Below are 57,671 nucleotides of genomic sequence, written 5' to 3'. Positions count from 1 at the left end.
ACCAAGTTACTGCGTGATGAGTCAGCTTAAAGAAGTTCTCTAGATAGTAGTCTGGTGCAAGTTCGATAGGGCTTTCCATAAACGACCGATAACAAAAAAGGCTTAACCCATAGGTTAAGCCTTTTTGCTATCAAATCAATTCGCAATTATGCGTTTTTTAGCTGTGCTACTTTCGCTTCAGACAATGGCTTAGTGATGAACGCAAGTACGATACATACTGCCATCATTGCTGAAGAAATTGTGTAAGCCAAGGTGTAGCCGTCGCCATTTGTCATCGAGAAACCAACAACCGCTGCGCCGATTGCACCACCGATCCCCCATGCTGTGTAAAGCACGCCGTAGTTAGTGCCGTAGTTTTTCAGACCGTAGAACTCAGCCGTTAGAGTAGGGAATACCGCTAGAAGTGTACCGTAACCTACCGCTGCGATTGCTGTACCGATGATCAGTGTAAACTCAGAGTCGAACGTCGCGAACAGCACCATGTTTACGCCTTGTAGAACGAACGCAAGTAGAAGCGTACGAACACCGCCGATTTTATCTGCAAGCATACCCGCGGCAACACGACCGCCAGAGTTAAATACAGCAAGAATAGACGCTAGGTAAACCGCGTTTGGCAAGTTTGCTTGAACGCTTGCGATTGTCGTGATGTTACCGATGATCATTAGACCAACAGAAGCTGCAAACGCGTACATGATCCATAGAGAGTAGAACTGTGGCGTTTTCAACATTGCTTTCCAAGTTAAGTCATCTGACTTTTTCACCGCTTTAGGTGCTTGGCCTTCTTTTACTTTAGGCTCCGCAGGTGTGTAGTCTGCTGGTGGGTTGTTGATGGTTGCTGCAAGAGGAACCGCAATCGCTAGGATACCAACACCAAGAACCATAAAGCTAGTTTGAATGCCCATGCTGTCTATTAGCGCAGAAGTTACTGGCGCAAGGTAAATAGCCGCTAGACCAAAACCTGCCGCAATAATGCCGTTAACCATACCTTTCTTCGAAGCGTGGAACCACTTCATCGCAGAAGGTGATAGGCATGCGTAACCAAAACCGATACCTGCACCTGTGATCACACCGAAGGTAATGTTCAGCATTAGTGGAGAGTTCACAAAGCCAGACGCGATCATGCCCAGACCTGTAAGAACAGTACCTAGGATAAGGATCATTCGAGGGCCCATGCGGTCTTGAAGAATACCTGCAATAAGAAGACAGATAGAGAAAGTGATGGTTGCAGTTGCGTAAGGTGCAGAAGCTTCTGCAGCACTCCAGCCTGATTCAGTTACCAGTGCCTTGTTGAATACACTCCAAGCATACAGGATGCCAAGACAAAGGTTGATACAGAACCCTGCTAACAGGATGCGCATAGCTTTATCAATCTTGCTCATTTTTATTCTCAGTTTTTCCTCTTATTGGCAATGCCGCAAAGAAGGTTGGTTTAAAGATGTTTTTTCTCAAAATTAGTTTGCGTTTTTCAACGTTTAACGCAATGAGCGCGGATTATAACCAATAAATATGTGATTGGAATCTCTTTTTACGGTTACTGATAAAATAATTTGCAACATTAAAAGTGGATGTGAATTCATGGTTTTGTATGTAGTAAGAACGTTGTAAAAAAGTGATATTTTTTGTTCGCTAATAACGAATGATGAGTCAAGACAGAGAGGTTTTACGCTGTTGAGTGCACAGTTCACATTTCAAATAAAAAATTTCAAAATGTTTCTATGTTAACCATCTGTAACAAAAATGGCGAATTTATCATCTAACTGTCGTAAGTATCAGATGCAAAGGGTTTCTTAATTTTTAATTGTTAACCTTTTGTAATAATTGAAGCTGATTAGCTTTTATGTTCATTAAGTGAGCAAAAAAGTAACTTGTAATTGCTGATTTTAGGCGCAGAATATAGTGAAAAATGAGTTTTCATTTATGAAGGGATGCTTTTTAGATTTGTTGTGAGGTGACTTATGAAACTGTTCCTATTACTCATGGCTTCGGTATCCGCTGGTATCGCATCAGCAGACCACATCCATTCATTTATGTTGGGCTTATCTATTGCTTCTTTAGCGGTAGGTAGCTGTTATTTCTTCGCATTTCGCAGCTCGCGCTTTCCACAGCTTGCTTTATTCCTACTCATTTGCGGCATGCTTTCTAAGTTGACGATAACCGTAGTCGGTGTGATGTGGGGAATGTCCGCGGAATTAATCACGTCTCCAATCGTATTCGCACTTTCATATTTATTCTTTTCGCTTGCCGTTACCTACTTATGGTTTAGCTACAGAGAGAGCATCACTAAGATTCCTGACCGATTTAAGTCAGCGTAAATCAACACATTAGAATAAAAAAAACGCCAGCACATTTGCTGGCGTTTTTAATTAAACGTAATTTTGTTCGGATATTGCTTTTAGTTTGATCGTGGCAATACCGTTAGGCACTCATTGGAACAAGCACCATAGTACCAATAATCACCGTGATAAGGCCTGCTAGAACTGGAACGGATGTGCGTTTTACAACCTCAAACGGGCTGATGTTTGCCATACCTGATGTCGCAACGATTACGCCAGATACTGGTGAGATAGTACGGCCTAGGTTTGATGCTTGAAGCATCGGGATAATTAGGAACGCAGGGTTTAATCCCATTTTAGCAGCTAAAGATGGTGCTAACTCCACGAACGCATAGAAAGGCGCGTTACCCGAACCCGTTGCAATTGCTGCTGCAACTGTTAATGCAGTTAGAATAAGCATTAAAGCAACGCCGCCTGCACCAGCATTATCTGCTAGATGAAGTAGGTTATCGATAGCACCGATAGACATCAGACCTTGTGCAAAAACCCCTGCGGCAACCAAAAGCATCACAACGCCTTTGAACGCGTCAGCCATGCCTGCGTAACAAGAATCTAAATCTTCTAGTGATTTCTTACCATCGAACTTATTTACAACATAATGGATCAGAGCTCCAAGGAAAATCGAACCAACCACAATAGTGTAGATGTCTAGACTAAGTCCTGGAATGGTACGACCGTTGAATAGGAAAACGCCGATGATAGGTAGAAATGGAAGAGCTGCATAAAACGCTGGTGCGTCAGCTTTGATCTCTGATACATCAATTTTTTCCATTGGCGTATTTTCTTTCTTATCTAAGTATTTGTTCCAGAAGAACGCTGCCGCTGCCATGACGATGATTGCGCAAATAGAAACAGGCAACACAGTTTGTACCGCAAACACATCAAGCTCTAAACCAGACTTTTCTGCTGCGATAACAACATCACCAGAAGTAGGAGAAAGGATGATTGCCGCTGGAGAGGCACACACTGCAACGGCTGCTGGACGAGAAATGCCCATCGCGACCATCATAGGGAATAGTGTCGCCATTAATAGTACGCCAAGGCCTGTTGCAGAACTTACCGCAAGAGACATTAAACACGCCACAATGTAAGCCGCTACCAAAAGGACGTAAGGAGACTTGATGACAGAAAGCGGTTTAGAGAACTGTTTCACTACCACGTTGTTCGCGCCGATATGAGTCATGTATGACGCAAAACCACAAAGCAGCATGATTTGCATACCAAGACCGCCACCGCGGTATTGAAGCATGTATTTCACGTATTCAAGCGCATCTGTCACCATGTTACCAGTTGAGGTGATTTTTGACGGCAGCACGTCGTGCCCCAAAACGCCAGTCATAAGAAGTAAAGCAATACCAGCTGTCAGTAACACGCCCGCAGCTTTATAGCCTTTGACAATAAAGTAACCCACCGCAATGGTAACCACTAAGCCAATTAAGAGCTCTAACATAGGGATCTCCGAATGTTATGTAAAAAAGAAAGAAACTGTTTCAGTTTATGACAAGGAATTTACAGAATTCTTAGCTGTGGCACGAGACAAATATGGGGCTTGCATGATCTGAGACAAATAATAATTTAATAAATAATTTCGTTAGATTGTATTGTTGGAATTTGGTTTTCTAAGTGTTATATGCTGGTTTGAAGCTATTTATAGGAAGGAAAATATGACTAGGAAAGTGAATGAATAATGAGTGAATTGATTCACAATAGGAAAAAGACTTTACTCAATAAGCAATTATTGGAAAACACTCTTCACAACAAAAAAGCTTCGCGGAAGCGAAGCTAAGTAATCGTAAGAATGAGGATAAACTATGCGTATCGACGAACCATAAGGTTCCAACTACGTTGCTGCCGTTCGAACTCTGCTTTAATTTGCTGGTACTTCATTTTCGTTACAGAACATTCGTATTTTTTTACCACACTGGCAGTTTTGGCACCGAGTACTTCTTTGCGCATCTCGTAGTATTCCTGCATGTGATGAACTAGAGTATCAAACTCGTGCTGTAGTTGATCGAGGATCGTTTGCGTATTCGGTTTCGATTCTAGCTTTTCTCTTGCTTTCTTCAAAAGTTGACTCGCACGGGCTTTTTCAATTCTAAATGTAGGCGTTGTGCGCAACTTAGATGTGAGTCCTAGCCAAGAACATGACTTTATCAACCACTTCGTTGGGTCGTAATGCCACCAATACACGCCATTGCGATAGTCATTCTCGAAAATATGATGGAAATTATGGTAACCCTCTCCAAATGTGAAAAAGGCGAGTACACCATTATCGCGAGCAGTGTTTTTGTCTGTGAAAGTTTGCTTACCCCAAATATGTGCGAGGGAGTTAATGAAAAAAGTCGTATGGTGACTCATAAAGAGTCGAGCCGCACCAACGACCAATAACATCCCCCAGATATCACCGTAGATCAGTCCGAGCATGACTGGGAAACCAATATTAGTCAGTAGGGCAAGTGGAACATAATACTTATGCTGCCACATGACGATTTTGTCGCGCTTTAGGTCACGGCAGTTTGTATATTCGTTTTCCTTTGATTTATTGTAATCACGTAACATCCACCCAATGTGAGAATACCAAAAACCCCGCTTGGCTGAGTACGGATCTTTATCGTTATTGTCGACATGTTTGTGATGCACACGATGATCAGAAGACCAATGTAATGCACTATTTTGCAAAGAAAATGCTCCTCCAATCGCAAAAATGGCGCGCAAAATAGGATGAGCTTCGTACGTTTTGTGGCTCCAGAGACGATGATAGCCTGCTGTAATAGAAAGGTTAGTAAAACTAAATGCAATCACTCCCCAAATTAGATGTTCCCAACCTAGTCCAAAATGATATGCATACCAAGGCATTACAATAAAAGTCAGAACAAAACTGGCAGAAAATATTAATGTATTCAACCAGATAACAGGTGGTTTGTTTTGAGTCACAGATGTATCCCTAACTTTGAGCTAACAACTGTTCGCCAGAATATCAGCGTACACATGTAAGTCAAATTAAAGTTAGACAAATGTGACTATTCCTTTGGGTGTAGATTAAGGAACTTGATGGGATATTTTGCTTTTAATTGAATAATGAGTAGTATTAAAAAGTGAGCTCTGGCTTAAGGTGTATAAAATCTGCCAAGAAACAAGTGTTATAAAGGTGGAATATACCGAGACTCTATAAACAGAAGCAAAAATGTAAGAAAATAGGAATACGTAATGGATTTACGATTAGCGGAATATAAGGACTACGAGCGCATTGCGCATCTTCATGCGGATAGCTGGAAGCGTCATTACCGTGGCATTCTTAGTGATAACTATCTTGAGAAAGAAGCGATTGACGACAAACTACTGATTTGGCAAACCCGTTTGACCAACCCACCATTCAATCAGCACATTGTCTTGGCGGAGGAGGGAGGTTTGCTACTTGGCTTTGTTTGTGTGTTCGGCAACCATGATTTCGAGCGTGGAACCTTTATTGACGCATTGCATGTTGATGACAGTTACCGTGGTCGTGGGATTGGTAAGCAGCTATTACTTGCTGTCGCAGAATGGCAACAGCAGTACTTTAAAGACACAGGTCTTTATTTAGAAGTTGTGTCGCAAAACATTTCTGCGATTGAATTCTATCGCCACATTGGTGGACAAGAGGATCAAGAGCGAACTTGGCGCGCACCTGATGGCAAAGAGGTGTTAGAAAAAGTATTCCGTTGGAAGAACGCCCAGTCATTAGTTAGTGGGATTGAGGAAAACGTGATTTACTCCTAACCTAGCGTTCTAAAACATTAGATAAGAGCAGTCTCAACACTGCTCTTTTTTGTTTACGCACCCTAACGTTATGTTTTATTAAAAGCTTTCTAGAAGTTAACCCCCATGGCTTTTAGTTCGAGCTCACATTGCTGAGCATTTTCAAACTGAATAGCAGCCATGCCAACTGCTCGGGCACCTTCAACATTGTAAGGCATGTCATCAAGAAATACTGTCTCTTCGGGGTTAAGCTGATACTTTGAAAGTAGAGTTTGGTAGATCTCCGCTTGTGGTTTTAGTAATTGAACTTCAGAAGAGATGATTGCTCCATCAAACAGTGGCCAAAACTCATAGGTAGTACGAAGATGTTCCACAATTTCGTTGATGTTGTCTGTGAGCGCATATACGCCATATCCGGCTCTTTTTACTCGTTTTAACAGCTCTATACTGCCGTAAAGTAATATTTGAGTGTGTTTTACATAATAAAAGAAGCGGTCCATTTCTTCCGTCGTTACTTGGTGTTCACGTTGATAACGCTGTTTTGCTTCCCTTTCGGAGATCGTCCCTTTATTTAAATCTTTCCAGATTTGTGATGAAAATAGCATCTGAGCCATTTTCTCTGACTCTACGGAACCACCAAATGTTAAGCGAACGATTTCTACTGGAGACCAGCGTACCAATACATTACCTACATCAAAAATGACATTTTTTATCTGGAAAGAATTCATGACACACCCCAAGCCAATTGTTTGTCACCGCGCTATATGCGGTGAGTGCTGTTTTTAAATCGTTGGAAAGCCGTGCCAAAGGCGCGACTTAAGTTTCTAGAACAAAATGAGATTAACATCCAATTGGATACAGAGCGATTATCGCAAAATTACACTAAACTATATGCAACTTTGTTTATTTGGTTGTAAATCAAGTGCAGCTGTCTTAAAAGATTGAAACTAAAGATAAGTATTGCGAGCTGTTTACGTCATTTCGCGCTGCTTATAAATGATGATTAATATATAATTAGTTAATAATAAAATGATAAAAGTGAATCAAAATCACATTGTTGTGCGTCAGGCGGAGTAAGCAAAACAGATTATATGGACTCGATACGTAAGGTTTATCAATATGCAGAACCAAACCTAACTCTCGTTGGCTGGATGGGGTTTCTTGGCTTTCCGCTGTACTACTTTGTCTGGGAGTTTGCCTTTCCACAGGCTTATGAAAATTTACCTCTTAGATTGTTTTGCTCGTTATTGTTTTTCGGCATCATTTTTAGAAACCGCTTATCATCGACTTGGAGAGATTATGTTCCTATTTACTACCAAGTGACGATAACGCTGTGCTTACCGTTTTTCTTTTTTTATATGTTACTGATGAATGACTGGTCCAATGTATGGGTTATGTCGTTTATGTCTGCAATTTTCTTACACATTTTACTGGTTCATGTTACTAGGGTCATGTTTGCTCAAACCTTTGCTGGGATAGGTTTAGCAACATTCTTCGCTTGGGTTGCAAAAGGGTTCCATCTTGACTTGACCATGGATTGGACTCATGTGCCAATCTTTCTGTTTATTTATGTCTTCGGTAATTTGTTCTATTTTCGTAACCAAGTTGAACATGAAGCGAAAGTCTCGCTGGCAAAATCATTCGGGGCAGGGATTGCACATGAAATGCGTAACCCGTTGAGTGGGCTTTGCACTTCAATAGATGTTATCCAGTCGATCTTGCCCAACATGAAAGAGGCAGGAAAAGAGCAGTACGTCATGAGTGTAGAAGATGTCACCTTATTACGTGAAGTGAGTCAGGATGCAATGAACATTATCCAATCGGGTAATGAAACCATCGATTTATTGCTGACTTCGATTGATGAAAATCGAGTTTCTCGTTCTAGCTTCAAAAAATATTCAGCTCACTCGGTCGTTGAACAGGCAATTGAAAGCTTCAGTTATAAACGTGCCACTGATCGATTTGCCATATCGTTGGATGCGAGAAGTGAGTTTGAGTTTCTAGGTAGTGATACGCTGCTTAAATACGTTATGTATAATCTTTTCAAGAATGCCTTCCATCACCGTAAATCTGAAGATTTTCACATACATGTATCCATGATAAGTTCAGAACGCTTTAATCAAATTGTTGTAACCGATAATGGTGCTGGCATTGCTCCTGATGTTCTACGCAATATCTTTCAAGACTTTTACACCACTGGCAAATCAGGAAGTTATGGTTTGGGTCTACCGTTTTGTAAAAAAGTCATGCGTTCATTTGGGGGGAACATTGAGTGTCAATCTCAGTTAGGGGAGTGGTCTCAATTTACATTAACTTTCCCACTAACGACATCTGATACCGTTAATGAAATCAAAAACGATCTGACTAAACTCAAAACCATTCTAACGGTGACTAGCCAAGATATCTTGGTGTCTAAAGTAACAGATATCAGCCGTTTTATGGGCTTTGACTCGACGATTTTAGATGCCAACCAAGTACTCAAAAAGAAAGAGTACGAGTTCGAATTCGATCTGATTTTTATCGATCTTGAGAGCTTAGATCCAAGAGCAAACCAATTGGATAGATTAGAATCTCTCTTGTCTTTCACTGAAGCACGCATCGTTTATCTTTTTGAGCATCATCCGACTCAGAGAGCACGTAAGGCTGCATATGAACCTATTTGGATCGAAACGCAAGCCTGGTTATTGAATACTAAACCAACTATTGAGCGTCTCTTATATGATTCAAGCTATGTATCGACACCAACGGCCTCGGTGACGTTAGATAATTCAAATAAGCGCACAATTATGGTCGTGGATGATAATGAATCTTTGCGTAAATTCACGGCAATGTTACTTGAAAAGCAAGGCTTTGAAGTGATTCAGAAAGAAGACGGGCAGCAGGCTCTGGATACACTAGAGCAAGAAGATGTTGATCTCATTCTGATGGATATCGAAATGCCAATTATGGATGGTGTAGAAGCGTCTAGGCGAATTCGAAGCTCGGATAAAAACTATGCGTCGGTACCTATTATTGCACATACAGGGGATAGTTCACCTGTCACGTTGGACAAAATTGGGTCTTCGGGTATGTCTGACTTCATCGTAAAACCGGCGGATAAAAATCGCTTGTTCGATAAAATCGCAAACTGGATCTAATCATTCGCGACTTGTTTTCTTGAGGCGAGTTGCTCACAACGAATAACACGAATAAAGAGCTCAGCAAAACTGTTGAGCTCTTTAGTTTTATCTACACACTAACTTACACAAACTCTAAGTCAGGGTGTGCGAATGCTTGTTGGCAGACAGTGAGTACATGATCAACTTCAGCAGCTGTCATGTCGGCATTGACTGAAAAACGGATGATGTTTTTGTTCCTTCCAGTTGCAGGGCGGCAAAACACTGCGCCGTAAACATTTCGCTCTTCGAGAAAATCGCGGACTCGCTCAGTGTTTCTCTCGTTGCCGCATTCTAATGAGATAATTTGTGATTCACTGCGAATAGTAAATCCAATGCGTTTTAAACCAACGGCTAAAGACTTGGCTCTTTCAAACAGAATATCTCGCTTATCATCTGATTTTCTTATGACGTCCAGTGTTTTCTCTAGCCGAATGATCTCTTGCGGTAATACGGTAGAACTAAATATTGCAGGGTACGCCACAAACGGAAGCGTCTTCGACAGTTTTTCTGGGCCTAAAATCGCGCCAGCACGATAAGCAAATGTCTTGGCAAGACTAACGGTAATAAAATCTACCTTATGAGTTAAGCCAAGGCTCTGCAGTATCCCCGCACCTTGTGGACCGTGTGTACCTAAAGAGTGTGATTCATCTACAACCAGGCCGCAGTCAAACTCCTGTGCTATTTCGTAGATATCACGTAGAGGAGCGATGGTCCCGATAGTGCTGTAAACCGAATCCACAACAATGATCCCTGAACCGTGACGTGAAATTTGTTTTCTTAGGTGACTGGTGTTGTTATGCATGAACGGATGAATTTGTGCTCCGGCAATACGTGCGCCTTCCCACAAAGACATATGTGCAAAGAAATCAATGTACACAGGTATGTTCGGTGCACAAATAGTCTGCAATAAACCGACATTCGCAGCCCAACCAGATTGAGAAAGTAGACAACTAGGCATACCAACGAAACTGGCTAGTTGCGTTTCAAATGCAGGTTTCGATTCATCATCTTGTAAGAAAATCGCGGACATCACGACGTTGTCATCGTGCTGGGAAATCGCATCACGATGCGCGTTTTGAATCTCCTTATTATGAGACAGCGCAAGGTAATCATTGCTTTGCAGGACGACGGCATTACACGGTGGGCGTTTACCAAGAACAAGGTGTTTTTTGTTCTCATTCGGTTCGATTAGATCTTGAATATAAAAATCTAGGCGTTCCTCGATAAAGGAGGGAAGTGGTTTGCTTTGTATAGTTTCACTCATAATAAATCTCTTCTTCATATGGAAAAACGCCAGCGCTGACACTTATTCATATTGCGGATTTTGGGGAGAGTGTCACTAACCAGGTTGCATAAGTTTGCAGACCCTTGCAAACTCGACATTTGAGGGTTGGATGGTGGCTGTAACTCTATAGGGGCCCGGGGTCTAAACTAGTTTGTGCTTAAAGTTTATACGGCGATTTTGCGGTGTTTTTTCGTGCTTCATATCTGGGATTTTGGATGAGGAATATAAAGTTTGAAAAGTGAAAAAAATGGGCGCATTAGATAACAAAAAAGGCGCGAAAATCGCGCCTTGAAACATGAGTAGATAAGAGACAAGCTTATCGCTTATTACGTAAATAGCGCTTACGACGCTCTTCTTTACGCTTCGCTTTTTCTTCTTCTTTACGGGCGGTCTCAATCTCGACTTCAATCAGCTCTTGAGTGATCATTTCTGGGCGTTCTAATGTAATTTGGCCCAAAGTGCCTTGGCGAAGTTCGTGTAATAAGATCTCTGATACTTTGTGCAAGTCAACACGTCCACCTGCACGTAGTGCACCGCGGCGACGACCAATTTCTTCCATGATCTCGATATCTGATTCTGGAAGCTCTTCAATTTGATAACGCTCTTTAAGCTTGTCTGCATAATGAGCTGCTAGGTATTCAATGGTATAGAATGCGACTTCGTCATATTCCATCGCTGTATCTTTTACCGCGCCAGTAGCCGCAAGGCGGAAGCCACTGTGTGGATTTTCCACTTTTGGCCATAAAATTCCTGGAGTATCAGATAATACGATGCCATTTTGCAGGTTGATACGTTGTTGACGACGTGTAACCGCGGGTTGGTTACCTGTTACAGCGATTGTTCGACCTGCGAGGGTGTTAATGATCGTCGACTTTCCAACGTTTGGGATGCCCATGATCATGGTGCGAATGTTTTTACCAATCTCTTCTCGGTGTGGGGCAAGTTTGCGGCAAAGCTCCATGATTCGATGCACTTCTTGTGGTTCAGAAGTCGTGATCGCCATTGCTTTTACATGTTGCTCTTGCTCCAAGTGCTCAATCCACAGTTGAGTTAACTCTGGATCGGCCAAATCACGTTTGTTCAAAACTTTAACGACAGGTTTGTCACCACGGATTTGAGAAATCAAAGGGTTTTCACTACTGAAAGGAATACGAGCATCCAGTACTTCGATGATCACATCCACTTGAGGGATTGCTTCTTCGATCTCTTTACGTGCTTTGTGCATGTGGCCAGGAAACCACTGGATTGAGTTATTAACCATTTGAATTTAATACCTTAATTTTTCTAATGCTCCAGCGGTTGTAAAAGTAGCAATGTGAATCTTGAGTGACACAATACTAGAACGCATTTTCTAAAACTGTGTTTACTTCAAGCTGCTCGAAACCGCGGAGTTGAGCTTTCTTTCATGTTAATACGCCAGTTTATCATGGAATGATGATGAATCATTCAAGATGAAAGTAAAAAGCTATGGCGTGCAAACCTAAAAGCACACATCCCTTATGTATACCGACTCGCAGTGAATATCCGTCTGGGTGAGAGACCGAACGCAAACACTGTGTAGTCAAAGGTGGATTGTGTTGTCAGATTGTTCTGACGAATTTTGGCTTTTTGGTTTTATATCAAAGCTTTATTTTTATTTCGCTATTGAGCGAAGTTTGACTTTTATCTGACAAAAACTAGTCTGAGCTTCCATTCAGAGGAAGCAGTCATGCTCAGTATTCTTAGAAGTATTACGGTATCGTCCGTCGCCTTAATTTTTTTAGCGAGTTCTTTTTGCTCAACTGCCAAACAGAGTCCTAAACCGAAGGTCATCGTTGGTGTTATTGCGCAAGACGAAGCTAAAGACTCGTTTGACGGTAGCGTTGGTCCTTCGTACGGAATTAGTCTTGAGTATTTGTCTAACATTACTAAAGCTTTGGATTATGAGTTAGAACTTCGGACTTACAAGCATATTCCGTCTTTACTTGCGGATGTCGAAAGCAAGAAGATTGATGGTGCGGTTGGATTTAGTAAAACAGCAGCAAGAGAAAAGCGTTTCTTGTTTTCGATGCCTTTTTTTTCGAGCACTATCGCTGTTTGGTATCGGAATGCCACTTACCGAGATAGTGATGCGCGTGATCTTAAATGGGTGTGTGTTGAGGGCAGTATATATTGTGACAACCTCACTGAACGCGGTATCGATAAGATACATTACGTTAAAACACGTTTAGAGGCGTTTAATGAAGTTAAGCGAGGTAAAGCGAACGCGCTTATTTACACTTATGTTGGTATTACCCAATATTTGGATTTGAATGACATTGTAAAAGGGGTTGTCGATATTCCCAGTTGGTTGAAAAACGAAGAGGTGAGTTTTATCGCTTCGTTGGACAAACAGAGTCTGATCGATGACATCAACAAAATCCTTCAGTGGGAGCAAAATGGAAAAAATATTCGCTCCGTCGCCTCGAAAAATCCTTACCATATCAGTGATAAGTTATTGGTAGATTACCGACGTAATCATCAAAACAAACTAGTGATAACTTACAGCAGCAGTGACGAAGCTTATCCGTTTCTCTACCGAGATTCGCAAACGGGCGAGTTAGATGGCTTCTTTCCAGATTTTGTCGACTTATTGCAGTCTCGTACTGGCTTGAGCTTTAAGTATGTGAAGCCGACGTCGAGCCTTTCTAATGGATTAACGGCATTTGATGCCGATATAGTCCCCATCTCTTATGTGGGTGAGCTACCTAAGTCAGATTGGTTGTTCACTAAACCATTCATGCACAGTAATTACGTGGCTATCCAAGCGGAGCAGAGTAAGCGCGATAAATCTGCACTGAAAGAAGCGGGTATTCTGCTCACTTTGAAAAAGCAAGGGTTAGTTCATTTGGGCACTTGGCAGCAAGGCCAAGTTGATCATTATGATGATTTGAAAAAGCTGCTTACCGATTTGAAATCGGGCGTTTTGGATGTGGCTTATATTCCTGACGACATCGTTCACAACATGATTGCACAAGATCAAGTCGATGGCTTGGTGATCAATGCGGAGGACGTTTTGACGTTCTCTAATGCATTTGCGGTTGCAAACCACAATACACAACTTCAACACATGTTGAACAGCATCATCGAAACCATTGATTCTAACGAGATCGAAAAACTGCTGCGTTCTCACCGAAGCTTCAAACTGACTTATGGCTATGACGCGGAGCAGATCGCTACATTTGTTGTTGCTGGTTCATTCATATTCTGTCTCATGTTAATTGCGGCGTATTTCATCTTATCTCACATGCGACTTAAAGTGAGGTTAGCCGAATTTAATGCTGACAATGAGGAAGCGGAAAAGCAATGGCTGATGGACATCATCAAAGAGATCAATAGCTTGGTTTTTATCCATAGTGAAAATAACCATATGGAGATGAGCAATTGTGCCAACTACAACAGTAAACAGTGCCAACAATGTAAGTTGAAAAGTGATTCTGCGCACGCTCCTCTGGTGAATAATTTTGATGAACTAACCACTGTTATCGCTGGAAAGCGTATTTCAGAAGAGGTTGCCTCGTCGGGCTGTGAACTTGATATTAAACATGTATATCGAGAACGCAAAGTCATCGCTTCTCCTAGCGGTAAGAACAAGTTTGTACTGACTGTTATTCAAGATATTACCCAGCAAAAAGAACGTGAGCAGGCGTTAATCGATGCGCAAAAAGAAGCGCAAACCGCGGTACGTGCGCGCGAAAACTTTTTGGCAACCATGAGTCACGAATTAAGAACGCCATTGTCGGCAGCACACGGCATCCTCGATTTGCTAAATCGCCAAGTGACGGCAGATTCAAATCGCGAGTTAATTGCCCAAGCCATACGCTCGCTCAATCATTTGAATACGCTAGTAGACGAAGTACTGGATTATTCAAAGTTAGAGGCAGGGCACTTAACCGTCGCCCCAGTTAAGACCGACTTGCTTAAAACCTTGTGCGATGTGTTTCGAAGCTTTGAACCACGAGCGCTTGCGAAAGGTTTGGATTACAAAGTGACAATCAAACCATTTTCGAATGCTTTCATTGAAATCGACGCGCTGCGATTGGTGCAAATTACCACCAATCTACTCTCCAATGCGATGAAATTCACTGCCGAAGGAGAAGTTGGAATCAGTGTCATTCTTCATGAAAAGCAGCTTATTTTGAAAGTGGCGGATTCAGGTATCGGCATGACGGATGACCAACTCGAAGGCATTCTCAATCCTTTTGTTCAAGCGGATGACACTATTACGCGTAAATATGGCGGTACTGGATTGGGGCTAAGCATTGTTGACCGATTGATCGACTGCATGGGCGGCGTGCTCTGCATCGATTCACAATTTGGCTTGGGCACGACGATTACTGTCAGACTGCCAATTGAGCATTGCGACTCTGAGCCAGACGTTTGTTTGAACTGGACGTATAGCGAGAGCTTACCACTTAATATTCGCCAGTGGTGTGACGCGTGGAAAATGCGTCCAGCGACGTTAAAAACAATGGTGGCGAACCTTCACCCTATACACGACAGCGATGCCAGTTTTAATGGCCTAATGCTGCGTGACGAACAAAGGGTACTTGGCAGTCTTACGCTAAGAGAGATTCAATATCCAGATACATTGTTCAATTTGCTCAGCCAAACGCAGCAAGAAACCAAGCTTAGTGACGTAAATCAAGAAGTGGTTTCTTGGGTTCTCGGCACGGTACTGGTCGCAGAAGATAATCCCATTAACCAAAGTGTGATAGCAATGCAGCTTCATGAACTTGGAATCGAACCTGTCATTGTGAATAACGGCCGCGAAGCATGGGAATACATCAACCAAGATGAAAACGTTGTGTTGCTGCTGACCGATTTTCATATGCCAGAAATGGATGGCTATGAGCTTGTTAGGCACGTGAAAAACTCCGAATTTAAAGCAATTCCAATCATCGGTGTGACAGCAGAAGATGCTCGTCTTGCCATTGAGCGCACACAGGATATCGGCATTGATGATGTGCTCTACAAGCCCTATGACCTTAATCAATTAAAAACCGTTTTGATTCCATTTATTGGCGAAAAAGAGAGGGGTAGGCTGCCCGGCTGGATTAAACGGTTCAAAGCACAGGACGCAAAAGAGATTGCGCGCGTGTTTAGTCAATCAATGTCTACAGATATAAAAAACTTAAACGCCGCATCGACTGAGCGAGACAAAAAACGGGTCATTCATGGCATCAAAGGAGCGGTTGGGGCGATAGGGGTAAGCATGCTGGCTGAGCTTTGTATTGAGGCAGAACGAGTTACTGCTGCGGAGTTTGACAGGCGAACAGCGGAGCTAATTTTACGAATCGAGCAGGAGATCGAAAACATAAACTATTGGGTAGAGACAAATGAATACACAATTTAATGTGATGGTGATTGATGACCATCCGCTACAAACCACAATACTTACGCAAATATTGGAACGCTATTGCGCGCAAGTCATCCCTTTTAACTGTGTGGATGCCGCTATTCAGAGTGTGCAGGAACAATATTTTGACGTGATTTTTTGTGATATCCAAATGCCCGGAAAAGACGGCATCGATATGATGGAAATGCTCGATAAAGTCCAGTACCAGGGGCAAGTTGTACTGGTCAGTGCAATGGAATTGACCATTATTTCTGCGGTAAGAGCCATGTGCGAGGGATTTAGTTTTGAAGTATTAGGGAAGCTGCCTAAGCCATACGATGAAAATGAAGTCGTTGATTTGTTGGGTAAAATAAAAGATGAAAAAGCGAAACAAGTCAGCTTTGCGCAACCTATTGAAGTGGAAGATCAAGAATTCCTGTTTGCTCTGGCTGAAGGGCGAGTGAAAAATTATTACCAGCCTTTAGTCGATGTGCAAAGTGGGGAAGTGCTTGGGTATGAAGCGCTCGCGCGTTGGAATCATCCTATTTATGGTGTGTTACCCCCTCATTATTTTTTGCCAATTGTAGAGCGTTGCCGCCTTTCTGGAGAGTTGTTTCAAGCTGTATTGAGTAATGTTATCTATGACATGAAACACCGCGGATTGACGCAAAACGTATCCATCAATGTAGACCATGAAAATTTAGAAGATACGGCGTTCTCTCATTACTTTTTACAGCAATGTTTAGAGAGCGAGATTGACCCATCACAAATCACCATTGAAATTACAGAGCGAGATACATTTCAGACTAGCGCGTCCCTGTACAAGAATTTACTCAAGTTGAGGATGAACGGTGTCACTGTCTCAATAGATGATTTTGGCACGGGGTCATCGACGTTTGAAAAACTGGCTCAACTGCCATTCAACGAGTTAAAAATCGATCGTTCGTTTGTACAAGGTGTCGAATGCGATATCAAAAAACGCAACATCGTTGTTGCTATTTGCGCGTTAGCGAAAAGTTTGAATATACGATTGGTCGCGGAAGGTATTGAAGACGAAGTCACACTGCAAGCGATACGTGAGTATGGGATTGATCTTTGCCAAGGCTTCTACATTGATAAACCCATGCCACTAGAAGCCATAACCATACTAAATGAAAGATATGAATAAATTGAATTACTTGATCTTTGACGATCATCCTCTCGTTTGTGTTGCAATCAAGTCGTTGCTGGAAGAGTTAGGTAAAACAAATGGGGTATTTACTGCAACATCAGCGAAGATGGCATTACAAATATTGAAAAAGGAAGAAATTCAACTGTTGATCTTAGATGTGAACTTGGCAGATTGCGATGGGTTTGATTTCTACAAACGTATCAAATCCCATGGTTATGAAGGCAAAGTCATTTTCTTCTCCGCTGAAACTAGCCAAATGTACAGCCAAATGGCTTTTCGTTCTGGCGCTGATGGCTATGTGTGTAAATCGGAAAATCACGACATTCTTAAAGACGCGATAGAAGCGGTAGAGAAGGGGTATACCTTCTTCAAATTTAAGCAAGTTGTTAATAGCGTTCGAGAAATGCCACAACTTTCAAGCAGAGAAAGCGCAGTAATGAAGTATTTACTACAAGGAAAGTCCAATAGAGAAATCGCTTCAGTGCTATCAATAAGTGATAAAACAGTCAGCACATACAAACGTCGTCTATTGGATAAATTTAACGTAAAGAACATTGTTGAGCTAACAAGAGTGGCGGGGGCGTAAGACCGCATCATGACACTTAAAAGTATCGCGTTGTCTCTTTTCATCGCAACATTACTATTCGTCACTTCTGTCACAATGATTGGTGCGGTGTTAATTTCTTATGAAGTAAAGCAGTTCAACACTTACGCGAATAATTTAGCCAAAATAAAACAAAAAGTAATTCTCATGGGGCTATTGACGGAAGCGCAGCTCGAGCAATACAAAGGTATGAGCGTGAGTGAAGTAGAAGCGCAAACAGAGCTGAGCTTTCAAGATGCGATTTACTCCCTGTCACGTTATGAAAAACTTAATTACGTTGAAGCTGTTGCACGGAAATCGCTTCATCAGGCTGAAGCCTATTTATCAAATGCGTTCAATCGACAAAATGCCGTTATGTATTTTCGTTCTTATACTGGAAACAAACTCATCTTAGAGAGACCGATTGAAGCGCTAGAGGGAGTGAAAGCCACATTTGATGTTGATTGGTGTAAAAGTAACTATTCTTGTGTGTTAGCCGCGTGGAAAGAGCAACTAACGGACCGGGTATTGTTTTCCCTACCATTTAAAACGACATACTCCGATGACATGGCGATAAGCATCATGAGTCCGGTTTACTTTCAAGGTGAGTTAGTGGGAGAGTTTTCGGAACAATTGTACCTCTCGCCGCTTTATAATGATGGGAAAGCGGTGGATGTTCAAATAGCGAATGGGAACAAGCAAATGGTGATTTACTTCGCTGGCTACCCCTTTCCATCATTCGCGTACACCCAATCATATGTCGCAGACAACAACAATCTCATTGTTTACATGTACCCATTCAGTAAAATTGTACTGGATTACGTGTTCTTGTTTATCATCTTCTTTTTCGTAACTTTAGCGTATTACAACAAAGCTTATGAATCTAAAGAGAGCAAACTTCGCCTCGCGAAAGCACTGACGAACGTGACGAAAGATGATTTAACGGGATTGTTTAACCGTAGAGTCTTTCAAGATAGCGAATTCAAACGTCGTTTGGAAACCGCGCCATATTCCGTCATTGCAATAGATGGCGATAGGATCAAGCGAATCAATGACCATTACGGTCACCATGTAGGGGACGAAGTTATTGGGATTATTGCTGATGCTATGTCTAAAGTGTTTCGAAATAGTGATTATCTAGTTCGAACTGGTGGTGATGAGTTTGTTGCGATTCTGCCAGGTTGCAGTATCAGCCAATCTTCAATATTGGCGAAGAAGCTTCGTAGTGTCGTTAAAGATAACCGACTAAAGACCTTGGATATCGAGGTTAGTGTGAGTACTGGTATCGCGGCGAATGAGTTACACGAAACGCTTCAGGACGTTATTGTACGTGCAGATGAAGATCTCTATGAGATGAAAAAACACAGACAAAAGTCCCATTAAGCAGGTCTGGTATTGACTAAATGCCAAGTTACGGAACATAACCATGACATAACTGTTTGATTAATTTGACCAAACAGAATGAGTGGTCTTTTATATTAGAGCAGTCAACAAATAGTGATTGCTCTATTTATTCTCGACCTTACATCTGGTGTCGCACGTGAACAAAGATCTCGACTTAAACTTACTTAAAATACTTGTCTTACTGGATAAGCACCGTCAGCTCAAGCCCGTTGCGAAAGCGATGGGGAAGAGCGAAGCGTCAATTAGCAAATACCTTGCCCGATTGCGACTCCAGCTAAACGATGAATTGTTTATTCGGCATCCTCACCACATGGAACCGACGGACTATTTAAAACGTCAATTACCTAAAATTTCCGATGCACTCGAGAAGCTTGAAACTTGTCTAATTAGAGATGAGTTTGAACCGGAAAACTACGAAAAAGACATCACCATTTGTTTACCGCAAACCGCTCAATACTCATTTGGGCATTTACTTGCAATGGATTTAATGGCGCTGTTTCCCAAGGCGCACATTTCGATAGCAACGATTACAGAGTATACGATAGAAGAGATAATCCTAGGCAAAGTGGATGCGCAGTTACATTACTTCAACGAGGATGTTCCGAAATCTGTTTATCAGAAGTTCATCGGCTATGCGCCTGCTGTGGTAGTTGTTCCTGAAGAGCTGGGAATTACCACCCTGGAAGAAGCGGCCAAACTTCCCTTTATCATGTTAGAGATTATCGGTTGGAAAGAGAAAGAGCAGCTCGTTAAGCGTGCAATGGAAAGCCACGGTATGGTCATCAACCGTATTGCGGCTCTAGACAACGTAAGCAGCGTATTGAAGCTAATTAAGCAAAAAAGCGCCGCAACCGTGTTACTTGAATATCAGGCGCCAATTGATGGATATAAATTTATAAGAGTGCCAGAGCATTTTTACCCAGATGGCTGGCCAAAAGTGGTTGTACAGGTGAAGCAAAGCTTAAGACATGATGCAATGCACCAGTTGTTAATCGGTGCTATTGCAAAATACATGAGCGCTTAGCGGCAAAACTCAATGTTTTCTGACTGAGGAATAGTATGCAGAAGTTCAATCAACGTGTCCGCATGGTACTTTTTCAGAATACGCGTTTTGTAGGTGCTGATTGTTTTAGCGCTGAGTGAAAGTTGTTCAGAAATCTTCTTATTTGAGTAGCCTTGTACAAGATAATGGAACACCATGGCTTCGCGATTTGAGAGTGTTACGTTACCCGACGATGGTGTGTGAGTCGACTTAAACATTGAGTAACCGCGTGAAACACTCACAATTGCGTCGATAATGGTCTCTCTTGTTTCATGTTTGCTTAAGAAGCCGTTTGCACCCATTTCGTACGCTGCTTTAGAAAGACTCGAGTAGTCGCGTGAAGAAACAAATAACAGTCGGCCACGATATCCCGTCGCTAAAATGTTTTTGGCTAAACGCATACCATCGCGATCGCCAAGCACTACGTCTAGAATAATCAAATCAATCTTTTGGCCTCGAACAAGATCCATCACTTCCGCACTGTCAGTGGTTTGAATCACTTCAGCTGCGTTGATTACAGATTCAACTAGAGAAGCAAGTGCTTCGCTATACAATGGTTGAGCGTCGATAATAAGAACATTATTCAAAGTTAACCTCACCTAATACATCAACTAGTGTGCTGTCAGGCGACAGCGCAATTGGATGAATAAGATTGTAGGAAAAACCTTGCTAAGAGGAAGGAAAATGACTCTTTCCAAAAGTGAAAATCAGTGTCTTGATTATGGGAATAGCGATGTCAGGTATTGAAATACCTAGTGATAGGATGATTGCTTAAAACTTACGCTGACAGAAAACTAACAAACTGAAAGTGTTCTTTCAGTGTTCTATGCCTTCAGATTTTCTTGCGATGCCTCTAGCGCTTCGATTTAAACCCGTGTTCACAAGCGCAGTTTTATACCATGCCACTTGAAGAGAGCTTGTTCTACACCAGGCATGAGCACGCTAGCCAACTTTGCACTGATATCTGTTGGATAGGTTTGGCTATTGACGCTGAACATCACTTCAAATTATTTCTAAACTTTTCATTGACTCGGCCGCTAAAAGTGGAGGTGTTAATTCGCACTTTGGCCACTCATAATTTCGTGTTCAAAAATGAGACAATTTTACATGGTTTGGTATGGAAATGTGCGTTAGCCGTCCTTTTGATGGTTTACAAATTTTGTTGTAACGACTAAAAAGGACTTTTGGATTTTTAGCCAGAGAATGGCTTCTCATGGCGTTTGCATCAAACTTTTTCTGATGCGTATTTTTGGTTGGATAATTGGCTTTATGAGTAACGTAACCAGCACCATTTTGACAGAAAGTGGTACCAATGAGCTTGAAATCATCGAGTTTCATTTAGAAAAAACATTGCCAGATGGCAGCACAAAAACTTGTTATTACGGCATTAACGTTGCGAAAGTACGAGAAGTGATTCGCGTGCCAGAAACAACCGATTATCCAAACGCACAACCTCATATGATTGGTGTGTTCTCATCCAGAGATGTACTGACGCCTTTAGTGGATTTAGCTGGTTGGTTAGGTGTACCAACACGACAAGATCTGGAGCGCAAGTTTGTAATCGTTACGGATTTCAACAAAATGACCAACGGCTTCTTAATTGACAGCATTTCGCGTATTCATCGCATCTCTTGGAATGATGTGGAATCACCAAGTCAGTTTTTGGAAGCGGGCGAACAAGATTGTGTAGTAGCCGTTGTCCGTAAAGAAGGCAACCTGATCATGATTCTCGACTTTGAAAAAATCATCGCAGACATCAACCCAGAATTGAGTATGGAAAAATACGATGTGAAAGGGGACAAGTCGGTGGATCTCAACCAGAGAATGGTCGGTAAGCGTAATGCTAAAACGATCATGGTGGTGGATGACTCAGCATTTATTCGCTCTTTGATCCAAGATACATTAGCTTCTTCAGGCTACAATGTGATCACATGTAAAGACGGTGGTGAGGCGCATGAGAAGTTGATGAGCTTGATCGAGGTTGCGAAAGAAGAAAACTTGCCAGTTAAAGAGCTATTAGATGCGGTGGTTACGGACGTAGAAATGCCTCGAATGGATGGTATGCACTTAGTGAAGAGACTACGAGATACCGAAGCGTTTCATGAAATGCCGATCATTATGTTCTCGTCATTGATGAGTGAGGATAACCGAGCGAAAGCACTATCTCTTGGCGCAAATGATACGATTACCAAGCCAGAGATTGGCCGCATGGTGAATATGATGGATAAATACGTGTTTAACTTTGCGTAAAAAACCGATCAGATGAAACAAATAAGGCTGCCGATTGGCAGCCTTATTTTTATTGAGGGCAGGGAAGAATATCTAAGGTGTAACTCTCGTTTGGAGTCTGCGGTGGCCCATATAAAATTCCGCATTGAGTTAGGCTACTATTTTTATCATCTCTTGCTGAAATGACGACTTTAATGTTGTTAGTCTGAACAATTTTCCAGTCACTATCACCATGCTGATTCTCAAGTTCCGAGACTAATAGAGCTAAGCTTGTTTCATCTGCATCTGGGTAACCGTACCTAAATGTACAGTTAAGAGAGCCATTTAACTCACAGCTTGAGAAAGGCAGACTTTCTGGGCCCTTACCTGAACCTGCGTCGGTGTGTTTATTTGATATATATGGATAATGTTCCAACCCTGCAATCGCCATTTTCCCATAACCCACGCCTAATGCTGACGCAATAGCGCCTTTCATTCCTTCCAAACGTGCTTCACGTGCATCACTTTGAAGGTTTAAAAAGCGTGGCGCGGCAGTGACAGCAAGAATACCGAGCACGACAATAACTACGACTAACTCTATTAGAGTAAATCCCGTTTGTTTTTTCATATTATTTTCACAGCAAGTTAAAGGTAGAAAAACACTGACCGTACACTTGTCTATTGTGTAAATAAGTACGGTAATGATAAATCGATTAATAGTATAAAGAGGTGAGTTGTAAAGTGCTATACCGACGCCGCACTAATTGACTGAATCCATTAAATGCTACGGAGAATTCACGGGTCTAATTCGGCTAGATTTTAAGAGGTCATTAATTCCGCTGAAGAAAGGCTGCGTGAACAGGCGAGCATGAATCCTCTTCGATGTAAGCAAACATGTACATCAGCGGAATGAAATACAAAATGCAAATGAGGGCGAACCGCACAAATGGATTGTCTTTTTATTCACTTTGATGAATGCTACGCGGAATTCATATCGCAGCATGCCTGAGGTATTCATCATGCGAATGTGCTTTGGTTTTGTGTTTATTTTTCAAATATAAGAATAATCTAAATGGAATTCGATTCGATAAACTTCCTTGCAATAGGTTTGATATTTCTTGGCTCTTATGTCCAGACCGCAATCGGTTTTGGCTTGGCTATTGTTGCCGCACCTTTACTGATTCTTTGGGCGCCAGAATATGTTCCTGCGCCAATCTGTTTAGTCGCGTTATTTATTTCGTTGATGAATGCGATGAAGCACCGCAGTAGTGTTGAAATCGGCGGCTTAAAGATGGCGTTGATTGGGCGAGTGCCGGGATCAATTGCTGGTGGCTTGCTACTCTTTTTTGTATCAACACAAACTCTCACCCTTTGGATTGGTTTGTTGGTGCTGTTTGCAGTCGTGGTGAGTGTTTTACCGTTTCGGGTTGAGCCTACGCCTTCGCGTATGACATGTGCTGGTTTCTTTTCTGGGTTGTTTGGTACCAGTTCTGCGATTGGAGGTCCTCCGATGGCGTTATTGTTGCAGCATCAAGAAGCAAATCAGTTACGCGGCAACTTATCGGCTTTTTTTGTTTTCAGTTCGATTATTTCACTAATAGTACAAATCCCAGTGGGCTTCTTCACATTGCATCATTTGGTCATTACTATTCCTCTATTACCTGCTGCGTCGCTTGGTTACTGGCTAGCAATGAAAACTACCCAGTCGTTACCAAAAGAAAAGATTCGGTTTGGGGCACTTATGTTGTGTTTTGTGAGTGGCTTTACCGCCGTCGTACAAGCGTTGAGCCAATAATGCCATCTGCATCATAAAGTCACTGCGGGATTGCATTCCTTTTTATGTATGGCGGACTTGTTTACTTACGCCAAATTGGTCGTTTAGATGGGCGATAGTTTTATGAATAACACTCGTTATGGCACTTTTATGGCAGCATTCTCCTTTGTGATCTGGGGATTGCTACCAATTTATTATCGTTATTTACCAAATGCTTCTATGGATGAGTTGCTAGCATGGCGAATCATTGGGTCTGTACCTGTCGGGTTTCTAATTGTACTTGGGATAACCCGTCGAGGGCTGAATTGGAAAGAAATCTGGCTTGATAAAAAATCCTTGTGGTACACGTTTGTGGCGAGCAGTTTGATGTGTATTTCTTGGAGTGCGTTCACTTGGGCTTTGACCCATCATCGGGTCATCGATGCCAGCTTAGGCTTCTTTATTGGGCCATTAGTATCTGTTGCGCTGGGCGTATTTATTCTTGGGGATAGGCTCTCAAAAGGCAAACTTATTGCAATCGTGCTGGCAACAATTGGTGTTATGTATCAAGTGATTCACTATGGTCAGCTGCCCGTTATCGCACTAACGATGGGGTTGTTCTTTGCTTTGTATGGGCTGTACAAGAAGAAGATAAATTATGACTGGAGTACAACCTTGTTTGTTGAGGCGTTGTTACTGACTCCAGTTGCACTCGCATATTTGCTCTATAAACAATGGGCAACTGGTGAACTGGCTTCGGGCACAGATACCACAACATTGCTTTTGTATTTTGGCAGTGCGCCTATCACACTTTTGCCACTCGTATTTTATTCTATCGCAATACGTATAACTAATTTATCAACCGTCGGTCTAATGCAATACATCGAGCCAAGCTTGCAGTTTGTGTTGGCAGTTATGTTTTTTGGCGAGTTGTTTGACGAAGTGAAAGCGGTGACCTTTGCATTTATTTGGGTAGGGCTGTTGTTCACAATTTTTGAAAGTATTATCAAAGGGCATCGGCGCAAAAAGCTGGTCAAACACCCCTTATAGTGGTTTCAATATTCTCACATATTAGCTTCTTTATTCTTATGCCCTCCATTCGAGGGCATTTTTAATGTCATGAAGCATTGGCTTTCGTTTTTTGCCCGAATAGAAATCATAACTTGAGATTATTTGACGCATTATCATAATGATACCGCTATAGTTATAGCCAAGTGACACGCTTATATAAGTGAAAACCAGATCAAGAAGGACGACATATGATCACTGCTCTGTATGCCAACATTCTCGCAATACTCATTATTTGGTTGGCTGTTCAAGTAATTAAGCAACGTCGCTTAAATCAAATTGCTTATGCCGATGGTGGGGTAGAGGCTCTACAAATTGCTCGTAGTGCCCAGAGTAATGCGACAGAATATATCCCCATTACCCTGATTTTAATGGCACTTTTAGAATTTAACAGTGCTTACCCAACATGGATACATCTCACCGGTATTATTTTTGTAATTGGTCGAGTTATTCATGCTAAAGGCATATTGAAAAAAGACTTGAAAAAACGCATTAGAGGGATGCAGGTGACATTTCTGGTGATACTTTCATTGGTTGTGTTAAATATGATTTACCTGCCATACGATAAGTTATGGTAAGTCTGCGACGTTACATTCCACCACCTTGGGTACTCGTTCTGATTGGATTAGTACTGAATATTGGCGCGATCATCGTTACTAGCTTAGTCCTTGATAAGTTGGGTAAACAGCACTCGCAGCTCGCAGAGCAAACAGCAGAAAACTTGTATTCCATCCAACTCGCATGGAACAGTGTGGAAACCCTAGAAAGGAAAAGAGAAGCTTTACTGCTGCATGTGCACATAAGTCAGAGCGTAGCGATACCTTTAGAGCTAGAAGAGGTATTAGCAGGGCATTTATCTTCTTGGGTTCATAACGAGTCGGATGAAATAAAAATTGATCAACTTCCTCAACTAATGTCAAAGATAAATCAGGCACAAGCTTCGTATAGAGACCGCATCGATAATTACTACATTGAGAATGTAGGGCTCAATGAGGTAATGGCAAAGCAGGATGAAAAGATCGCTTGGTACAAGAATATCGGACTCTTCTTGCAAGTATTCGGACTTGCGTTAATCCTTGCACGCGACTTAGCTAGGAAGCAATAAAAGCAAGAGCTAAAGATCAGGTTTATTGCGAAATGCCAATGGTAGTTTGCAAATTGCAATTTATTCTGTGAGCAAACAGTAGCTATTGGTTAAGTTTTAATGAAAGTGATTAAATAACAACCTGTTTTTGTGCGCTGAAAAGTTGGCACGCCTCATGCTTTAGTATGAGTGACCCTTTCTAAGCCGAGGGTCACCTAGCCAACTGACGTTGTTAGTGAACCATCTTGTTCACAAATATATACAGCCAATCACGACTCCTTGTGGTTGGCTTTTTTTTATGCAATCTAGAACTGTGCTTTAATCCAGATCATGCGATGGTCAGAAGATACATCTTTACCATCACCATACTTACCGATACGTGCATCGTTAAATAGTTTACGCCCTTCTTCATAAGACGCTGACCAGTACACACCAGAGTCTATTACATTCAAATTTGCTGAAGGCAAGGCATAGTCTACCCCTAAGCCAAACGTTGAAGTGATGCGATTCGGATATGGGTGAGTTGAGCTGCGGTCAACAGCGTGTTCGGCTGCACCAAAGCTTGTTGGGTAAAGCTCACCATTCATCACGGTTTGATTAACCAATGGATCGTTGTGCAGCTCTTGCATTACAGAGCTAATACCGTCACCAGACACTGGATCAAGGTTTTGATCACCCATCATTACGAATTTAGCGCCGTTCGTTAAGCCACCTGTTTTACCCGCATCGTCGTAAAAATAGTCTTTGCCTTGAATGTAATGATGCCAAAACTCCACTTCTGCTGCGTTTTGCGCTTTGTTTTTACCGGTGTCGAATACTGGTGGAGTAGGATGAGACATCAACAAGTGTACAACTTCTTCGCCGTTGCGAGTTGGAATGATGATTGGTGCGTCAACGTGGTTTTTCGAAGATAGACGCACTTGATCCCATTCTTCCGCTGAGTACCATTCATCACCACACTTCATGCCGTCTGGAATCTTTTGCGAACCATCGCAGATAGTAATGGTTGGAATTTTCGCACCTTCCATATCTTTCCATTTAAATGCTTGGAATGTACGTGTGTTTGCTGTGTCAATTTTATACTTAGACATAAGGGCAAATGCATATTGACCATGGTACATGCCAAAGCCCCATGCATCACCTGGCATTTGACCTGCGGTTCCGTTGTTGTCGAGATCAAACTCACTCAACAACCCTGTATTAGTTGAGTAAGATTCAGCATAAGGGTATTCAATAGGCTCAAGGTTTGCTTCACCGCCCGCGCCATTGATGCTTTGCGCGACAGACAAGTAGTTCTTCTGGAATCCTTCAATGGCTGCTTTGTTTTCGCCTGTTCCCTCGTTGTTGTATTCCGCCATCATAAGAACATCAGGACGATTCTTTTGAATGATTGCTGCAACGTTACGAATTTGAATGACTTTTTCCGCAGTGGTTTTGTCTTCGGCTGCGATTGAACCGTCTAAATAAGAGGTGACCAACGCAGTTTGCTGCGTTGGTTCAATTTGCATTTCATCTACCAAAGTTTCGAAGGTAGCGCGGTCAAAAGAGAGGTTGTAAGTCGCTATTTTTACTTCTTTAGGCTGAACATTGACGTATTCAGTTTCGTCATTACATCCAGATAGTAGAGCGGCGCCAACAAGGATAGCGATAGAGGTTTTGATTGCTTTCATGGGTACGTCATACCTTATAATTAATTCGGCTGAATATTAAAGTCATCAGTCATTGTTTTAAGCGATATTAGTCACACAAACGTTTTCATATTTACATGTTCAATTAGTTTTTGTGTGATTTGTGCAATAAATGCAACACTTTCAACACCAGAAGGTTATATGTAAATTGTTAAAAAACGGTGTCGTTATTGATGCGAAATAGAGAGTCCGCCACCGTTAAAAAGAAAAGCGTAGAATTTAAGCGTACATGAGATGTTTGAGTTGTATGTTTATCGCCGTGTTTTATTTTTTATGTTTAAATTTCTGTATATAATAAGCAGTCAATCAGAAGTGAGGACGACCTCACCGCTCTATCTTTTCTCGGGGACGACCCCATCTCGTTGGGAAATGTGACATGGCTTGGGGAATTCTCTTCATTGCGGGCTTGTGTGAAATCGCATGGGCTGTCGGTCTTAAATATTCACAAGGGTTTACCAAATTCGGTGCTTCGGCATTCACTATTGTCTTTATGTTATTGAGCTTTTGGTTGCTTGGCATTGCGTTAAGAACCTTGCCTTTAGGCATTGCTTATGGCGTATGGGTAGGGATTGGCGCAATAGGCACGGCAGTCGTGAGTATTTATCTGTTCAATGAGCCAGCAACACTTATCAAAGCCTTAAGCTTGCTAATGATTGTCGCTGGTATCGCAGGGTTAAAAATATCAGCTTAACGTTAGGCTAAACACAAAACAGCCAGAGTCACTCTGGCTGTTTTTCTAAATGTCGTGTTTACGGTTCTGGGTAGGTATATCAAGCGTTGCGCTTAATAAAAGGTAACCGTAAGTGATGACCAAACGCATTAATTAATGCGCCTGTAACAATCAGACCGCCACCGACGTACGTCCAAATGATCGGAACCTCGCCAAAGAAAATGATGCCCAACAACACAGAAAATACGATCTGGATATACGAATAAGCGGAGGCTTTACCCGCTTGTTGAGTTTGCATCGCTTTGGTTAACCCCAATTGTCCAATTTGGGTAAAGACACCAACTAGAACCAACATGAAAGTCAGATATAGATCGGGCATTACAAAATCGTCGCCAATCAGTAAGAGTGAAGCGGGGAGAGCAACCAACGGGAAATAGAAAATGATCACTGAGCTGTCTTCTGTCTGACTCAGTTTTCTGACAATGACGTAGGCAATTGAGCTACCAAATGCGCCTAAGATCGCAATCATGACGCTAAACATTGGTAAAGCGCTATCTGAGCCTTGCCCAGTTTCTGGGCTTACCATGATATAGATGCCGAGTAAGCACAACGCAATACAAAGGAAAGTTGACGGCTGGATGCGCTCTTTCAAGAAAAATACGGCGAGTAGTGCAGTAAATACCGGATGAATATACTGGAATATCGTCGCTTCTGCCAAAGGTAAGGTGGTCACTGAATAATATACACACATCAGAGCCATCGTGCCCACAGCACCGCGTGCAAATAGTAATGGCTTATTATTGCCCCATACAGAAATTCGTTTTCGCTTTACATCGAAATAACTAATGATAAGTGAAACGAGCGCTCTTGCTGCAACGATTTCAAAAACGGGGATACCGTAGTTGCCGACGTGCTTTACTGTAGCCGACATCAGAGCAAAGCCGAACGCGGAAAGCACCATAAAGCGCACACCGATGGGAATCATAGTGTTGAATGAATTGGACATTTTACTGCTCATTTGTTGCGACAGATCTCACTTTAGCATACTTAGTTAGCGATTAAATCCTCTCAACTCAAACACTTCTGTCGACAAGATGAATAAACAGTAGAATACGTAGCAATTAATCTGCCTCTCTTCAGCGTAACAATAAAAACTCGATATTTAAGGAGCTTACATGATCCCGATAAAAGCAACGCATGTTTCAGGCGTTGTCATTTCAAAAATTGATGGCATAGAAAAAATGCTGTTACTCAAACGCGTAAAAGGTGGCTATTGGTGCCATGTTGCAGGTGGTATCGAAGCGGGTGAAGCCGGGTGGCAAACCATTTTAAGAGAGTTAAAAGAAGAGACACTAATTGACCAAGTTGAGTTACATACAGCAGACTTTCTAGAGCAGTTCTACGAAGCAAAAAATAACCGTATCATGGTTATCCCATGTTTTGTGCTATTTTGTCCGCCTAACCAATCAGTTGTTCTTAACGAAGAGCATACAGAGTATCGCTGGTGTACGCTTGAAGAAGCTAAGCAGCTGGCTCCGTTTGCCAATCAGCATCACCTATATGAACATGTATGGAAACATTATGTAGATGTGGCATCACTAACGCCATTTACGCTGATCGATCAAAAGGGCTAAATGAACGGCAACGGCTTTGATTAGTTTTTATAGAGAGGTTTGTTCTCATAAAATGAAGCGTTAGGATTTGCGCTGAGCGTTCACAATAAAAAGGAATAACATCTATGGATGAAGTCACATGCCAAGAGACGTATCAAGGAAATCACTTACAGAAGCGTTTTTCCGTCTCGCAAAGGGTCTCAATTGAGCCCCTCAACACGAAACACGCGTCCGCTTTACTAGAAGTTGTGAACACTCACCGAGAGAGCCTTGAGGGCTATCTACCTTGGACGGATTCTGTCACGAATCATAGAGAGGCCGTTAACTACATTTCCCAGCGAGTGAACAGTAACGCGCTGGATTCCCACTGGTGTGCAATTTATTTTGATGAGCAGCTTACGGGTGTTATTGGCATTAAAGGTGTGGATTCACATACGCGTGTTACTGAAATTGGCTACTGGCTTGCCAACAATGGGCGAGGCCATCGTGTGATTGATCAAGTGCTCGCAGTATTGATCCCTTTTTTGAAGCAGAAAGGGCACGCACAATTCATTCAGTTCCATTGTATGGAAGATAACATCGCTAGCATCAATATTGCTGAGCGTGCAGGCGCCACATTAAAAGAATACGTTGATCATGAGTTTGATATGCTTGACCGCTCTCAACGACTGGGCATTTATGAACTACGTTTGATGTAGTATCCACCCCAGAGATATTTTAATCAGAGTTCGAACTCTAACTTCACGAGCGCTACAATAGTAACATTGTTGCGCTCGTGTTAACTTGGAGCGTCATTGGTAGAAACTAGGCTAGGAGAAGCATCATGAACGCAATCACAGAGGTTGAAGTAGATAACTTGTTACAGCAAAGCCTCGAACGCTTAAAAGCGGCATATGCAGCCGAGCCTTATCCTAGTTTGGATGAACGTAAACAGCACCTCGTTTTGTTAAAAAAATCGCTGCTTGAGAACAAACAAGCGCTGGTTGAAGCGTTAAGTGACGATTTTGGCTATCGCTCAGAATTTGATACCGCTATGACCGACGTTTTGCCAACGGTCTCGCATATTAATTATACCCTCAAACGACTAAAAAAATGGTGCAAACCCAGCAAGCGCGAATCCGGCTTATTGCTCGCACCTTCTAAAGTAACCGTTCAGTATCAACCGTTAGGTGTCGTCGGAATCATTTCACCGTGGAACTTTCCTGTGATTTTGAGCCTTGCGCCTTTAGTGACAGCATTGGCTGCTGGCAACCGCGTGATGATGAAGCTCAGCGAATTTACGCCAAAAACCAATAAAGTCATCGTCGATATTTGCCGTGGGTTGTCTGAGTATGTCGAAGTTTTTGAGGGTGAAGCAGACGTCGCACAAGCATTCAGCCAACTGCCATTCGATCACCTTTTGTTCACGGGTTCTACGAGTGTTGGCCGCGCAGTGGCAAAAGCGGCAGCGGAAAACCTTACCCCGGTGACGTTAGAGTTGGGTGGAAAGTCCCCGGTGATCATTGCAAAAGATGCAGACATGAAGAAAGCCGTTGATGCTATCTTGTTTGGTAAATGCATTAATGCAGGCCAGATTTGTGTCGCGCCTGACTACGCGTTTGTACCGCAAGAACGTGTCGAAGAGTTCATTTCGTTATTCTTAAAACGTTTTGAAAAGCTCTATTTAAAATCCAACAAGAATCAAAAGCTGACCCATATTGTCAACCAACGACAATATGATCGTTTGACTGCGCTACTTGAGGATGCAAAAGCGCAAGGTGCTAACCTTCATACTGTTGAAGCGTCGCCCCAAGAGGAACGACTTCTGTATCCTCATTTGGTCACGGATGTGTCGCCGAATATGCGAATCATGCAAGAGGAGATCTTCGGGCCATTTCTACCTGTTAAGCCCTACAATGCCGTTGATGAAGCGATTGACTACATTAATCAGCACCAAAGACCACTTGCGCTGTATGTTATGTCGGACGACAAATCGACTATCAAACATATTGTACGCAACACCCACAGTGGTGGCGTCGGCGTTAATGATACGGTTTTACATGTTGGCGCTGAAGATGCGCCTTTTGGTGGCGTTGGTGAATCGGGTATTGGGCATTATCACGGAGAGGAAGGATTCAGAACTTTTAGTCATGCGAAAACCATTCTTCACACACCGAAATGGTTGCCAAGAACGAGCGTATTAATGCGCCGTAGGGCTATGGCGATAAAAGCGATCCAAAAGATCTTTGTTCGATAATAATTATGATTTGATTGATAAAAAACCGCCCGAATAGGCGGTTTTTTGTTTCTATGTGCTCTGAAACGCTGAGCACCAAAGTCCGAGAAACTTCCTTCGCGTGCTACCAACAAAACAAAGAAAGGCTCTTGTTGAAAGAGCCTTGTTCAGGAAGTGTCGAGAGATCTTGGCAAGTTTAATGCAGAACTTCACTGCTGAATCTTAGATATCTACAGTCGTTCATCAGTTCTTTAAACGCCTTTCGGTCCAGCTTAATCAGAGTTTCATGATCGCCAGCTTCAAGGTAGACATGTTCCAAGTTTGCTAGTCTTTCATCGCAAACTGTCGACATGTGGTAAGGGCTACCAATCGGTGGAATAGCGCCGTGTTCACAATCGGTGAAGAGTCGGTAAACCATACGCTCTTTCACCAAGTGGAAGGTGGCATTAAATTCGTCGTTTAATCTCGACAAACTGATTTTGTTGTTGGCAGGTAAGACCGCCATCATATGACGCCCTTCATGATCCTCTAGAATCACACCTTTTGCGATATTCATTAAAGGCACACCTGCTGCAACACCACTTTGTAGCGAGCTATGACTGTGGCTGTGATTCACGGTTTGAAAGTGAATGTTATGCTCAGTCAAATATTCATCTAATCGGGTTGCAATCGTCATATAGCCTCCACGTGTATGAGACCCATAAAAAGTATAGGTTAGTCGGGCGACAATCGCGCATTTTACTCGGCGACACTGACGCTCTTTACGCTCCTGTTCTACGCTTATTGCAAGCCAGCGAGAAAGCATGGTTAACAATAATAAATAGGGGGCAACATGAGCAAGCCAATCATCGCTGATAACAAGCCGATCAAAGTAGAGTTGAAAGCTGGGCAAGAATATTACTTCTGCCGATGTGGGCGCTCTAAAAATCAACCTTACTGCGATGGGTCTCATTCAGGAACCGGCTTAAAGCCAATGAGCTTTAGTGCGGAAAAAGACGAAGATGCCTATCTCTGCCAATGTAAGCATACCGCCAATGCTCCTTTTTGTGATGGTACACACAAGCGATTTACCGCAGAGCAAGTCGGTAAAGAGGGACCGGAACAAAAGCGAGAGAAAAGAGACAAACCAACGGCGTCTGCTACACAAGAAGAACCAACCCTCGAGTTTATCCACCAATTAGCGAGAGAAGGACTCTCTAAACTCGGTCATCATGGTCCGATGGCTGCAATGGGGGTTCCTAGGCATTTGCTACCACATTGGGATGCTATACAAATCATGGTGGCGCAAATGGCGACACAACCGTTGTTGGAAGACGTTCCTGTGTCTACCGAATTGATTGTGGGGCCAAACGCGCGTAAGCCGCTCAGACTCGCCATTCCTTTGTTGGTGTCGGACATGAGTTTTGGCGCACTTTCTGAAGAGGCGAAAATTGCACTAGCAAAAGGTGCAGAGTTGGCGGGGACTGGGATTTGCTCTGGTGAGGGTGGCATGTTACCGGAAGAGCAGTCCGCTAATTCACGGTATTTCTATGAGCTTGCTAGTGCTCAATTTGGCTACGACGAATCTAAGCTTCTTAATGTTCAGGCGTTTCACTTCAAAGGCGGGCAAGGAGCAAAAACGGGCACGGGTGGTCATCTGCCTGCAAATAAAAATGTAGGTAAGATCTCTCAGGTGAGAGGCATCCCCGAGGGACAACCAGCGATATCACCACCAACGTTCAAAGATCTTCACACTACTCACGATTTCAGAAAGTTTGCTGACAGAGTTCGTGGCATCACAGGCGGCATTCCAATTGGATTTAAACTCAGTGCCAACCATATTGAGCAAGACATTCAGTTTGCGCTTGATGCTGGGGCTGATTACATCATCTTAGATGGTCGCGGTGGTGGCACGGGTGCGGCGCCAACTATGTTCCGTGATCATATTAGTGTGCCCACCATTCCTGCATTAGCTCGTGCACGTAAGTACTTAGATGAAAAAGGTGTAAGTGACCGCGTCACATTAATCATCACCGGTGGGTTGCGAGTTCCTACGGATTTTGTCAAAGCGTTGGCACTTGGAGCAGACGGAGTAGCGATAGCAAACAGTGCGATGCAATCGATCGGTTGTGTCGCCGCTCGCATCTGCAACACCAATAATTGCCCGGCAGGCATTGCGACACAAAATGCCGATTTGAGGCAGCGTCTCGACGTTGAAAAGTCATCCCAGCAACTGAAAAATTTCTTCGAATCCTCGGTCGAGCTCATGAAAGTCATGGCGAGGGCGTGTGGTCATCACGCTCTGAATGAATTTAGTCATCATGATTTAGCGACCTGGGATCACAACATGGCGAGGCTGTCTGGGATTAAGTATTCAGGTATGGACTTAAACTGATCTCTATCCATATTTTCTGCATATAGGTACATGTTTGATAACAATTATTTATTCGCTGAAATGTTTGAAATTTTGACTTGGCGTTAACTAAAAAAACAGTGTATGAACTACGCTGTTTGAGGTGGATATTCGATTTATTGAATAACAAAGAGTGGTTACCACAACCACGACACGAAGGAGCATTATATGAGCAAAGCAAACGGCGGTTCGGTAGGTAAATGTCCAGTTATGCATGGTGGGCAAACATCTACAGATAAGTCGGTGATGGATTGGTGGCCGAATGCCTTGAACTTAGACATCCTGCATCAACACGACTCCAAAACCAACCCATTTGGTCAGGACTTTAATTACAAAGAAGAACTGAAAAAGCTAGATGTCGAAGCACTTAAAAAAGATTTAAAAGATTTAATGACTGATAGCCAAGACTGGTGGCCTGCCGACTGGGGACACTACGGTGGTTTAATGATCCGAATGGCATGGCATGCAGCGGGCAGTTATCGTATTGCGGATGGCCGTGGCGGTGCTGCTACAGGCAACCAACGCTTTGCTCCTCTCAACTCTTGGCCAGATAACGCCAACCTCGATAAGGCTCGACGCCTTTTATGGCCAATCAAGAAAAAATATGGCAACAAACTAAGTTGGGCAGACCTGATTGTCCTTGCCGGTAACATGGCGTACGAATCCATGGGCTTTAAGACCTTTGGCTTTGCGTTTGGACGAGAGGACATTTGGCACCCAGAAAAAGACACTTACTGGGGGTCTGAGCAAGAATGGTTAGCCACAAGTGACGCTGATAACAGCCGATACTCTGGTGAGCGAGATTTAGAAAACCCGCTTGCTGCGGTAATGATGGGTCTTATCTATGTGAACCCTGAAGGGGTAGACGGTAACCCAGATCCTCTCAAAACAGCACATGACATGCGAGTGACCTTTGCGCGAATGGCAATGAACGATGAAGAAACCGTCGCGCTCACAGCTGGTGGTCACACGGTGGGTAAGTGTCATGGTAATGGTGATGCCGCAAACCTTGGCCCAGAGCCCGAAGCAGCAGACGTTCATGAGCAAGGTCTTGGCTGGATTAACCACAAAACACGTGGCATTGGCCGTGACGCGGTAACGAGTGGCATTGAAGGTGCTTGGACAACACACCCTACACAATGGGACTACGGATACTTCCACCTACTATTTAAGTATGACTGGGAACTGAAAAAGAGCCCAGCAGGTGCATGGCAATGGGAGCCAATCGACATTGAAGAAGAAGACAAGCCTGTCGATGTTGAAGACGGTTCTAAGCGCTACAATCCAATCATGACCGACGCCGATATGGCGCTCAAAATGGACCCTGAATATCGTAAGATTGCAGAAAAGTTCCAAAATGACCCTGCGTACTTTGATGACGTTTTTGCTCGTGCCTGGTTTAAGTTGACACACCGCGATCTAGGACCAAAATCATGTTATTTCGGCCCTGATGTGCCAAGCGAAGATCTTATTTGGCAAGACCCAACGCCCGCAGGTAAGACAGACTACGATGTCGATTTAGTGAAAACAAAAATTGAAGCAAGTGGCCTATCCATTAGTGAGTTAGTAAGTACGGCGTGGGATAGTGCGCGTACCTACCGTGGCTCTGACCGCCGAGGCGGTGCAAATGGCGCGAGAATTCGCTTGGCTCCACAAAAAGATTGGCAAGGGAACGAACCTGAACGTCTAAGCCGTGTTCTTGCGGTGTTAGAAAAAATAGCAGCAGAAGAGGGCTGTAGTGTTGCAGACGCTATCGTGCTTGCTGGGAACGTAGGTATTGAACTGGCTGCGCGTGCCGCAGGTCATGATGTATGTGTGCCATTCGCGCCAGGCCGAGGTGATGCCACCCAAGAGATGACGGATGTTGAATCATTCGAAGTTCTTGAGCCTGTCGCTGACGGTTTCCGAAATTGGTTGAAGAAAGACTACGCGGTTAAGCCAGAAGAGCTTTTATTAGATCGTGCTCAGCTTATGGGGCTAACGGCGCCAGAAATGACGGTACTTATCGGTGGTATGCGCGTTCTAGGCAGTAACTACGGCGGTGGAAAAGAGGGCGTATTTACTGAGCGAGTCGGCACTTTGTCGAATGATTTCTTCGTGAACCTTACTGACATGGCATATACGTGGAAACCAGTGAGTGCTAATCAATATGAAATCCGTGATCGTAAAACCGACGCTGTGAAGTGGACGGCTACTCGAGTGGATCTTGTCTTTGGTTCAAACTCGATCCTGCGTTCGTATGCGGAAGTGTATGCGCAAGATGATAATCAGGAAAAATTCATCCATGACTTCATCGCCGCATGGACGAAAGTCATGAACGCGGATCGTTTTGACTTGCAATAAGTGAAACGATGCCTGTCGGTAGATGGGTTGATGAATAAGTAAGAGAGGCGGGCGAAAAGCTCGCCTTTTTCTTTACCTATCTTTTTACTTTGATTGTTACTTTGATTGAAAATTAAGCTCATTTGAACCATAATAACTGGACCATATGAACCATAGGAGCTTGATATGGCAACTGCAGCATTAAAAAGCTTCAAACCGAAACAACCTCATAAAGCCAATTTCTGGTTTATGTTGGGTATTGAAGACGCTGAAACAGGTCGCACTGATGCGGTTCACAAAGGCTTTGAGCCAAAGGTGTATCGCAATATTGTTGAGCGTGTGAAGCTTTCTCAGAGTGAGTTTCAAAACGTCACATTGATACCTGTCAGCACGGTCAAGCGTCGTCTAAAAAACGATGAGCGCTTCAATACGCAAGAAAGTGATGCAATCTATCGATTAGCGATGTTATTGAAACTCGCGACAGAACTGTTTGACGACGAAGAGCGCGCGTTAAAATGGATGAGAGAGAATGTGTATGGCTTAGGTGGAAAACGTCCACTTGATATGGTCTCGACCACGGTGGATTTTGAAATCGTAAAAGATTTGATCGGCCGTTTAGAGCACGGGGTATTCTCGTAATATGAAGCTCTATCGTCTCACACAAAAGAAATTTGCTGACACGCCATTCAGCCCCGTTGGCGCAAAGTTATTTGGAGGGCGATGGAACTCAAAAGGAACCGAAGCCCTCTACTTCTCTGAATCGGAATCCCTTTGTTCGTTGGAAGTGTTTGTTCACGTAAACAACGATCCTGCTATCACCAAACTTTACGATTTATATCGTATTGAAATGCCAGAATACCTCATCGCCACCTTAGATGAAGAAGATCTCCCTGTGACGTGGCGAGCAATACCGGCGAGCGAGTCTACGCAGTACATTGGTGATCAGTTTCTCAATGATCCTCATCCAGAGTTTGCCGCGCTGCAAGTGCCTTCAACGATTTCACCTCGTGATAAAAACTACGTGGTGAATCCAAATCATCCCAAAATGAAAGAGATCATCAAGAAAGCCGAAAAGCTCGATTTCGCGTTTGATCCGCGCATTTTCAAATAGACGCCTAGCTTTGTCTTGCTTTAAAGCATTCAGCGCTTACCTGAGATAAGCGCTGAAGCATAAAAGTTTATTTCCTTGGTTATTGTCGATCGTAAGTGAACTGTTGCGCTTCATTTGTAGTGTTGAGGTAATGCCCAAGCACCAACTCAGCACCTTTGTAAGATAAATGGCTGTCATCCGTATACATCGCATTGTTTGCTCCAACTCTCATTCGACATACGCCATTTCTGCAAATGGCATCGGTCAAGTCGACAAACTCAACGTGCTCAAATTGCTCAAAGTAGTTCACTAACTTCGCCACGTTTTGAGGGTGATGTTGTTTGGGAGAAAAGTCGCAGGCAGACTCTTCTGTCTCGCCAAACAAACGCGCTTTCCAAAGGCATTCTCCTACCGCAAACGGTGCAGAAGGGGTTGGACCGAAAACGACCACTTCCTTTCCTTTCAGTTCATTCAATAATTTGGTTAATGATGCTTCATAATCGGCTTGTGAAAGCTCTTTATTGAAATTAGAAGAGATAACAACGCGACGAATGGAAGGGGTACTTAGAATTGTATCGACAGCCTCATTGAAGAACTGTCGGCAAGGAACTGAGCCAGCACCTTTGATGGTGTCGACATAACCGACCGCACAGGAATCTTGAGTAAGTTGCACCACGCCAGTTGGTGTTACTTCGGATAGACGCTTCACGTAAACCATGCTGTGACTATTGCCTAACACAGCGATGTCGGGCTGCGGCGCAGACGAGCACACATCGTTAACGTTGGTGTTGCCGTTGCAATCTAAACCATAACCGTTGTTAACGCGCATGGCCTCGAAAAATGCGCTTCTTTCTGGAAAACCACCGTTTTTATGACCGATAACGCCGAACGTTAGCAAGGGCAACGTCAACAACACAATAACCACGGACGCAGTGCGCATACTCATGGCTTTTCGGCTACGGAACGGCTTTTCAATAAAGCGCCAAGTGAAGTAAGAAAGTACAAAAAGAGTGACAACGTAAAGTGGGATATTGATGTCTTGTGTTGCATCCAACACGTAGCGGTAAAAGACAAATAATGGAATGTGCCACAAGTATAAGCTGTAGCTGATTAAGCCGACGAACACGACCCACTTTAGGCTCAGTAATCTACCGCAGACATTGTCTTTAGAGGCAAACAAAATCACCAACGCGCTACCGATGACCGGCACCAGCAGCGTAATGCCCGCACCATCTTGCGATTTTTCAAACAAAAGCGCGGAAGCCAATATCAAAACGATGCCAATGGTTGCCAGCGTATCGTTAGATTGAACTTGGACTTTTCTCATCACTAATGCGAGTAATGAACCGGTTGCCAGTTCCCAAGCACGAGAGAAGATCATGTAAAAAGCGAAATCAGGATCGTTGCTCGCGTAGACAATAGTCATCAAACTCAGCGCAAATATCGCGATGAAAAAAGTCAGGTAAAACGCGTTTTTGCCACGAGCGAGTAGCATGAGTAGCAAAGGAATGACAATGTAGTATTGTTCTTCAACGCCCAAGCTCCAAGTGTGAAACAGCGGGTTGGCTTGATCTTCTAAACCGAAGTAATTGTGGCCTTTTAAATACAGAAGAATGTTGGATGAGGAAAGAATGGAAGATACTGCAAACTGACCAACGTCTTTGTGTGCTTGCGGCAAAAATAGCCACCAAGACATCAAATAGCTGACGGCGATCACCACCAGTAAGAGGGGGAGTATGCGACGAATGCGTCGCTCATAAAAATCACCAAGGCTGAACTTCTGGTTTTCTAAGTCGTTAATCACGATGGTGGTGATCAAATAGCCGCTGATCACAAAAAACACGTCGACGCCAATAAAGCCACCAGCGAATTGCTCAACTCCTGCATGAAACAAAATCACCAACGTGACAGCAATCGCCCTTAATCCGTCTACTTCTGCTCTGTAAGTCATATCGTGTTGCTCCAACATTCCGTTTAATGAAGTAGAGCAAAATATGAACCAGAAATAATATTTATTTAAATCAGTACCTTAAATTGATTGTCAAAATGAAAATGCTAGGTGGGTTAACGAATTCCCAAATTGAATTTCAATATGGAAACCCCATAAAGAATGATCTTAAGAAGCGCTAAATCAAAGAACGTAAAGCGCGAGGCACTTAGACTTCATTGAAAATGATTACGCTAAAGAAACGATGACAGAGAATACGATTCAGGAAAAAATTGCCAGCTTTACTTGTATCGAAGAGGCTTTGAATTACTTCGACATCGAGTTTGATAGCCGATTTATCGAAAACAATCGAACCGAGTTGGTTAAGAGGTTTCACGGCTACTTAATCCTCACTAAACCGGATGATTGGTTTTCAGGTCGTCGTGCTTTAAAGAATGCTTACTGTAAAGTACAACGCAGTTTGCTCAGTAAAACGACGCGCTCTGCGTGCCGAGGTTGTACATCTTGTCAAAGACGTTAATTCTGGTGGCTTGCCTAAAAAGAACCCTGCATCTTGGTGTCACAGGGGGAAGAGCAAGGTTCTTTTGGTTTCGCTATTGGTTTGTCGCGAGTTACGAATCAGCTTTACGTAGATGAATTAACCCGCGTGATACGCAGGGTAGTCCACCAAGCCTTTTTCACCGCCGCCGAACAATGTGGCAGGGTCATGTTCTGCCAGCGGATAGCCATGCTTGATGCGGCTTGGTAAGTCTGGGTTTGCAACAAACGGACGGCCAAAGCCAATCATGTCGGCTAAACCACTTTCAATCGCGTGTTGCGCCTTTTCTGCGTTGTAACGACCGGCATAGATCAGTGTGCCTTTATACGCCTCACGAACTGCGGTTTTAAAGTCGTGCGGAGTGTCTGGCGCGTCGTCCCAATCCACTTCTGCAATGTGAATGTAAACCACATTGAGTTTATCAAGCAGCGCTGCAGCGGCGGTGTAGGTTTCGACTGGCGTACTATCAACGGTGCCATTTAACGAAGTGAATGGTGCAAGACGAACACCAACACGCTCTGCGCCAATAGCTTGCGTCATAGCCTCTACCACTTCACCAAGAAAACGCAGACGGTTTTCAATTGAGCCGCCGTATTCATCGGTGCGGTTATTCGCTTCAGAATCGATAAACTGGTTGACCAAGTAGCCATTCGCTGCATGAAGTTCGATACCATCGAATCCGGCTTCTATCGCGTTTAGTGCGGCTTGGCGGTACTCTTCAATAACGTTCTTGATGTCTCGTTTGGTCATTTCACGAGGCACAACCACGTCGACAAAACCCGGTTCGTCTGTGCCGTTATCGACAAATACTTTCACGTTTTCTGCTTTTAGCGCAGAAGAAGAAATAGGTTGCTCACCGCCAATGTTATCAGGGTGAGTCACACGTCCAACGTGCCATAATTGCGCGAAGATAGTGCCGCCTTTCTCGTGCACTGCATCAGTTACTTTTTTCCAGCCAGCAATTTGCTCTGGGCTGTAAATGCCTGGTGTCCATGCATAGCCTTGACCCATTGGCGAAATTTGTGTGCCTTCAGCAACGATTAGGCCCGCTTCAGCACGTTGAGCATAGTAGGTCGCCATCATGTCGTTAGCGATATTGCCTGGTTGAGAAGCACGAGAGCGCGTCATCGGAGGCATAACGATACGGTTTTTTAATGAGAGAGAGCCAAGTTGAATGGGTTGAAATAATGCGTCTGTCATAGGAAACCTCGTTATTTGTGAGTTTGGATGAGTTCGATTTGGTAACCATCGGGATCTTTAATGAACGCGATGTGAGTTTCTCCGCCTTTCATTGGACCTGGCTCGCGAGTAACGTTGCCACCAAGCGCTTTAATTTTTTCGCAAGCGGCGTAAATATCTTCAGACCCCAGTGCCATGTGTCCGAATGCGTTACCCAAGTCGTAACTGTCGGTATCCCAGTTATAAGTTAGCTCGATGGTCGCGCCATCTGGTTGATCAGTGTTACCAACAAACACCAGTGAGTAACGGTATTCTTGGTTTTCAAAACGATCCAAAACACTCATTCCCAGAACTTTTGTATAAAATTCGATAGATTTGTCTAGGTCAGCTACACGGATCATCGTGTGGAGAAACTTCATAAGTCGCCTTTTCATAACGTTGCGTAATCACTATGCAAACCATATCGCCACTCTAAATAAACTGGAAATTATCGTTAATTATTAAAATGATTATTTAGTGTTATGAAAAGCGAGGTTGCTGGCCCTGCAACATGCAAACAAAGATTACTCGCCGTTTCTTTTTAATTGTTGGCATATGCTAATTACTCTTTTGAGAAACCGAGTAACTATCATGTCTACAAACAGCTATTGTCATTACACTCACGAATCTCATCATCAATGTGCGGTTTGTTCTTCAATTAATGTGAATCCGAACTCTTTGGCCGTGAACTACCAATACCTAGCCGATGGTTCTGTTGTCGGAGAGTTTCACGTTTTACCGCGTTATCAAGGTTACACAGACCTGTTGCATGGTGGTATTGCCAGTTCGCTTCTCGATGGTGCAATGACGCATTGTTTGTTATCTAGAGACATTCAAGCCCTTACGGCGCAGTTGGATGTGCGCTACCATGCACCTATTCAGTTAGATGATCGAGTCACGATTACTGCACACTGTGAAGGTGAACGACGCGGTATATATCAACTGGTGGCTCAATTGCGGGTCGAAAGCGAAGTTAGAGTGACGGCTAAAGGGAAGTTTATTCGTCCTAAAAAGGCATAAATAAAAACGTGTTCTACGGAGAGGCAATGAAGAAATTTGATGAGCTGTATGCAATTGCGACGAGAAAATCTCAATATGACCAAACCAACACTTGGTTTAAAGGCGTAGAGACTTATCTGGAGGCCATTGGCAAAGAAGTTGATGAAGTCCGCGAAGAGATTCGTGAGGATCGCCTTTGTCATTTGGAAGACGAGTTAGGCGATGTGTTGTGGAACTATCTTAACGTATTAAAAGCGCTGGAAAGAGAAAAGGGCATAGATCCTGAGAAAGTACTCGAAAGAGCCTGCAACAAATACGATCAGCGTGTACCTGCGATTGAGTCGGGACGCAGTTGGGATGAGATAAAACAGCAGCAGAAACAAGCCTTGAACGCAGAGCATGAAGCCGCGCAGTTAGAAGATGTAAAGAGCCAATAACTGCGCTTGGTATTGAAAGGGTTGGTCAATAGGGAATACCTAGTCAGCCCTTGGAACTGTTGACCAACAGTAGGTCACAAGGTGGTTGATCAAGTAACGTGTCTACAGTGCTGCCAGACCAAAATTGAGATGACATGCTTCGTTTACATGCCCCCATAATCAAAATCGCTGCTTGTGATTGCTTAACTGCTTTTGGTAACGCCGTTTCAGGGTTTCCTTCTGGCAGCAGTAGTGGTACTCGAGTTAACTTTTGCGCAGTAATAAAGTCCGTAATGCCTGCTTTTTGGTTGCTTAATATCTCTGCACGATAGCGAGAGAGGTATGGCGCGACGTATCGGCAGTAAACGAGCGTCATTTTCCCGCTTAAGGTTTGTTCCAATTTTGAGCCTCGCGAGACGATGGCTTTATCTACTATCGACTTTTCATCCCCTCGATGAAGTGGGTCGATTGCACAAAGCATGTTGGCGTGAGAAGGCCATGAACGCTCACTCAGTAGCAACAAGTCGCAATCTTGTTGTGCTAGTTCTGTGAGCATCGTTTGAATCTCGTGTTTGTTAAAGTGTCCCACGAGCAGTAAGTCAGTGTGGTCAACAAGCCGTTTCGTAACTTGCTCAACCCAATGACTCCCTTTGAAATGCTCGTAAGAGAGCGTTGGCGTTTCAAGCTCTTCTTCTTCACAAAGTTCGACAATTAATGCGTTGAACTTTAAGGTCCAAGATTCAAACTCAGCTTGTCTTTTTTCTATATGGTCAGAGTTGAAACTGAGAAAATGAGCGAATGCGTGATCTTCACTTCGGCGATGGTCTTCCACTAAAACCACAATAGGCTGAGCCAACGCTGTCGAAAATTGAATCACTTTACGAAGCACCTTACGACTTGGTAAGGCGGCCTGCTGAGTCAGAAAAAATACAGGTGCCATTGATTACTCCATTATCAAACAAGGCGAATGAGCCTGACACACATTCAAGTCTATACCATGAACTGATGCAGAGGCGTTTTGTTTCTGCGAGCGAAATATAAATTCCGCAATTAAGTCAACTATCGCCTAGAATTTTAACATCAAGAATTCATGCCTTCGGATAGCACATATCGTCAATGCGGCGAATGTGGTAGTGAAAGCTATAGGTAAAAGTAATGATAGATTCCAACCAATTGCAAATTAACCGCAAAGTGCCACATTTGCTTGCTGAGATCATTAAAGCGATAGAATCGACCGAAGACTTGAGCTTTTTGAAAGACTATCAAGAAGCACAGATTGCGAACATTTTGGAATCGGTCAACATTGCTTACCGTAAGCGTGTCATAGAAGCAGTGCCGCCTGAGAAGTATTGGACGGTATTAAATTTGCTCCGATACGACACCGCCAAGCACATTCATCAATCACTCAATAAAGACTTACAACATGAACGCTTGGCGTACATAACTGATTCTGAACTGATCATCTTTGCGGACTTTCTACCGACCGAATTTGTAGATGAATACCTTATTGATCAAAGTGAAGAGTCTGTCGCGCATATCCAACAAGCATTGTCGTATGAAGACAACAAAGTTGGACGTTATGCCGAGCCTCACTTTCTGGTCGCAAACCCTAAAAACAGCGTAGGAGGCATCAAAACCGAGCTGCTAAAACGTGGGCAAAGTCCAGTGCGGTTGATTATTGTGCGTGATGCAAGTGGTGTGATTGGTACGATAGAGCCGCAAACCCTGTTGCTGCACGAGAATCATATCAAACTTACCGACTTGACCGTAGTTACGCCAATTCTAGAAGATATTCAAACGATTCAAAGCGTCAGCAAACAAGTCTCGATTGATGGTGGAGCACATTGGTTTCCTATCATGGCTGGTGGCAAAATTATGGGCGTCTTGTCGATGGCGACCATTGCGATTACGTTGCGCGAACTCAGCCTACAAGCTGTAGTGGCAGAAAACGTACGAAGCGAAGAAGATTTGTTCACACCATTAAGCGTGGCGACAAGGCTAAGAGCACTTTGGTTGGTGATTAACTTGCTGACCGCTTTCGTAGCCTCCGCCATCATTGGGCTTTTTGATAATGTGGTCGAGCAAGTCGTTGCGCTTGCGATCTTAATGCCTGTCGTGGCGAGCATGGGCGGCATCGCGGGTAGCCAAACCTTAGCGGTGGCCATTCGGGGTATCGCATTGAACCACTTGCACCAAAGTAACTTGAAGCTATTGGTGAATAAGGAATTAAAAATCGCCACCATTAATGGCTTGATCATGGGATTAGTCATCGCGGGTGTCGTCTACATGGTGTTTGACTCTTGGCCATTGGCGCTTATTATCTGTTGTGCCATTTTCCTCAATAGTTTGGCGGCCGCGGCATCGGGTACGTTGATACCATTCACGTTGAAGAAGTTTAACATTGACCCCGCCGTGGCTGGCTCGGTAGTATTGACGACCGTTACCGATGTCGTTGGTTTCTTTGCGTTCTTAGGCTTAGGTGCCATTTTCTTGATATAGATATCCAATTGACGCGTTAACCAGCAGAACCAATCGCACCATTTCCCAACCCAGTATTTTGGGCGAGCTTGCTTCGCTCAGCATTCCTCCGTTTTCCATAACCGATGAACACGTCGTTTCGGTTCTTACTTTGTATATCTCTTCACTGCCCAGTACTATTCCCCCAAATTTCCCACTACCGATCTCGCTTAACGCTGGCGTGCCAAATGCCAATTTCAAACGCCAGATGATGCCAATTTTCTTGGCTGTACACGCATTACTTCACTCAAACAAAAAAATAAGGAAACAATTTTGAATAAACTCATCGTATTCACTGGTGGTCCCGGTGCAGGAAAAACCTCGGTTATCGAACAACTAAAAACACAAGGCTTTATCTGCGCGCCAGAAACCGGCCGTCAAATAATACAAACGCAGGTTGCCAATCACGGTTCAGCATTACCTTGGAATGACAAACAAGCTTTTCGAGACGAAATGATGAAGGCAGAAGTGAGCAATTACCGAGCTTTCAATGTCCACCAAGGGAATGTGTTTTTTGATCGCAGTATTGTGGACGTATATGGCTACAGTAAGTTGGAACAACTTCCAATCTCGCATGAGCTCATCACGCATTGCCAGATGCTTCGTTATCATTCTCAAGTGTTCATTTTTCCACCGTGGACGTCGATATTCAGCAACGACGAAGAGCGAAAGCAAGATTTTTCTGAAGCGGTCGCCACGTATCAACAGATGGTCGATGCATACCACAAGTTTGGTTATCAATTGATCGAAGTGCCCAAAATATCAGTCGAAGACAGAGTAGCGTTTATTCTCGGCTCAGTTATCGAACAAGGCTGAAAGATGATTGATGCAAACAAATGCGTAAGGCGATTGTGAGCACGACAACAATATGCGTAAAGGGAGTTATTTATACTGGATAAAATTCAATAACTTAATTGAGTGTTATGTCTTTTAAATATCTTACCTTATTGCTCGCAACGACGAGCATGAGCAGCTTTGCTGATGTAGACCTGCCTTCGGGGGATGATTGGTTAAACCATGTGACGAATGGCCTAGCCCCATATTGGATGATGGAAAGCGCGCATGGGCAACCTGCGGGGAATTTTCCGACATTTCGTTGTGATAACGGTGTCATTCTCGACCCACAAAAGCCGTGTGAAGAATTAAACAAAGGGTGGATTAGCCCGCACTTCGATCGCGAATACACCCGCATGAAATCGCGCCAAACTTACGCTTATGGCGTGCTTTTTCATCTTACGGGTGACAAGCAAGCATTAGAGCTGGCAAAGAAAGGGGCTTATTACCTGATTGATCACCTACAAGATGAGAAAAACGGCGGCTTTGTGAGCTTTACGCGTAGTGGAAAACCGGGGATGAAGTGGCAACAACGAACTTCTCAAGACCAAGCTTACGCTTTGGTGGGGTTGGCGATGTACTACTACTTAACGCAAGACCCAAAGGTCGAACAAGCGCTTATCGACCAGCAAGCGTTTATATTTAAACAATACCGACGAAGCGATGATCGCGGTCTGGCGTGGGTTTTGAAAGATGGTGATGGGGAAAGTGAGAAGCAGCAAGAGTTAGTCGCTCAACTTGACCAAATTAATGGCTACCTGTTGTTAATGACGCCACTTTTACCACCGCCAGCGCAAGCCAAGTGGAAGCAAGATCTGCAATGGCTGACGCAAGTGATGCTAGATAACTACTATTCCGTCAAAGAGCAGCGCTTTTATGGCGCGATACACCACAAAGCGGTAATGATGCCAGATGCGAAACACAATGATTTTGGACACACCATCAAAGCGTATTGGATGACGTATCTCACTGGTCAGTTGTTGGAAAATTCCAATTGGACAGAGTTTGGTTTCAAAGGAATGAAACACACGCTTAAGCAAGCGCAATACCAGCAAAACTTTGAGCAAGTCAAAGCGCTTTTCTCACCAGAATGGCAGAGTAAATGGACGCAAGAGAGCATTCCTGCTTGGCAATCAAGACCATACAAGCACTATAGCTCGTCTTGGGAATGGGCAGAGCTCGATCAAGCGGCAATGACAGTTTCTCTTGTCGATGGTTCGATGAAAGAAACGCTTCAATACACGTTACCCACTTTTATGGACGTATGGGTGGATCATCAATATGGAGGAGTCGGTCTGAGTCCTAAATCAACCAAAGCGTTCCATTGGGGAAATGGTTACCACCAGTTTGAACATGCGTTGGTCGGGTATTTGTACGCGCAACAAATGGCAAAACAGCCTGCCAAGCTTTACTACGCGCGACCAGCAGAGAGCAAAATGCCACTTAATCCGTATTACTTTAGCGCAGACGTAAAATCGTTGTCGTCACAAAGTGATGGAGTCACCATCGCGACATTCACCAATATTCGACCTTAGGTTGGTCGATGGTGATGTGTTGGTTAAAGTCCGCGTAAAAGCCAATAAAATCCTCCGACAGCAAGTGCGACTATTAGCTATCTAGGTCTGTCACTAGATAAGCTTCAAGCAATGATGGTGCAGGTAATGCCCACGGGGCGCTTACAAAAAGCCGTCAGAACCACTGGTTTTGACAGCTTTTTATTCTATGACAGGTAGAGGCTTCAATTTTCAGCGCGATAGATCCATGAAAACTTAAGTGAGATTCCAATCACGTCGCATAATCTCACTAGTGTCATTGGAAATAAATGAATTGTTCCTGATACATAGAACGTATTAACATGGTTGCACTAGACCCATATGAGTAAACTTATTGAATATACAATTTGAGAGAGAGGGTTTAGTTATTAAAAATAACAGTTAGTTGGAATCTAGGTTAAATGAAAATAAAACTATTTAAAAAGCTACAAGTTGTATTTCTTGTGGTGTTGTTTCTCTAGGTTGTCCAAGCGGAAGCATGATCTAAAACGCTTATTTTATTCAAATAAATGGAAAGAAATGAAAGTGGAATTAAAAAATAACTATTCAGAATCAGAAATAAACCAGCCACCATCGGTACTTCTTGTTACGTCTCTGTTGTGTCTGGCGTCCGTTTGTTGGGCTGCATTGCTGTTGGCCATTGAATATATTGTTGGGATAGAAATGAGTGGTACAGGCTTTCTTAGCACGTTAATCCCAGCCATGAGTGTTGGTTATTACTTCGGCTACAAGACTGGAGATGTAATGCCATCAAAAACAAGATGGTATGCTGTTTTACTGTGGACTTTAGCAAGTTTGGTAGTGTTCTCTCTTATCTTAATGTCGTTAGATATTTCTCCGTTTTATTTATTATCTGAGCTCGGTGGGGTAAGTATTTTTATTGCTATCATAATGCTAATAACGATTGGCATCGCCTACTTAATTTTAAAAAGTGGTGAGAAAATGGCGATTAGAGTATTACTCAAAGCCAAGGAAAGTCAGTAGATAAAATACAACAAACGATTCAATTAGGATCATGACAAGACGTCAGCCATAATGTGCTGGCGTTTTAGTTTCCTGTTTGTAGGATTTTTTGTCTAAAAGGCAAACCCATTTATTGTGTTGTAGTTTGAGTTAATGGTTTATGCCTTGTGCGCAAGATTGCTTAGCAGGTTTATGTATCGAGAAACGTGTGTATAATTCGCCACGAATTACGATTTATAGATATGAAAGGTAAGTATGGCAGTCCTCGAAATTCTCTCCATTCCAGACCCAAGGCTTAAAGTAAAAGCAGAAAAAGTCACTGATGTATCGACAGTACAAACGCTGATAGACGATATGCTAGAAACACTTTACGCAACGGGCAATGGTATCGGTTTAGCTTCAACCCAAGTAGGCAGAAAAGAGGCGGTTGTTGTCATCGATATCTCTGACGAACGCAATGATCCTTTAATCTTGGTTAACCCAGAAGTGGTGAGCGGAGAAAACAAAGCACTTGGTCAAGAAGGGTGCCTATCTGTTCCTGAGTACTACGCAGATGTAGAGCGTTACACGTCAGTTGTTGTTTCTGCACTAGACCGTGATGGCAACCCGATTACAATCGAGAGCGATGAGTTCTTGGCGATTGTGATGCAGCACGAAATTGATCACCTATCTGGTAACTTGTTCATTGATTACCTTTCACCGCTGAAGCAAAAAATGGCGATGAAAAAAGTGAAGAAGTACGTAAAAGCGAAAGCTAAGTAATATGAGAGGAAGTAACCCTCCATGTCGAGTTACTTCCTTTTAAATTAAGAATAGGACGGTAGTGAGAGCGGTTTATCTCTGCTTTTGGGGGACATAACGCTTTACGACCTTCATAAGCCTTTGAAATGAAGAACAGTCCATATGTGACTCATGAGGGCAGGTGGCAACATGGTTTAGGCTGTCTCGTACCGCTTTCAAACGTTTTATTTGCTCATCAATCTCAAGTGCCTTTTTCGTTAGTAAGTCACGATCGATATATGGCTTTGAAACTTCTGATTGATTCAACATTTCTGCCATTTCGTTAAGCGATATTCCAGCGATACGCCCCAAACTAATTAAATTGAGTGTATTGAGTACCTCTGGTGAATATTGGCGTCTCAATCCATTCCTTCCTATCGAGCGAATTAACCCCAGCTGTTCGTAGTACCTGAGCGTTGAAGTCGGCAATCCTGATGTTCTAACCACTTCTGCAATATCCATATTATTCCCCATTGACTTCAAGTTGGCTTTAAGTTGTAGCATGCAACTAAGACCTTAACAAATCAAAAACTTGAGGAGAGAAAAATGCTGCTTTTAATGGGATTGCAAGCGGTGCTAATAGGGATTGGTGCCACTTTGATAATGGATTTATGGGCATGGTTACAAAGGAGAGTGTTTGGTATTCCTTCATTAAACTATGCGTTGGTTGCGCGCTGGGTTTTGTACATGCCCCAAGGAAAGTTTATGCATGCGCCAATTATGGCGTCAGAGGCGATGCCGGGAGAAAAGTCACTGGGCTGGTTTTTTCATTATGCCATCGGCGTTACTTTCGCTTTGGCTCACGTTACTGTTTTTGGTCATCATTGGTTGGTAGAGCCCAGTCTAATGCCCAGCTTAATTACAGGCGTGGTAACGTTGATCTTCCCATTTTTGGTCATTCAACCTTGTCTAGGATTTGGTTTTGCTGCGAGTAAAACCCCAACACCTTGGAAAGCCCGTTTTCTTAGCACATTGGCGCATTTGGGTTATGGTTTGGGTTTATTCATAGCCGGGTTTGCAATCAAAGTTACGAGCCAGTATTTTTGCATAGAGAGCATGAGCATCATGCAAACGAGTGGTTTTTATCTATGATGCTCAACTCTTGGTTGTTTTTTGCGCTTTGATCATAGTTGACCGATATGTCTAAAGTCTGTTGCATTTATCCAAGACGTAAAGTCGGCGGACATTTAACATAGCCTTAACGTCAGAATGGCAAGCGGTTTACCAAGAAAAACTAAAATTATCTGGTTTGACATAAAGAATATTAAGGGTTTCAGATGGCTTCAAAAGTGGCAGGGATATCAATACTGAGTTTATTGGCAGCGCCAGTTGCGATGGGAGAAACAGCCAGTGCTTATGATTTATGCTTGTTAGACAAAATAAAGCAAAGCAAAGGTGAGGAAACCATAAAGAGCATTCGCGGGCAGTGTGAGCTTGACACAGTAACCAGCACAGTGCCCGCTGATCCAGAAATTGAAGAGCCTGAAGAACTTCAGGAAAGTTTGGTCGACAAGCGTTTGGAATCAGAACGAGAAAACGCGTTCGAACCGTTTAGTCTGGTCGCGCATCGCGTTAACTATATTCTTCCGTTTACATACAGTGATCGTGTAAATAAACGCGCGTATGCCGACACCAAATACGGCGATGAACTGCGTAAGGAAGAGGCGGAGTTCCAAATCAGTTTTAAAGTACCAATGAACTATGATGACTTGTTGTTTGATGGCGATGGTCTGTTTTTTGGAATGACTCTTAAATCATTTTGGCAGGTATACACGGGTGCAGCATCTCGTCCATTCCGTGAAACCAATTATCGTCCAGAGCTTTTTTACTACACCCCAACAGACTGGAAACCACTTGATGGTTCGACTTGGTTAGGTTTTGGTATTGAACATGAGTCTAACGGTCAGAGACAGGAGCTATCGCGCAGTTGGAACCGTGTCTATGCCAACTTAACCTTTGCAAAAGACAATTTTGCGGTTTCTATCCAGCCTTGGTGGCGTATACCTGAAGATGAAAAGACATCGCCTAATGATCCCAAAGGTGATGATAACCCGGATATCGAAGACTATATGGGACACTTTGAGCTATCGAGTGCTTACAAGTGGAATGGTTACGAGTTTACCTTTTTAGGTCGCCAGAACTTTCAAACACATAAGGGTTTTGCAGAACTGGGTGTGTCATTTCCGATTTGGGGCAAAGTTCAGGGGTACGCACAATACTCAGCGGGTTATGGTAAGAGCTTGATCGACTATGATCATAATCAGCAGCGGATTGGTGTTGGTATTGCAATCAACGGTGTTTTGTAGTTTTTCGTAGATGGATAGAAATTAACACTGGCAATTGAAATTTCAATATTTAGAATGCGAGGCTGAAATTGATTTCTAACCTAGAGTGATTTTATGCTTCGTGATTACACCTTCGATTGTCTTGTAACTATGCCTCGCCATGAGCTGGAAGAGTTTAGTGCTCGTATGATCAGTAAAATGGTGCCAGAAGACGTGATGAATGAGCTGTTCACTTTTGATCAAGAAGAAGTGGATAGTGAAGACCGCATGTTGTCTGCACGTCTTGATGCAATGCTACGCATGACAGCAATCGCACTGAGTGAAATTCAACAAGCGTTTGATGACTCAGAAAACGCAAAGCAAAATAGCGAGCGAATGACGCGATTGGTGCTTTGGCATTTCTACGCGATCTCATTCCGTTTGGAAGAGGCCATCACGTTAGAAACACACTGTGCTCTAGTGGAAAAACTAATCGAAAATGTACCTTCGGATGTTTTTGCGTGGGTAAAAACATTGACGGAGCTGCTACACACTTACGCTGAAATCAACGCGAAAGAGAATCCTCAAGACTAAACGCCTGCCGTTTATCGTTCAGTAAATTAGAAACAAGGCGAGCCATTTGGTTCGCCTTGTTTTTTCGCGTCAGATAAACCTTCGGGTTTGAAATACCAAACAAGCCTAGACTCAGATTTGTTCGTTCACTAGCGAACGGCGTGATTCCTTCTTACACTAAATCAAGGTGTTTGTTGCTAAACAAGCAAATGCATGACTAAGTCGTGTATTCTTTTCCACTAAAATGCGGATAACTTATGTCGAAGAACCTTCTGGTTTTTAAATTGGAACCGACTATTGAGCGTGTACGCTTTCCAGCTGAGCTTCATCTATCTAAAGGAAGTGAACGATGGATCCGTTAACGCAAGGTTTATTGGGTGCAACTTTGCCACTGGCCGTGAGCAACAAGCGAAACCTTGCAGTTGTTGGCGTGTTGGGTGTGGTCTCTGGGATGGCTCCGGATTTAGATGTACTCATCCGTTCTTCAACTGATCCTTTGCTGTATTTGGAATACCATCGCCAATTTACTCACTCGCTCTTGTTTATCCCGTTTGGTAGTTTCATTTGTGCTTTATTGTTGTATCCGTTGTTCGCAAAGAAGCGAGGACTAAGCTTCCGGCAGAGTTGGCTTTACTGTGCGCTTGGTTATAGTACCCATGCGTTATTAGACGCATGCACCAGTTATGGAACACAGCTTCTATGGCCGATAAGCAACACGCGTTATGCTTGGAACACTATTTCGGTAATCGACCCCGCTTTCACACTCCCTATTTTAACATTGCTTTTGTTTGCTGCACTGAAGCGAAGCCCAAGCTATGCCCGAATTGCATTTTTATGGTGTCTGGCTTACCTAAGCCTTGGAACGATACAACGAGATAGAGCAGAAGCAGCTGGTTGGGAAATCGTCAAAGAGCGACAACACAAGGCTATACAGTTAAAAGCCAAACCAAGCTTTAGCAACCTTTTGGTTTGGAAGCTGATTTATGAAACGGAAGATAACTACTATGTAGATGCGGTAAGGGTAGGGCGTTCAATAAAAATTTACCCCGGCGAATCTACTCCAAAGTTAAATATAAAAGAGCAATTTCCGTGGCTAAACCCGCACTCGCAACAAGCAAAAGACATCGAACGTTTCCGTTGGTTTTCAAACGGTTTTGTAGCGAAGGATCCGAATAATGAAATGCGAATTGTTGATATGCGTTATTCCATCGTACCAAACCAAATTAATGCGTTATGGGGCATCAATCTATCCCCAAAAGCCAGCGCAGACGCGCACGTTGAATACACTGCTCATCGAGGAAGAACTGCAGAAGATCGCCAAGTTTTTTTCAACATGCTTACGGATTTTGAGTGATGGTTTTACTTTGGATGTCGATGCGGTTTCGTAATAACTATTACGCAGACTGAAAGTCCTTTACTAGGGTCGGCTTGCTAGCGAAGAAAATTTTGCCAAACAGGGACTTGTACTTCCAGCCAAGAGACAAAAGTCGTTTAGCTAAGTTCTTGTTTTCAATGATTGCAACCTCAACACCTTGGTAGTGGTATGGATTGCTTTTGATGTAGTCGATAAATGCAGTAAGCACGCCTTGCCCGCGAACGGAGGGTGCAAAGTTGACTGCTACAATAGAAAAGCGTTGGCTACCTGCTGGGCAACGGACTAAACAGTGCCCAAGAGGATGAGTAATAGTCTCAGAAAATTCAGGAAAAGGGCGAGACTCAAGCTCTTGAGAAAGCGCATCGTATCGCTGACATAGATAAGAAAATAGTTGTTTCGCTTCGCTGTTCATATCGGTGCCGCTTTTGTGTTGCTTGGTTTGAAGGCATTGATGTCTCAAACATTGTAACCATAGATAGCAACACAAAACGCGGTAAACTTTTTCAGTAATGATTTCCTATTTTTGAAACCTGAATTGTTACAAATGAAGTTTATTGGGTTTTATATAGTAGTTGTGAACGAGTGTTTCTAGTTGAAGGGAGAATACGCTGGTTACTGGATTCTTACTGGAATTCCTTTGTTAAAAGGCGAGCTGCTTGGTTTAATGCCGCTCGTTTAACTGCGAGTGGCATCTTTTGTATTTCGTCACCTTGTACAGCGACGATGGGACATGATGTGGGATCTTCTATTCTAGCTCTTCATGGTCTAAATTATCTCATTAACCACTCAGCGCACTGCTATCAGATCCCTAGTCTCGCCAGGGCTCACGGGACTGATACAAAAACATCGTTAAGCTATTGTTATTAAATTACTTTGTTCGCCTTTACTTACTTTTGAACGCTTAACTAGACGTTACTCCAAGTGCTTAAATTGCAATGCCACAAGTCGCTGATACAACTCACAGCTTTGCATTAATGATTGGTGGTTACCAACATCGACTAATTCGCCATTGTCGAGCACCGCAATTTTATCCGCATGTTGGATAGTCGAAAGACGATGAGCAATAATCAGCGTTGTGCGTCCTTTCATTAGAGCTTCAAGTGCTTGCTGAACGTGATGTTCACTTTCACTATCAAGGGCGCTGGTAGCTTCGTCTAGCAGTAAGACTTTTGGATCTTTTAGAATCGCGCGAGCAATCGCAATGCGCTGCTTTTGTCCGCCCGATAGCCTAACGCCGCGCTCGCCTAAAAAGCTGTGATAGCCTTCGGGAAGCTTCTCAATAAACTCATGGGCATGGGCTTTTTTCGCGGCTTCGATAACTTGTTCATCCGTCGCTTCAGGATTACCGTAGCGAATATTATGAAAAACATCATGGCTAAACAGCGCTGGTTGTTGTGGTACGAGCGCCATTTGACGTCGAAGCTCGTTTGGGTCGAACTGTCGAATATCTTCACCACCAAACAACACTTGCCCTTGCTGTGGGTCATAAAATCGTTGCAGCAGTTCGAATAGTGTTGTTTTACCTGCACCAGAAGGGCCGACCAACGCCAACACTTTTCCTTGATCAGCGGTTAGGTTTAACTCTTTGATAGTTGGTTGATTTGGGCGAGAAGGGTAGTTGAAACTCACCGATTTAAAGTTAACCTCAGCACGCATGTCGGAACGGACAGGTAAATGGTTGCTTGGCGCTTTAATATCACTGTCTACTTGAAGGATCTCAATCAGCCGTTCGGTAGCACCTGCGGCTCTTTGCAATTCACCCATGACTTCGGAAATGGTTGCAGTCGATGAGGCAACCATAATGGCATAAAACACAAATGCGGCTAGGTCACCCGCAGACATTTTTCCGTGAATCACATCGCTGCCGCCTATCCAAAGCATGCCTGAAATCGCGCTGAACACAATCACAATAACGCCTGATATCAGGATCGCACGCTGTTTTACTCTCTGTCTGCCTACTTCATAAGCTTTTTCCACCTCGACAGCGAAAGCCGCTCGTTCATGCGACTCTGAGCTAAAACTTTGCACGGTTTTAATATGTTCTATCGCTTCTCCAGCGTAGCTTCCGACATCGGCCATTGAGTCCTGACTTTGGCGAGAGAGAGCACGCACGCGTCGTCCATAAAACAAAATCGGAACCAAAACCAAAGGCACAGAAGCTAGCACAATCAGCGTGAGCTTAACGTTGGTGGCAAACAACATTATGATGGCACCAAAGCACATCAAAGCGCTACGCATCGCCATCGAGAACGATGAACCAATAATGCTTTGCAGCAACGTGGTATCGGTAGTCAGGCGCGACATAATATCGCCGCTACTGTTGGTCTCAAAATAGCTCGGATGCAGCGTAATCACATGGTTAAACACCGCAAGGCGAATATCCGCACTGACACGCTCACCCACCGAAGATACAAGGTAGAAGCGAAAGAACGTCCCAATGGCAATACACAGTGTGACACCAACAATAAACTGAATCGCATTGGTAAGCTCTTGCAATGATTGCTGTGCAAACCCTTGGTCGATAAGTATGCGTACTCCATAGCCAACGGATAACGTCAAACTTGCTGTCGCGACAAGGGCAACCAAGGCCGCCGCAACCCGCCATTTATACGGTGCAATAAAGGTGTTGAGTTTAAGAAGAATGCTGAGATTTTTGTTATTTTTTCTGCTCATGAGTGACTCACAAAGCGTTTTAGGTACCTGGCATAGTAAGCCAGTTTGGTTGGTGAGACCAGCGAACTACCGCTTTCGGATTAGGAAGTTCACTGGGATAACCAATATCGCATGTATATCGAAAATCACTTAAACGTCGAAGAGACTAGAATCAGCTTTTAGTTCGGAGGGGGTTACGCACGGCTTTTGGCGAGTAGCAGGTCGACTTTTCCTTTGGCTGTTTTACTAACTGTTTGCATCAACTGAAAACTTGGTTTTTCGACGCCTGAGTTTTCTATCCCTTCGACCATTAAGAGCCAAAGCTTGGCTGTCATTTGCGCATCGGCTAGTGCACGGTGGAAAACACCGTCGTTGTCGATATTTTTATAGCGAACAAGTTCACCTAGCTTATGTGATGGGGCTTCTTGAATGAGCCGTCTTGCTACCAGTAAGGAGCAAGCAAACTCACCCGAATAACCACAGTTGATTCGTTCAAGCTCTGCATCTAAAAATCGTTTATCGAAGGACGCGTTGTGAGCGATAAGGTTCTCGCCAGCAATGAACTCACTAAATGACGCTATTACCTCTTCGCAGCTTGGTGCCGATCGCAACATATTGTTGGTAATGCCGGTGTAGTTCTCAATGAAAGAACTCACTCTGAAACCGGGATTCATGAGTTGCTGAAAACTATCGACAACCTCGCCATTGACTAACTTTACTGCACCAATTTCTATTGCGCGATCACCTAAAGTAGGAGAGAGACCTGTGGTTTCAAAGTCGAGTACGACCACAGAGTTTGCTTGAGGCATAAAATTTTCCAGCTGAGTAATATTGCGCAAGAGTATTATCGAAAGCGACAGAAAAAGAAAGG

The 57,671-nt window shown here is 43.3% G+C and carries 53 protein-coding genes (1 of these 53 running past the window's edge); 33 read left to right on the top strand and 20 right to left on the bottom strand.

The window, feature by feature from the left end; translation table 11 throughout:
* Positions 1-79, bottom strand: the start of a protein-coding gene (locus R7D93_RS20600; RefSeq protein WP_137282687.1) for a VRR-NUC domain-containing protein. The gene continues 1,535 nt to the left of window position 1, outside the view; 79 of the gene's 1,614 nt are visible here — the first part of the coding sequence; the start codon lies at positions 77-79; its stop codon lies beyond the left edge, outside the window.
* Between the two features lie 67 nt (positions 80-146).
* Complete coding sequence (locus tag R7D93_RS20595) at positions 147-1,379, bottom strand: OFA family MFS transporter (RefSeq protein WP_005388232.1); 1,233 nt, start codon at positions 1,377-1,379, stop codon at positions 147-149.
* Between the two features lie 576 nt (positions 1,380-1,955).
* On the opposite strand from R7D93_RS20595, the gene R7D93_RS20590 reads away from it, so the two are divergent.
* On the top strand, positions 1,956-2,312 hold the full coding sequence (locus tag R7D93_RS20590; protein ID WP_005376535.1) for a hypothetical protein: 357 nt from the start codon (positions 1,956-1,958) through the stop codon (positions 2,310-2,312).
* A 103-nt stretch (positions 2,313-2,415) separates the two neighbouring features.
* Here the strand turns inward: R7D93_RS20590 and dcuC are convergent, their stop codons facing one another.
* On the bottom strand, positions 2,416-3,783 hold the full coding sequence (dcuC, locus tag R7D93_RS20585) for an anaerobic C4-dicarboxylate transporter DcuC (protein WP_005376528.1): 1,368 nt from the start codon (positions 3,781-3,783) through the stop codon (positions 2,416-2,418).
* A gap of 359 nt (positions 3,784-4,142) precedes the next feature.
* A complete protein-coding gene (locus R7D93_RS20580; protein ID WP_017821552.1) occupies positions 4,143-5,267 on the bottom strand; it encodes an acyl-CoA desaturase in 1,125 nt (374 codons plus the stop codon).
* A 273-nt stretch (positions 5,268-5,540) separates the two neighbouring features.
* Here R7D93_RS20580 and R7D93_RS20575 point away from each other — a divergent pair, with 273 nt between their 5' ends.
* Positions 5,541-6,089, top strand: a complete 549-nt coding sequence (locus R7D93_RS20575; protein ID WP_005376525.1) for a GNAT family N-acetyltransferase — start codon at positions 5,541-5,543, stop codon at positions 6,087-6,089.
* A gap of 89 nt (positions 6,090-6,178) precedes the next feature.
* Here the strand turns inward: R7D93_RS20575 and R7D93_RS20570 are convergent, their stop codons facing one another.
* Positions 6,179-6,796: an HAD family hydrolase gene (locus R7D93_RS20570; RefSeq protein WP_005388227.1), complete on the bottom strand. Its 618-nt coding sequence runs from the start codon at positions 6,794-6,796 to the stop codon at positions 6,179-6,181.
* Between the two features lie 363 nt (positions 6,797-7,159).
* Here R7D93_RS20570 and R7D93_RS20565 point away from each other — a divergent pair, with 363 nt between their 5' ends.
* Entirely contained in the window at positions 7,160-9,205 is a 2,046-nt protein-coding gene (locus R7D93_RS20565; RefSeq protein ID WP_213867674.1) for a response regulator, read from the top strand.
* A gap of 103 nt (positions 9,206-9,308) precedes the next feature.
* Here R7D93_RS20565 and cqsA read toward each other — a convergent pair whose 3' ends face one another.
* Both cqsA and ylqF read right to left on the bottom strand, forming a co-directional pair.
* Positions 9,309-10,490 (bottom strand): alpha-hydroxyketone-type quorum-sensing autoinducer synthase, encoded by a 1,182-nt coding sequence (gene cqsA, locus R7D93_RS20560; protein ID WP_213867675.1) that lies wholly within the window; start codon positions 10,488-10,490, stop codon positions 9,309-9,311.
* A gap of 337 nt (positions 10,491-10,827) precedes the next feature.
* Positions 10,828-11,772 carry a ribosome biogenesis GTPase YlqF gene (gene ylqF / locus R7D93_RS20555; protein WP_005376521.1) on the bottom strand — a complete coding sequence of 315 codons (945 nt, stop codon included), beginning with the start codon at positions 11,770-11,772 and terminating at the stop codon, positions 10,828-10,830.
* 447 nt (positions 11,773-12,219) lie between these two features.
* On the opposite strand from ylqF, the gene R7D93_RS20550 reads away from it, so the two are divergent.
* The 5 genes from R7D93_RS20550 to R7D93_RS20530 all read left to right on the top strand — a co-directional run bounded on the left by R7D93_RS20550 (position 12,220) and on the right by R7D93_RS20530 (position 20,049).
* Positions 12,220-15,885 (top strand): ATP-binding protein, encoded by a 3,666-nt coding sequence (locus R7D93_RS20550; protein ID WP_225495996.1) that lies wholly within the window; start codon positions 12,220-12,222, stop codon positions 15,883-15,885.
* Positions 15,869-17,035, top strand: a complete 1,167-nt coding sequence (locus tag R7D93_RS20545; protein WP_054576033.1) for an EAL domain-containing response regulator — start codon at positions 15,869-15,871, stop codon at positions 17,033-17,035. The genes R7D93_RS20550 and R7D93_RS20545 overlap by 17 nt, the downstream gene beginning before the upstream one ends.
* The gene (locus R7D93_RS20540; RefSeq protein ID WP_017635347.1) at positions 17,028-17,624 is read left to right on the top strand and encodes a response regulator transcription factor; all 597 of its coding nucleotides are present in this window, start codon (positions 17,028-17,030) and stop codon (positions 17,622-17,624) included. Before R7D93_RS20545 ends, R7D93_RS20540 begins: the two co-directional genes overlap by 8 nt.
* Positions 17,625-17,633: 9 nt before the next feature.
* On the top strand, positions 17,634-19,004 hold the full coding sequence (locus tag R7D93_RS20535) for a GGDEF domain-containing protein (protein ID WP_017635346.1): 1,371 nt from the start codon (positions 17,634-17,636) through the stop codon (positions 19,002-19,004).
* Between the two features lie 157 nt (positions 19,005-19,161).
* Complete coding sequence (locus R7D93_RS20530) at positions 19,162-20,049, top strand: LysR family transcriptional regulator (RefSeq protein WP_017635345.1); 888 nt, start codon at positions 19,162-19,164, stop codon at positions 20,047-20,049.
* Here the strand turns inward: R7D93_RS20530 and R7D93_RS20525 are convergent.
* The gene (locus tag R7D93_RS20525; protein ID WP_017821556.1) at positions 20,046-20,654 is read right to left on the bottom strand and encodes a response regulator transcription factor; all 609 of its coding nucleotides are present in this window, start codon (positions 20,652-20,654) and stop codon (positions 20,046-20,048) included. The genes R7D93_RS20530 and R7D93_RS20525 overlap by 4 nt on opposite strands.
* A gap of 682 nt (positions 20,655-21,336) precedes the next feature.
* Between R7D93_RS20525 and R7D93_RS20520 the strand changes: the two genes are divergently transcribed.
* Positions 21,337-22,317, top strand: coding sequence for a chemotaxis protein (locus R7D93_RS20520; protein ID WP_025998672.1), 981 nt, complete (start codon positions 21,337-21,339; stop codon positions 22,315-22,317).
* A gap of 49 nt (positions 22,318-22,366) precedes the next feature.
* On the opposite strand, the gene R7D93_RS20515 is transcribed toward R7D93_RS20520, so the two are convergent.
* Complete coding sequence (locus tag R7D93_RS20515; RefSeq protein ID WP_154204316.1) at positions 22,367-22,903, bottom strand: prepilin-type N-terminal cleavage/methylation domain-containing protein; 537 nt, start codon at positions 22,901-22,903, stop codon at positions 22,367-22,369.
* Positions 22,904-23,347: 444 nt separating this feature from the next.
* Here R7D93_RS20515 and R7D93_RS20510 point away from each other — a divergent pair, with 444 nt between their 5' ends.
* The 4 genes from R7D93_RS20510 (at position 23,348) to R7D93_RS20495 (ending at position 26,201) form a co-directional block, all read left to right on the top strand.
* The gene (locus tag R7D93_RS20510) at positions 23,348-24,070 is read left to right on the top strand and encodes a sulfite exporter TauE/SafE family protein (RefSeq protein WP_206957724.1); all 723 of its coding nucleotides are present in this window, start codon (positions 23,348-23,350) and stop codon (positions 24,068-24,070) included.
* A 102-nt stretch (positions 24,071-24,172) separates the two neighbouring features.
* Entirely contained in the window at positions 24,173-25,078 is a 906-nt protein-coding gene (gene rarD / locus R7D93_RS20505; RefSeq protein WP_031778926.1) for an EamA family transporter RarD, read from the top strand.
* Positions 25,079-25,287: 209 nt separating this feature from the next.
* Complete coding sequence (locus R7D93_RS20500; protein WP_005376510.1) at positions 25,288-25,674, top strand: MAPEG family protein; 387 nt, start codon at positions 25,288-25,290, stop codon at positions 25,672-25,674.
* Positions 25,668-26,201: a hypothetical protein gene (locus R7D93_RS20495; protein WP_064354731.1), complete on the top strand. Its 534-nt coding sequence runs from the start codon at positions 25,668-25,670 to the stop codon at positions 26,199-26,201. The genes R7D93_RS20500 and R7D93_RS20495 overlap by 7 nt, the downstream gene beginning before the upstream one ends.
* 284 nt (positions 26,202-26,485) lie before the next feature.
* Here the strand turns inward: R7D93_RS20495 and R7D93_RS20490 are convergent, their stop codons facing one another.
* Positions 26,486-27,850 (bottom strand): endonuclease/exonuclease/phosphatase family protein, encoded by a 1,365-nt coding sequence (locus tag R7D93_RS20490; RefSeq protein ID WP_225495994.1) that lies wholly within the window; start codon positions 27,848-27,850, stop codon positions 26,486-26,488.
* Between the two features lie 394 nt (positions 27,851-28,244).
* Here R7D93_RS20490 and R7D93_RS20485 point away from each other — a divergent pair, with 394 nt between their 5' ends.
* Entirely contained in the window at positions 28,245-28,559 is a 315-nt protein-coding gene (locus R7D93_RS20485; RefSeq protein ID WP_005376506.1) for a DMT family transporter, read from the top strand.
* Between the two features lie 79 nt (positions 28,560-28,638).
* On the opposite strand, the gene R7D93_RS20480 is transcribed toward R7D93_RS20485, so the two are convergent.
* Entirely contained in the window at positions 28,639-29,544 is a 906-nt protein-coding gene (locus tag R7D93_RS20480) for a DMT family transporter (protein WP_005376505.1), read from the bottom strand.
* Between the two features lie 169 nt (positions 29,545-29,713).
* Between R7D93_RS20480 and R7D93_RS20475 the strand changes: the two genes are divergently transcribed.
* From R7D93_RS20475 to R7D93_RS20465, 3 genes are all read left to right on the top strand, one after another.
* A complete protein-coding gene (locus tag R7D93_RS20475; protein ID WP_005376504.1) occupies positions 29,714-30,172 on the top strand; it encodes an NUDIX hydrolase in 459 nt (152 codons plus the stop codon).
* Positions 30,173-30,276: 104 nt separating this feature from the next.
* Positions 30,277-30,849 carry a GNAT family N-acetyltransferase gene (locus tag R7D93_RS20470; protein ID WP_047101443.1) on the top strand — a complete coding sequence of 191 codons (573 nt, stop codon included), beginning with the start codon at positions 30,277-30,279 and terminating at the stop codon, positions 30,847-30,849.
* Positions 30,850-30,974: 125 nt separating this feature from the next.
* Complete coding sequence (locus R7D93_RS20465) at positions 30,975-32,387, top strand: coniferyl aldehyde dehydrogenase (RefSeq protein WP_206954161.1); 1,413 nt, start codon at positions 30,975-30,977, stop codon at positions 32,385-32,387.
* A 175-nt stretch (positions 32,388-32,562) separates the two neighbouring features.
* Here the strand turns inward: R7D93_RS20465 and R7D93_RS20460 are convergent, their stop codons facing one another.
* Complete coding sequence (locus R7D93_RS20460; protein ID WP_005376501.1) at positions 32,563-33,042, bottom strand: aminoacyl-tRNA deacylase; 480 nt, start codon at positions 33,040-33,042, stop codon at positions 32,563-32,565.
* A 156-nt stretch (positions 33,043-33,198) separates the two neighbouring features.
* Here R7D93_RS20460 and R7D93_RS20455 point away from each other — a divergent pair, with 156 nt between their 5' ends.
* From R7D93_RS20455 to R7D93_RS20440, 4 genes are all read left to right on the top strand, one after another.
* Positions 33,199-34,740 carry a glutamate synthase-related protein gene (locus R7D93_RS20455; RefSeq protein ID WP_213867678.1) on the top strand — a complete coding sequence of 514 codons (1,542 nt, stop codon included), beginning with the start codon at positions 33,199-33,201 and terminating at the stop codon, positions 34,738-34,740.
* A 186-nt stretch (positions 34,741-34,926) separates the two neighbouring features.
* Entirely contained in the window at positions 34,927-37,101 is a 2,175-nt protein-coding gene (katG, locus tag R7D93_RS20450; protein WP_161441489.1) for a catalase/peroxidase HPI, read from the top strand.
* 165 nt (positions 37,102-37,266) lie between these two features.
* Positions 37,267-37,719, top strand: coding sequence for an antitoxin Xre/MbcA/ParS toxin-binding domain-containing protein (locus R7D93_RS20445; RefSeq protein ID WP_005376498.1), 453 nt, complete (start codon positions 37,267-37,269; stop codon positions 37,717-37,719).
* A gap of 1 nt (position 37,720) precedes the next feature.
* Positions 37,721-38,191, top strand: a complete 471-nt coding sequence (locus R7D93_RS20440) for an RES family NAD+ phosphorylase (RefSeq protein ID WP_005376497.1) — start codon at positions 37,721-37,723, stop codon at positions 38,189-38,191.
* Positions 38,192-38,270: 79 nt separating this feature from the next.
* Here the strand turns inward: R7D93_RS20440 and R7D93_RS20435 are convergent, their stop codons facing one another.
* Positions 38,271-40,121, bottom strand: coding sequence for an acyltransferase family protein (locus R7D93_RS20435; RefSeq protein WP_213867679.1), 1,851 nt, complete (start codon positions 40,119-40,121; stop codon positions 38,271-38,273).
* A 241-nt stretch (positions 40,122-40,362) separates the two neighbouring features.
* On the opposite strand from R7D93_RS20435, the gene R7D93_RS20430 reads away from it, so the two are divergent.
* Positions 40,363-40,638 carry a nitrogenase-stabilizing/protective protein NifW gene (locus R7D93_RS20430; RefSeq protein WP_017820985.1) on the top strand — a complete coding sequence of 92 codons (276 nt, stop codon included), beginning with the start codon at positions 40,363-40,365 and terminating at the stop codon, positions 40,636-40,638.
* Between the two features lie 117 nt (positions 40,639-40,755).
* Here R7D93_RS20430 and R7D93_RS20425 read toward each other — a convergent pair whose 3' ends face one another.
* Both R7D93_RS20425 and gloA read right to left on the bottom strand, forming a co-directional pair.
* On the bottom strand, positions 40,756-41,856 hold the full coding sequence (locus R7D93_RS20425) for an alkene reductase (RefSeq protein WP_213867680.1): 1,101 nt from the start codon (positions 41,854-41,856) through the stop codon (positions 40,756-40,758).
* Between the two features lie 11 nt (positions 41,857-41,867).
* Positions 41,868-42,254, bottom strand: a complete 387-nt coding sequence (gene gloA, locus R7D93_RS20420) for a lactoylglutathione lyase (RefSeq protein WP_005388741.1) — start codon at positions 42,252-42,254, stop codon at positions 41,868-41,870.
* 211 nt (positions 42,255-42,465) lie between these two features.
* Between gloA and R7D93_RS20415 the strand changes: the two genes are divergently transcribed.
* Positions 42,466-42,894, top strand: coding sequence for a PaaI family thioesterase (locus R7D93_RS20415; RefSeq protein ID WP_213867681.1), 429 nt, complete (start codon positions 42,466-42,468; stop codon positions 42,892-42,894).
* A 26-nt stretch (positions 42,895-42,920) separates the two neighbouring features.
* Positions 42,921-43,310, top strand: a complete 390-nt coding sequence (locus R7D93_RS20410; RefSeq protein ID WP_225495975.1) for a MazG nucleotide pyrophosphohydrolase domain-containing protein — start codon at positions 42,921-42,923, stop codon at positions 43,308-43,310.
* A gap of 43 nt (positions 43,311-43,353) precedes the next feature.
* Here R7D93_RS20410 and R7D93_RS20405 read toward each other — a convergent pair whose 3' ends face one another.
* The gene (locus R7D93_RS20405; protein WP_053307641.1) at positions 43,354-44,229 is read right to left on the bottom strand and encodes a universal stress protein; all 876 of its coding nucleotides are present in this window, start codon (positions 44,227-44,229) and stop codon (positions 43,354-43,356) included.
* A gap of 215 nt (positions 44,230-44,444) precedes the next feature.
* On the opposite strand from R7D93_RS20405, the gene R7D93_RS20400 reads away from it, so the two are divergent.
* The 5 genes from R7D93_RS20400 to def all read left to right on the top strand — a co-directional run bounded on the left by R7D93_RS20400 (position 44,445) and on the right by def (position 49,918).
* Positions 44,445-45,788, top strand: a complete 1,344-nt coding sequence (locus tag R7D93_RS20400; RefSeq protein ID WP_033906508.1) for a magnesium transporter — start codon at positions 44,445-44,447, stop codon at positions 45,786-45,788.
* 291 nt (positions 45,789-46,079) lie between these two features.
* Positions 46,080-46,622 carry an AAA family ATPase gene (locus tag R7D93_RS20395; protein WP_213867683.1) on the top strand — a complete coding sequence of 181 codons (543 nt, stop codon included), beginning with the start codon at positions 46,080-46,082 and terminating at the stop codon, positions 46,620-46,622.
* A 107-nt stretch (positions 46,623-46,729) separates the two neighbouring features.
* On the top strand, positions 46,730-48,175 hold the full coding sequence (locus R7D93_RS20390; protein WP_213867684.1) for an AGE family epimerase/isomerase: 1,446 nt from the start codon (positions 46,730-46,732) through the stop codon (positions 48,173-48,175).
* 537 nt (positions 48,176-48,712) lie between these two features.
* Positions 48,713-49,177: an ABZJ_00895 family protein gene (locus tag R7D93_RS20385; protein ID WP_017635325.1), complete on the top strand. Its 465-nt coding sequence runs from the start codon at positions 48,713-48,715 to the stop codon at positions 49,175-49,177.
* 234 nt (positions 49,178-49,411) lie between these two features.
* Entirely contained in the window at positions 49,412-49,918 is a 507-nt protein-coding gene (gene def / locus R7D93_RS20380) for a peptide deformylase (RefSeq protein ID WP_017635324.1), read from the top strand.
* Between the two features lie 72 nt (positions 49,919-49,990).
* On the opposite strand, the gene R7D93_RS20375 is transcribed toward def, so the two are convergent.
* Entirely contained in the window at positions 49,991-50,398 is a 408-nt protein-coding gene (locus R7D93_RS20375; RefSeq protein ID WP_213965843.1) for a helix-turn-helix domain-containing protein, read from the bottom strand.
* An 84-nt stretch (positions 50,399-50,482) separates the two neighbouring features.
* Between R7D93_RS20375 and R7D93_RS20370 the strand changes: the two genes are divergently transcribed.
* The 4 genes from R7D93_RS20370 (at position 50,483) to R7D93_RS20355 (ending at position 54,127) form a co-directional block, all read left to right on the top strand.
* Positions 50,483-51,028: a DUF2938 domain-containing protein gene (locus R7D93_RS20370; protein WP_213965842.1), complete on the top strand. Its 546-nt coding sequence runs from the start codon at positions 50,483-50,485 to the stop codon at positions 51,026-51,028.
* A 185-nt stretch (positions 51,029-51,213) separates the two neighbouring features.
* Entirely contained in the window at positions 51,214-52,242 is a 1,029-nt protein-coding gene (locus tag R7D93_RS20365) for a phospholipase A (protein WP_213867688.1), read from the top strand.
* A 93-nt stretch (positions 52,243-52,335) separates the two neighbouring features.
* Positions 52,336-52,794 carry an exoribonuclease R gene (locus tag R7D93_RS20360; RefSeq protein WP_225495973.1) on the top strand — a complete coding sequence of 153 codons (459 nt, stop codon included), beginning with the start codon at positions 52,336-52,338 and terminating at the stop codon, positions 52,792-52,794.
* Positions 52,795-53,122: 328 nt separating this feature from the next.
* Entirely contained in the window at positions 53,123-54,127 is a 1,005-nt protein-coding gene (locus R7D93_RS20355) for a metal-dependent hydrolase (protein WP_225495972.1), read from the top strand.
* Positions 54,128-54,167: 40 nt separating this feature from the next.
* On the opposite strand, the gene R7D93_RS20350 is transcribed toward R7D93_RS20355, so the two are convergent.
* From R7D93_RS20350 to R7D93_RS20340, 3 genes are all read right to left on the bottom strand, one after another.
* A complete protein-coding gene (locus R7D93_RS20350) occupies positions 54,168-54,560 on the bottom strand; it encodes a hypothetical protein (protein WP_005376463.1) in 393 nt (130 codons plus the stop codon).
* A 500-nt stretch (positions 54,561-55,060) separates the two neighbouring features.
* On the bottom strand, positions 55,061-56,821 hold the full coding sequence (locus R7D93_RS20345; protein ID WP_225495970.1) for an ABC transporter ATP-binding protein/permease: 1,761 nt from the start codon (positions 56,819-56,821) through the stop codon (positions 55,061-55,063).
* A 173-nt stretch (positions 56,822-56,994) separates the two neighbouring features.
* On the bottom strand, positions 56,995-57,609 hold the full coding sequence (locus tag R7D93_RS20340; RefSeq protein WP_047101483.1) for a PolC-type DNA polymerase III: 615 nt from the start codon (positions 57,607-57,609) through the stop codon (positions 56,995-56,997).
* Positions 57,610-57,671: the final 62 nt, after the last annotated feature.

Source organism: Vibrio sp. YT-15, assembly GCF_033337445.1.
GTDB classification, from domain to species: domain Bacteria; phylum Pseudomonadota; class Gammaproteobacteria; order Enterobacterales; family Vibrionaceae; genus Vibrio; species Vibrio alginolyticus.
This window is presented reverse-complemented; position numbering and strand designations above follow the sequence as displayed.

Bases quoted from the DNA above. Each gene is read 5' to 3' on its own strand.
- R7D93_RS20455 (WP_213867678.1), top strand. From the start codon at position 33,199: ATGAGCAAGCCAATCATCGCTGATAACAAGCCGATCAAAGTAGAGTTG.
- R7D93_RS20475 (WP_005376504.1), top strand. From the start codon at position 29,714: ATGATCCCGATAAAAGCAACGCATGTTTCAGGCGTTGTCATTTCAAAA.
- R7D93_RS20400 (WP_033906508.1), top strand. From the start codon at position 44,445: ATGATAGATTCCAACCAATTGCAAATTAACCGCAAAGTGCCACATTTG.
- R7D93_RS20385 (WP_017635325.1), top strand. From the start codon at position 48,713: ATGAAAGTGGAATTAAAAAATAACTATTCAGAATCAGAAATAAACCAG.
- R7D93_RS20570 (WP_005388227.1), bottom strand. From the start codon at position 6,796: ATGAATTCTTTCCAGATAAAAAATGTCATTTTTGATGTAGGTAATGTA.
- R7D93_RS20440 (WP_005376497.1), top strand. From the start codon at position 37,721: ATGAAGCTCTATCGTCTCACACAAAAGAAATTTGCTGACACGCCATTC.
- R7D93_RS20515 (WP_154204316.1), bottom strand. From the start codon at position 22,903: ATGAAAAAACAAACGGGATTTACTCTAATAGAGTTAGTCGTAGTTATT.
- R7D93_RS20445 (WP_005376498.1), top strand. From the start codon at position 37,267: ATGGCAACTGCAGCATTAAAAAGCTTCAAACCGAAACAACCTCATAAA.
- R7D93_RS20375 (WP_213965843.1), bottom strand. From the start codon at position 50,398: ATGGATATTGCAGAAGTGGTTAGAACATCAGGATTGCCGACTTCAACG.
- R7D93_RS20365 (WP_213867688.1), top strand. From the start codon at position 51,214: ATGGCTTCAAAAGTGGCAGGGATATCAATACTGAGTTTATTGGCAGCG.
- R7D93_RS20540 (WP_017635347.1), top strand. From the start codon at position 17,028: ATGAATAAATTGAATTACTTGATCTTTGACGATCATCCTCTCGTTTGT.
- R7D93_RS20520 (WP_025998672.1), top strand. From the start codon at position 21,337: ATGAGTAACGTAACCAGCACCATTTTGACAGAAAGTGGTACCAATGAG.
- R7D93_RS20545 (WP_054576033.1), top strand. From the start codon at position 15,869: ATGAATACACAATTTAATGTGATGGTGATTGATGACCATCCGCTACAA.
- R7D93_RS20430 (WP_017820985.1), top strand. From the start codon at position 40,363: ATGACAGAGAATACGATTCAGGAAAAAATTGCCAGCTTTACTTGTATC.
- R7D93_RS20575 (WP_005376525.1), top strand. From the start codon at position 5,541: ATGGATTTACGATTAGCGGAATATAAGGACTACGAGCGCATTGCGCAT.
- R7D93_RS20490 (WP_225495994.1), bottom strand. From the start codon at position 27,850: ATGAAAGCAATCAAAACCTCTATCGCTATCCTTGTTGGCGCCGCTCTA.
- R7D93_RS20500 (WP_005376510.1), top strand. From the start codon at position 25,288: ATGATCACTGCTCTGTATGCCAACATTCTCGCAATACTCATTATTTGG.
- R7D93_RS20360 (WP_225495973.1), top strand. From the start codon at position 52,336: ATGCTTCGTGATTACACCTTCGATTGTCTTGTAACTATGCCTCGCCAT.
- R7D93_RS20405 (WP_053307641.1), bottom strand. From the start codon at position 44,229: ATGGCACCTGTATTTTTTCTGACTCAGCAGGCCGCCTTACCAAGTCGT.
- cqsA (WP_213867675.1), bottom strand. From the start codon at position 10,490: ATGAGTGAAACTATACAAAGCAAACCACTTCCCTCCTTTATCGAGGAA.
- R7D93_RS20355 (WP_225495972.1), top strand. From the start codon at position 53,123: ATGGATCCGTTAACGCAAGGTTTATTGGGTGCAACTTTGCCACTGGCC.
- R7D93_RS20340 (WP_047101483.1), bottom strand. From the start codon at position 57,609: ATGCCTCAAGCAAACTCTGTGGTCGTACTCGACTTTGAAACCACAGGT.
- rarD (WP_031778926.1), top strand. From the start codon at position 24,173: ATGAATAACACTCGTTATGGCACTTTTATGGCAGCATTCTCCTTTGTG.
- R7D93_RS20510 (WP_206957724.1), top strand. From the start codon at position 23,348: ATGGAATTCGATTCGATAAACTTCCTTGCAATAGGTTTGATATTTCTT.
- R7D93_RS20565 (WP_213867674.1), top strand. From the start codon at position 7,160: ATGGACTCGATACGTAAGGTTTATCAATATGCAGAACCAAACCTAACT.
- R7D93_RS20370 (WP_213965842.1), top strand. From the start codon at position 50,483: ATGCTGCTTTTAATGGGATTGCAAGCGGTGCTAATAGGGATTGGTGCC.
- katG (WP_161441489.1), top strand. From the start codon at position 34,927: ATGAGCAAAGCAAACGGCGGTTCGGTAGGTAAATGTCCAGTTATGCAT.
- R7D93_RS20460 (WP_005376501.1), bottom strand. From the start codon at position 33,042: ATGACGATTGCAACCCGATTAGATGAATATTTGACTGAGCATAACATT.
- R7D93_RS20465 (WP_206954161.1), top strand. From the start codon at position 30,975: ATGAACGCAATCACAGAGGTTGAAGTAGATAACTTGTTACAGCAAAGC.
- R7D93_RS20480 (WP_005376505.1), bottom strand. From the start codon at position 29,544: ATGTCCAATTCATTCAACACTATGATTCCCATCGGTGTGCGCTTTATG.
- R7D93_RS20345 (WP_225495970.1), bottom strand. From the start codon at position 56,821: ATGAGCAGAAAAAATAACAAAAATCTCAGCATTCTTCTTAAACTCAAC.
- gloA (WP_005388741.1), bottom strand. From the start codon at position 42,254: ATGAAGTTTCTCCACACGATGATCCGTGTAGCTGACCTAGACAAATCT.
- R7D93_RS20415 (WP_213867681.1), top strand. From the start codon at position 42,466: ATGTCTACAAACAGCTATTGTCATTACACTCACGAATCTCATCATCAA.
- R7D93_RS20495 (WP_064354731.1), top strand. From the start codon at position 25,668: ATGGTAAGTCTGCGACGTTACATTCCACCACCTTGGGTACTCGTTCTG.
- R7D93_RS20390 (WP_213867684.1), top strand. From the start codon at position 46,730: ATGTCTTTTAAATATCTTACCTTATTGCTCGCAACGACGAGCATGAGC.
- R7D93_RS20590 (WP_005376535.1), top strand. From the start codon at position 1,956: ATGAAACTGTTCCTATTACTCATGGCTTCGGTATCCGCTGGTATCGCA.
- dcuC (WP_005376528.1), bottom strand. From the start codon at position 3,783: ATGTTAGAGCTCTTAATTGGCTTAGTGGTTACCATTGCGGTGGGTTAC.
- R7D93_RS20350 (WP_005376463.1), bottom strand. From the start codon at position 54,560: ATGAACAGCGAAGCGAAACAACTATTTTCTTATCTATGTCAGCGATAC.
- ylqF (WP_005376521.1), bottom strand. From the start codon at position 11,772: ATGGTTAATAACTCAATCCAGTGGTTTCCTGGCCACATGCACAAAGCA.
- def (WP_017635324.1), top strand. From the start codon at position 49,412: ATGGCAGTCCTCGAAATTCTCTCCATTCCAGACCCAAGGCTTAAAGTA.
- R7D93_RS20470 (WP_047101443.1), top strand. From the start codon at position 30,277: ATGGATGAAGTCACATGCCAAGAGACGTATCAAGGAAATCACTTACAG.
- R7D93_RS20535 (WP_017635346.1), top strand. From the start codon at position 17,634: ATGACACTTAAAAGTATCGCGTTGTCTCTTTTCATCGCAACATTACTA.
- R7D93_RS20550 (WP_225495996.1), top strand. From the start codon at position 12,220: ATGCTCAGTATTCTTAGAAGTATTACGGTATCGTCCGTCGCCTTAATT.
- R7D93_RS20410 (WP_225495975.1), top strand. From the start codon at position 42,921: ATGAAGAAATTTGATGAGCTGTATGCAATTGCGACGAGAAAATCTCAA.
- R7D93_RS20425 (WP_213867680.1), bottom strand. From the start codon at position 41,856: ATGACAGACGCATTATTTCAACCCATTCAACTTGGCTCTCTCTCATTA.
- R7D93_RS20435 (WP_213867679.1), bottom strand. From the start codon at position 40,121: ATGACTTACAGAGCAGAAGTAGACGGATTAAGGGCGATTGCTGTCACG.
- R7D93_RS20595 (WP_005388232.1), bottom strand. From the start codon at position 1,379: ATGAGCAAGATTGATAAAGCTATGCGCATCCTGTTAGCAGGGTTCTGT.
- R7D93_RS20485 (WP_005376506.1), top strand. From the start codon at position 28,245: ATGGCTTGGGGAATTCTCTTCATTGCGGGCTTGTGTGAAATCGCATGG.